The 56,743-nt window shown below is 59.5% G+C and carries 54 protein-coding genes and 2 pseudogenes (1 of these 56 cut by a window edge); 37 read left to right on the top strand and 19 right to left on the bottom strand.

The features are described 5' to 3' along the window. A protein-coding gene (gene xylA, locus Q1A44_RS00275) for a xylose isomerase (RefSeq protein WP_299617884.1) crosses the window boundary here: on the bottom strand, positions 1–543 show its 5' portion. 765 nt of this gene lie to the left of the window's left edge; the window shows 543 of its 1,308 coding nt (coding positions 1–543); its start codon is at positions 541–543; its stop codon lies beyond the left edge, outside the window. Then, positions 540–1,988: a xylulokinase gene (gene xylB / locus Q1A44_RS00270; RefSeq protein WP_299617880.1), complete on the bottom strand. Its 1,449-nt coding sequence runs from the start codon at positions 1,986–1,988 to the stop codon at positions 540–542. Before xylB ends, xylA begins: the two co-directional genes overlap by 4 nt. A 118-nt stretch (positions 1,989–2,106) precedes the next feature. On the opposite strand from xylB, the gene Q1A44_RS00265 reads away from it, so the two are divergent. Both Q1A44_RS00265 and rpe read left to right on the top strand, forming a co-directional pair. Then, entirely contained in the window at positions 2,107–3,108 is a 1,002-nt protein-coding gene (locus Q1A44_RS00265) for an SDR family NAD(P)-dependent oxidoreductase (protein WP_299617877.1), read from the top strand. A gap of 91 nt (positions 3,109–3,199) precedes the next feature. Next, the gene (rpe, locus tag Q1A44_RS00260) at positions 3,200–3,889 is read left to right on the top strand and encodes a ribulose-phosphate 3-epimerase (RefSeq protein WP_299617874.1); all 690 of its coding nucleotides are present in this window, start codon (positions 3,200–3,202) and stop codon (positions 3,887–3,889) included. 46 nt (positions 3,890–3,935) lie between these two features. Here the strand turns inward: rpe and Q1A44_RS00255 are convergent, their stop codons facing one another. The 7 genes from Q1A44_RS00255 to Q1A44_RS00225 form a co-directional block, all read right to left on the bottom strand. After that, the gene (locus Q1A44_RS00255; RefSeq protein WP_299617870.1) at positions 3,936–5,432 is read right to left on the bottom strand and encodes a class I adenylate-forming enzyme family protein; all 1,497 of its coding nucleotides are present in this window, start codon (positions 5,430–5,432) and stop codon (positions 3,936–3,938) included. After that, positions 5,429–6,202, bottom strand: coding sequence for an oxepin-CoA hydrolase, alternative type (locus Q1A44_RS00250; RefSeq protein ID WP_299617867.1), 774 nt, complete (start codon positions 6,200–6,202; stop codon positions 5,429–5,431). Before Q1A44_RS00250 ends, Q1A44_RS00255 begins: the two co-directional genes overlap by 4 nt. After that, positions 6,199–6,627 (bottom strand): PaaI family thioesterase, encoded by a 429-nt coding sequence (locus tag Q1A44_RS00245; protein WP_299617864.1) that lies wholly within the window; start codon positions 6,625–6,627, stop codon positions 6,199–6,201. The genes Q1A44_RS00250 and Q1A44_RS00245 overlap by 4 nt, the downstream gene beginning before the upstream one ends. After that, positions 6,608–7,678: an acyl-CoA dehydrogenase family protein gene (locus Q1A44_RS00240; protein WP_299617861.1), complete on the bottom strand. Its 1,071-nt coding sequence runs from the start codon at positions 7,676–7,678 to the stop codon at positions 6,608–6,610. Before Q1A44_RS00240 ends, Q1A44_RS00245 begins: the two co-directional genes overlap by 20 nt. After that, a complete protein-coding gene (locus tag Q1A44_RS00235; RefSeq protein WP_299617858.1) occupies positions 7,675–8,874 on the bottom strand; it encodes an acyl-CoA dehydrogenase family protein in 1,200 nt (399 codons plus the stop codon). The genes Q1A44_RS00240 and Q1A44_RS00235 overlap by 4 nt, the downstream gene beginning before the upstream one ends. 3 nt (positions 8,875–8,877) lie before the next feature. Then, positions 8,878–10,971, bottom strand: a complete 2,094-nt coding sequence (locus tag Q1A44_RS00230) for a 3-hydroxyacyl-CoA dehydrogenase NAD-binding domain-containing protein (protein WP_299617856.1) — start codon at positions 10,969–10,971, stop codon at positions 8,878–8,880. Positions 10,972–11,134: 163 nt separating this feature from the next. Next, on the bottom strand, positions 11,135–11,632 hold the full coding sequence (locus Q1A44_RS00225; RefSeq protein ID WP_299617852.1) for a class I SAM-dependent methyltransferase: 498 nt from the start codon (positions 11,630–11,632) through the stop codon (positions 11,135–11,137). A 142-nt stretch (positions 11,633–11,774) separates the two neighbouring features. On the opposite strand from Q1A44_RS00225, the gene Q1A44_RS00220 reads away from it, so the two are divergent. From Q1A44_RS00220 to Q1A44_RS00205, 4 genes are read left to right on the top strand one after another with little or no spacing between them, the layout of a single operon-like run. Beyond that, on the top strand, positions 11,775–13,544 hold the full coding sequence (locus Q1A44_RS00220; protein ID WP_299617849.1) for an ABC transporter ATP-binding protein: 1,770 nt from the start codon (positions 11,775–11,777) through the stop codon (positions 13,542–13,544). Positions 13,545–13,575: 31 nt separating this feature from the next. Then, entirely contained in the window at positions 13,576–15,483 is a 1,908-nt protein-coding gene (locus Q1A44_RS00215) for an ABC transporter substrate-binding protein (protein ID WP_299621272.1), read from the top strand. Beyond that, positions 15,480–16,508 (top strand): ABC transporter permease, encoded by a 1,029-nt coding sequence (locus tag Q1A44_RS00210; RefSeq protein WP_299617846.1) that lies wholly within the window; start codon positions 15,480–15,482, stop codon positions 16,506–16,508. Before Q1A44_RS00215 ends, Q1A44_RS00210 begins: the two co-directional genes overlap by 4 nt. 3 nt (positions 16,509–16,511) lie before the next feature. After that, positions 16,512–17,666: an ABC transporter permease gene (locus Q1A44_RS00205; RefSeq protein WP_299617843.1), complete on the top strand. Its 1,155-nt coding sequence runs from the start codon at positions 16,512–16,514 to the stop codon at positions 17,664–17,666. A gap of 25 nt (positions 17,667–17,691) precedes the next feature. Here Q1A44_RS00205 and Q1A44_RS00200 read toward each other — a convergent pair whose 3' ends face one another. Further along, the gene (locus Q1A44_RS00200) at positions 17,692–19,731 is read right to left on the bottom strand and encodes a DEAD/DEAH box helicase (protein WP_299617840.1); all 2,040 of its coding nucleotides are present in this window, start codon (positions 19,729–19,731) and stop codon (positions 17,692–17,694) included. Positions 19,732–19,824: 93 nt separating this feature from the next. Then, positions 19,825–22,173, bottom strand: coding sequence for a mechanosensitive ion channel family protein (locus Q1A44_RS00195; RefSeq protein WP_299617837.1), 2,349 nt, complete (start codon positions 22,171–22,173; stop codon positions 19,825–19,827). Positions 22,174–22,445: 272 nt separating this feature from the next. On the opposite strand from Q1A44_RS00195, the gene Q1A44_RS00190 reads away from it, so the two are divergent. The 10 genes from Q1A44_RS00190 to rbsD all read left to right on the top strand — a co-directional run bounded on the left by Q1A44_RS00190 (position 22,446) and on the right by rbsD (position 30,551). After that, a complete protein-coding gene (locus Q1A44_RS00190) occupies positions 22,446–23,669 on the top strand; it encodes a glycosyltransferase (protein ID WP_299617835.1) in 1,224 nt (407 codons plus the stop codon). Beyond that, on the top strand, positions 23,666–24,916 hold the full coding sequence (locus Q1A44_RS00185) for a glycosyltransferase family 4 protein (protein ID WP_299617832.1): 1,251 nt from the start codon (positions 23,666–23,668) through the stop codon (positions 24,914–24,916). The genes Q1A44_RS00190 and Q1A44_RS00185 overlap by 4 nt, the downstream gene beginning before the upstream one ends. Next, on the top strand, positions 24,913–25,983 hold the full coding sequence (locus tag Q1A44_RS00180; RefSeq protein WP_299617830.1) for a glycosyltransferase family 4 protein: 1,071 nt from the start codon (positions 24,913–24,915) through the stop codon (positions 25,981–25,983). The genes Q1A44_RS00185 and Q1A44_RS00180 overlap by 4 nt, the downstream gene beginning before the upstream one ends. Then, positions 25,980–26,564 carry a histidine phosphatase family protein gene (locus Q1A44_RS00175; RefSeq protein ID WP_299617828.1) on the top strand — a complete coding sequence of 195 codons (585 nt, stop codon included), beginning with the start codon at positions 25,980–25,982 and terminating at the stop codon, positions 26,562–26,564. Before Q1A44_RS00180 ends, Q1A44_RS00175 begins: the two co-directional genes overlap by 4 nt. Further along, on the top strand, positions 26,561–27,688 hold the full coding sequence (locus Q1A44_RS00170) for a glycosyltransferase (protein ID WP_299617826.1): 1,128 nt from the start codon (positions 26,561–26,563) through the stop codon (positions 27,686–27,688). The genes Q1A44_RS00175 and Q1A44_RS00170 overlap by 4 nt, the downstream gene beginning before the upstream one ends. Then, complete coding sequence (locus tag Q1A44_RS00165; RefSeq protein WP_299617824.1) at positions 27,685–28,431, top strand: polysaccharide deacetylase family protein; 747 nt, start codon at positions 27,685–27,687, stop codon at positions 28,429–28,431. Before Q1A44_RS00170 ends, Q1A44_RS00165 begins: the two co-directional genes overlap by 4 nt. Then, positions 28,428–28,907: a class I SAM-dependent methyltransferase gene (locus Q1A44_RS00160; RefSeq protein WP_299617822.1), complete on the top strand. Its 480-nt coding sequence runs from the start codon at positions 28,428–28,430 to the stop codon at positions 28,905–28,907. Before Q1A44_RS00165 ends, Q1A44_RS00160 begins: the two co-directional genes overlap by 4 nt. A gap of 115 nt (positions 28,908–29,022) precedes the next feature. Continuing rightward, on the top strand, positions 29,023–29,589 hold the full coding sequence (locus Q1A44_RS00155) for a PA14 domain-containing protein (RefSeq protein ID WP_299617820.1): 567 nt from the start codon (positions 29,023–29,025) through the stop codon (positions 29,587–29,589). A gap of 198 nt (positions 29,590–29,787) precedes the next feature. Then, positions 29,788–30,132: a hypothetical protein gene (locus Q1A44_RS00150; protein WP_299617818.1), complete on the top strand. Its 345-nt coding sequence runs from the start codon at positions 29,788–29,790 to the stop codon at positions 30,130–30,132. A gap of 44 nt (positions 30,133–30,176) precedes the next feature. Further along, on the top strand, positions 30,177–30,551 hold the full coding sequence (gene rbsD, locus Q1A44_RS00145; RefSeq protein ID WP_299617816.1) for a D-ribose pyranase: 375 nt from the start codon (positions 30,177–30,179) through the stop codon (positions 30,549–30,551). 77 nt (positions 30,552–30,628) lie between these two features. On the opposite strand, the gene Q1A44_RS00140 is transcribed toward rbsD, so the two are convergent. The 5 genes and pseudogenes from Q1A44_RS00140 to Q1A44_RS00125 all read right to left on the bottom strand — a co-directional run bounded on the left by Q1A44_RS00140 (position 30,629) and on the right by Q1A44_RS00125 (position 35,170). After that, positions 30,629–31,078 (bottom strand): helix-turn-helix domain-containing protein, encoded by a 450-nt coding sequence (locus tag Q1A44_RS00140; protein ID WP_299617814.1) that lies wholly within the window; start codon positions 31,076–31,078, stop codon positions 30,629–30,631. 10 nt (positions 31,079–31,088) lie between these two features. Next, positions 31,089–31,418, bottom strand: a complete 330-nt coding sequence (locus Q1A44_RS21875; protein ID WP_366942586.1) for a DUF4258 domain-containing protein — start codon at positions 31,416–31,418, stop codon at positions 31,089–31,091. 255 nt (positions 31,419–31,673) lie between these two features. Next, positions 31,674–33,470: a translation elongation factor 4 gene (gene lepA / locus Q1A44_RS00135; protein WP_299617812.1), complete on the bottom strand. Its 1,797-nt coding sequence runs from the start codon at positions 33,468–33,470 to the stop codon at positions 31,674–31,676. Between the two features lie 422 nt (positions 33,471–33,892). Further along, positions 33,893–34,091 (bottom strand): annotated as a pseudogene (locus Q1A44_RS00130) (IS30 family transposase); the annotation flags it as partial. 218 nt (positions 34,092–34,309) lie between these two features. Then, positions 34,310–35,170 carry a LysR family transcriptional regulator gene (locus tag Q1A44_RS00125; RefSeq protein WP_299617810.1) on the bottom strand — a complete coding sequence of 287 codons (861 nt, stop codon included), beginning with the start codon at positions 35,168–35,170 and terminating at the stop codon, positions 34,310–34,312. A 107-nt stretch (positions 35,171–35,277) separates the two neighbouring features. On the opposite strand from Q1A44_RS00125, the gene Q1A44_RS00120 reads away from it, so the two are divergent. From Q1A44_RS00120 to Q1A44_RS00095, 6 genes are all read left to right on the top strand, one after another. Further along, positions 35,278–36,432: an ABC transporter ATP-binding protein gene (locus tag Q1A44_RS00120; RefSeq protein WP_299617808.1), complete on the top strand. Its 1,155-nt coding sequence runs from the start codon at positions 35,278–35,280 to the stop codon at positions 36,430–36,432. A 1-nt stretch (position 36,433) separates the two neighbouring features. After that, positions 36,434–37,399, top strand: a complete 966-nt coding sequence (locus tag Q1A44_RS00115) for a carbohydrate ABC transporter permease (protein WP_299617805.1) — start codon at positions 36,434–36,436, stop codon at positions 37,397–37,399. Then, positions 37,399–38,361 (top strand): carbohydrate ABC transporter permease, encoded by a 963-nt coding sequence (locus Q1A44_RS00110; RefSeq protein ID WP_299617803.1) that lies wholly within the window; start codon positions 37,399–37,401, stop codon positions 38,359–38,361. Before Q1A44_RS00115 ends, Q1A44_RS00110 begins: the two co-directional genes overlap by 1 nt. Before the next feature lie 99 nt (positions 38,362–38,460). After that, positions 38,461–39,708, top strand: a complete 1,248-nt coding sequence (locus Q1A44_RS00105) for an ABC transporter substrate-binding protein (protein WP_299617801.1) — start codon at positions 38,461–38,463, stop codon at positions 39,706–39,708. 75 nt (positions 39,709–39,783) lie between these two features. Then, a complete protein-coding gene (locus Q1A44_RS00100) occupies positions 39,784–40,611 on the top strand; it encodes a metallophosphoesterase (RefSeq protein WP_299617798.1) in 828 nt (275 codons plus the stop codon). Positions 40,612–41,052: 441 nt separating this feature from the next. Continuing rightward, complete coding sequence (locus Q1A44_RS00095; protein ID WP_299617796.1) at positions 41,053–41,991, top strand: aldo/keto reductase; 939 nt, start codon at positions 41,053–41,055, stop codon at positions 41,989–41,991. Here Q1A44_RS00095 and Q1A44_RS00090 read toward each other — a convergent pair. Further along, the gene (locus Q1A44_RS00090; RefSeq protein ID WP_299617792.1) at positions 41,988–42,215 is read right to left on the bottom strand and encodes a hypothetical protein; all 228 of its coding nucleotides are present in this window, start codon (positions 42,213–42,215) and stop codon (positions 41,988–41,990) included. The two genes, Q1A44_RS00095 and Q1A44_RS00090, sit on opposite strands and share 4 nt — an antisense overlap. Positions 42,216–42,497: 282 nt before the next feature. Between Q1A44_RS00090 and phnC the strand changes: the two genes are divergently transcribed. The 6 genes from phnC to Q1A44_RS00060 all read left to right on the top strand — a co-directional run bounded on the left by phnC (position 42,498) and on the right by Q1A44_RS00060 (position 48,741). Next, a complete protein-coding gene (gene phnC / locus Q1A44_RS00085; RefSeq protein WP_299617789.1) occupies positions 42,498–43,307 on the top strand; it encodes a phosphonate ABC transporter ATP-binding protein in 810 nt (269 codons plus the stop codon). Between the two features lie 58 nt (positions 43,308–43,365). Further along, on the top strand, positions 43,366–44,277 hold the full coding sequence (phnD, locus tag Q1A44_RS00080; protein ID WP_299617786.1) for a phosphonate ABC transporter substrate-binding protein: 912 nt from the start codon (positions 43,366–43,368) through the stop codon (positions 44,275–44,277). A gap of 64 nt (positions 44,278–44,341) precedes the next feature. After that, a complete protein-coding gene (gene phnE / locus Q1A44_RS00075; RefSeq protein WP_299617783.1) occupies positions 44,342–45,217 on the top strand; it encodes a phosphonate ABC transporter, permease protein PhnE in 876 nt (291 codons plus the stop codon). Then, a complete protein-coding gene (phnE, locus tag Q1A44_RS00070) occupies positions 45,214–46,527 on the top strand; it encodes a phosphonate ABC transporter, permease protein PhnE (protein ID WP_299617780.1) in 1,314 nt (437 codons plus the stop codon). The genes phnE (Q1A44_RS00075) and phnE (Q1A44_RS00070) overlap by 4 nt, the downstream gene beginning before the upstream one ends. Continuing rightward, positions 46,527–47,144 (top strand): DapH/DapD/GlmU-related protein, encoded by a 618-nt coding sequence (locus Q1A44_RS00065; protein WP_299617776.1) that lies wholly within the window; start codon positions 46,527–46,529, stop codon positions 47,142–47,144. The genes phnE (Q1A44_RS00070) and Q1A44_RS00065 overlap by 1 nt, the downstream gene beginning before the upstream one ends. Positions 47,145–47,526: 382 nt before the next feature. Beyond that, positions 47,527–48,741, top strand: a complete 1,215-nt coding sequence (locus Q1A44_RS00060; protein WP_299617773.1) for a glycerophosphodiester phosphodiesterase family protein — start codon at positions 47,527–47,529, stop codon at positions 48,739–48,741. A gap of 120 nt (positions 48,742–48,861) precedes the next feature. On the opposite strand, the gene phnF is transcribed toward Q1A44_RS00060, so the two are convergent. Continuing rightward, the gene (gene phnF / locus Q1A44_RS00055) at positions 48,862–49,581 is read right to left on the bottom strand and encodes a phosphonate metabolism transcriptional regulator PhnF (protein WP_299617769.1); all 720 of its coding nucleotides are present in this window, start codon (positions 49,579–49,581) and stop codon (positions 48,862–48,864) included. 81 nt (positions 49,582–49,662) lie between these two features. Here phnF and phnG point away from each other — a divergent pair, with 81 nt between their 5' ends. From phnG to phnN, 7 genes are read left to right on the top strand one after another with little or no spacing between them, the layout of a single operon-like run. Beyond that, positions 49,663–50,118 (top strand): phosphonate C-P lyase system protein PhnG, encoded by a 456-nt coding sequence (gene phnG / locus Q1A44_RS00050; protein ID WP_299617766.1) that lies wholly within the window; start codon positions 49,663–49,665, stop codon positions 50,116–50,118. A 12-nt stretch (positions 50,119–50,130) separates the two neighbouring features. Then, entirely contained in the window at positions 50,131–50,721 is a 591-nt protein-coding gene (phnH, locus tag Q1A44_RS00045; protein ID WP_299617763.1) for a phosphonate C-P lyase system protein PhnH, read from the top strand. Continuing rightward, positions 50,721–51,809: a carbon-phosphorus lyase complex subunit PhnI gene (locus tag Q1A44_RS00040; protein WP_299617760.1), complete on the top strand. Its 1,089-nt coding sequence runs from the start codon at positions 50,721–50,723 to the stop codon at positions 51,807–51,809. Before phnH ends, Q1A44_RS00040 begins: the two co-directional genes overlap by 1 nt. Further along, positions 51,806–52,711 carry an alpha-D-ribose 1-methylphosphonate 5-phosphate C-P-lyase PhnJ gene (locus Q1A44_RS00035; protein WP_299617757.1) on the top strand — a complete coding sequence of 302 codons (906 nt, stop codon included), beginning with the start codon at positions 51,806–51,808 and terminating at the stop codon, positions 52,709–52,711. The genes Q1A44_RS00040 and Q1A44_RS00035 overlap by 4 nt, the downstream gene beginning before the upstream one ends. Then, positions 52,708–53,490 carry a phosphonate C-P lyase system protein PhnK gene (gene phnK / locus Q1A44_RS00030; protein ID WP_299617754.1) on the top strand — a complete coding sequence of 261 codons (783 nt, stop codon included), beginning with the start codon at positions 52,708–52,710 and terminating at the stop codon, positions 53,488–53,490. Before Q1A44_RS00035 ends, phnK begins: the two co-directional genes overlap by 4 nt. A gap of 3 nt (positions 53,491–53,493) precedes the next feature. Then, entirely contained in the window at positions 53,494–54,177 is a 684-nt protein-coding gene (gene phnL, locus Q1A44_RS00025; protein WP_299617751.1) for a phosphonate C-P lyase system protein PhnL, read from the top strand. Continuing rightward, on the top strand, positions 54,174–54,719 hold the full coding sequence (gene phnN, locus Q1A44_RS00020) for a phosphonate metabolism protein/1,5-bisphosphokinase (PRPP-forming) PhnN (RefSeq protein ID WP_299617747.1): 546 nt from the start codon (positions 54,174–54,176) through the stop codon (positions 54,717–54,719). The genes phnL and phnN overlap by 4 nt, the downstream gene beginning before the upstream one ends. Here the strand turns inward: phnN and Q1A44_RS00015 are convergent. Next, complete coding sequence (locus Q1A44_RS00015; RefSeq protein WP_299617742.1) at positions 54,701–55,372, bottom strand: DUF1045 domain-containing protein; 672 nt, start codon at positions 55,370–55,372, stop codon at positions 54,701–54,703. The two genes, phnN and Q1A44_RS00015, sit on opposite strands and share 19 nt — an antisense overlap. On the opposite strand from Q1A44_RS00015, the gene Q1A44_RS00010 reads away from it, so the two are divergent. Both Q1A44_RS00010 and Q1A44_RS00005 read left to right on the top strand, forming a co-directional pair. Next, complete coding sequence (locus Q1A44_RS00010) at positions 55,371–56,564, top strand: alpha-D-ribose 1-methylphosphonate 5-triphosphate diphosphatase (RefSeq protein WP_299617739.1); 1,194 nt, start codon at positions 55,371–55,373, stop codon at positions 56,562–56,564. The genes Q1A44_RS00015 and Q1A44_RS00010 overlap by 2 nt on opposite strands. 63 nt (positions 56,565–56,627) lie before the next feature. Next, a pseudogene (locus tag Q1A44_RS00005) lies at positions 56,628–56,743 on the top strand (IS5/IS1182 family transposase); the annotation flags it as partial.

Raw genomic sequence — 56,743 nt, 5'->3', positions numbered from 1 at the left:
GCCCATTTTGTGGGTCGCGTCGATGCAGGATTTCACTGTCGCCGCAGCATAGGCAAAGACATCCGGGTCCGGATTGGTGGAGGCCCCGCCCATCCAGCGGCGGTGGCTGAACATGTTGGCCGTCCCCCAAAGCAGACCAATGTCACGCCCCTCCATTTTGGCCATGAAATAGTCGGTGATCTCGTCCAGCCGGGCAATGCTTTCGGCCAGACTGGCGCCTTCGGGCCGCACATCGGCGTCGTGCCAGCAAAAGAACGGCGCTTGCAGCAGGTCGAACATCTCGAAAGCCACATCCGCCTTCATCTTGGCCCGGCCCATGTCGTCCTGGGGGTGCCACGGGCGTTCAAAGGTTGGCCCGCCAAAGGGGTCGCCCCCCTCCCATGCGAAAGAGTGCCAATAGGCGACGGCAAAACGCAGATGATCCTTCATCGGCTTGCCCATGACCATTTCGTCGGGGTTGTAGTGGTGGAAAGCCATAGGGTTGGTGCTGTCGGCACCTTCAAATGTGGCGGGCATAAGCCCTTCGAAAAATCCGGTTGTCATGGCATGGCTTTCAGTGTTGGGAATGCGGCGGCAAAGCCGCGATAAGCGTCGTCATAGGCGGCGACATGTTCAGGGTCGGGATGGATGACATCCTTGACAGGGGGTTTGGTCATCACGCTGGCGGGGGTTGCCCCCGTCACGCCACAGATGGCGATCCGTGCTGCCCCGAGGGCCGCGCCAAAGGCGCTTTCATCAGGGCGTTCCAGCGGGATGTTCAGGACGGTCGCGAGCATACGTGTCCAGTGATCTGACCGGCTGCCGCCGCCAATGGCAAGGGCGGTCTCAAGCGTGACGCCGGTGGATTTCAGCGCTTCAAAGCTGTCGCGCAGCGCAAAGCTGACGCCCTCCATCACCGCCTTGGTCAGATCGCGGGGGCCGCTGGCCACGTCAAGGCCGGTGAACCCGCCACGCACTTGGGCGTCATTGTGGGGCGTCCGTTCGCCGGACAGATAGGGATAGAATTTGAGGGCAGAAGGGGAATCAATCGTTGTGCCGAGGCCGCCTGACAGATCACTAGCGCTTTGCCCTGTGATCCGGGACAGCCAGTTCAGGCTGTCGGTCGCGGCCAGCACCACGCCCATTTGATACCAACGCCCCGGCACCGCGTGACAGAATGTGTGCACGGCACTTTCGGCGCGGGGCGCATAGCGGTCGCGTCCGGCTAGAACCACACCCGATGTCCCCAAAGAGACAAATCCATCACCCTCACCAAGTGCCCCCACACCGCAAGCGGCCACGGCGTTGTCGGCGCCGCCCGCAACGACTTGCGCGCCTTGGGGCAGGCCCAGATCAGCGCGCGCGGTTTGCACGGGGCCAACCACATCCGTGCCTTCCAGCAGGTCGGGCATCTGATCGGGGCGCATTCCGCCTGCGGCCAGCAACTCCGGTGACCAGGCCCGCGCACTTACATCCAGCCACGCGGTCCCGGCGGCATCCGACATCTCGGTCACGTACCGCCCGGTCAGCCACCACAGCACATAATCCTTGGGCAGCATGACCTTGGCCACGCGGGAAAAAACATCCGGCTCATGTGCGGCCACCCAGGCCAGTTTCGGGGCGGTAAAGCCGGGAAAAACGATGTTGCCGCTTAGGTCACGGACCCTCGGCATACCGTCGAGGGCGGCAGCTTCGACATGGCTGCGCGTGTCATTCCACAAGATACAGGGGCGCAAGACGGCGCCGTCTGCATCCACCAGAACAGCGCCATGCATGTGACCGGACAAGGATAGCCCTTGAATGGCGCTATAGGCCTTGGGATGAGTGGACTTGAGGTGGGCCAGCACTTGGGCAACGCCTTTGGTCCAGGTGGTAGGGTCCTGTTCGCTCCACCCCGGCGCAGGGTTCGACACCTCATATGTGGCATCCGCGCTGCCCACGATAACGCCGTCGGCATCAGCCAACACCGCCTTGACACCTGAAGTGCCCAGATCAAGCCCGACAAACATAATAGTCCTCCCGCTATTACCCTTGCGGCAATTAATTCGATTGTCAAATTTAATTATCGAGCGCTGGTCTTTTTGCCTCCGCTCCGGCACAACCGACGCCAGTCAGGCGGAGAGTTCAATGGCGCGCACAGCACTGGTCACCGGATCAGCCGGGTTCATCGGATATTTTACCGTCAAGGCGTTGCTGGACGCAGGCTGGCAAATCGTGGGCCTGGACGCGATGACTGATTACTATGATGTGACGCTGAAAGAACGGCGGCGGGCTATGCTGCGCCAGTCGCCGAGCTATAGGGATGTCGAGGCGCGGGTTGAGACGCCCGGCATACTCCATGACCTCTTTGAGGAGCATCAGTTTGATGCCGTCATTCACCTCGCCGCGCAAGCGGGGGTGCGCTATTCCATCGAGGCCCCAAGGTCCTATGTCGAGGCGAACCTGATGGGCACGTTCGAGCTGTTGGAGGCGGCCCGCGCTTTTCCCCCTGCGCATATGTTGCTGGCGTCCACGTCTTCGGCTTATGGCGCCAACACCCGGATGCCTTATGTGGAAACCGACAAGGCCGATCATCAGATGTCGTTCTATGCCGCCACCAAAAAGGCGACAGAGAACATGGCTCACAGCTATGCCCATCTTTATGATCTGCCGATCACGATGTTTCGCTTCTTTACGGTCTATGGGCCTTGGGGGCGTCCCGACATGGCGCATTTCAAGTTCACCAAGGCGATCCTGAATGGCGACCCCATCGATATTTACAACCACGGCGACATGCGGCGGGACTTTACCTATATCGACGATCTGACGTCGGCCATCCTGGCGCTGATCGACACGGTGCCGGGGGATGTGCCGGTTGACGGGGACAGCCTGTCGCCGGTGGCTCCACACCGTGTCGTCAATATCGGAAACGGCGCGCCGGTAGCGTTGATGGATTTCATTGCGGCGATCGAGGCGGCCTGTGGCGTCGAGGCCATCAAGACCTATCACGATATGCAGCCGGGGGATGTGCCCGCCACGTGGGCCGACGCAGGGCTGCTGCATCGTCTGACCGGACATCGGCCACAAACGCCTGTCCAGGACGGTATCAATGCGTTTGTCGCGTGGTATCGCGAGTATTACGGGGTCTGATTTCTCTGTTCTGATATCCTCTTCGAAGGCCCCCTTTCCACAAAGCCCGCCGCCCGGTATAGCGCCCACAACACCGCCACAGGAGGCTGCCATGACCTTTGACCGCTCGATCAAGATTGCCCCATCCATCCTTGCCGCTGATTTCGCCAATTTCGGTGCGGAATGCGCGGCCGTTGAGGCGCAAGGCGCCGATTGGATCCATGTCGACGTGATGGATGGTCATTTTGTGCCCAACATCACCTTTGGTGCGGCCACCTGCGCGGCGATCCGGCCTCATATCAAGGGTGTCATGGATGTGCACCTGATGATTGCGCCAGTGGACGCCTATATCGAGGACTTCGCCAAGGCGGGTGCCGACGTGCTGACGGCGCACGTGGAGGCGGGACCACATATTCACCGGACCCTGCAAGCAATTCGCGGGGCGGGTATGAAGGCGGGTGTGGCCTTGAACCCCGGAACACCAGCGTCCGCAGTGTCAGAGTTGATGGACCTGGTCGATCTCGTCTGTGTGATGACGGTGAATCCGGGCTTTGGCGGCCAGAAATTCATCGACATGACGGCCAAGATCAAAGCGCTGCGTGAAATGATTGGGGACCGACCCGTTCACATCGAAATCGACGGTGGCGTTGACCCGAAAACCGCGCCGCTAGTGGCGCAGGCTGGAGCGGATGTGCTGGTTGCGGGCTCTGCGGTATTTCGCGGGGGATCGGTCGCCGATCCTGCGCCCTATGGCGACAATATCCGCGCCATTCGTGCAGCAGCGTCAGGCGTTTGGGCATAGACGTTTTCCGACCCGGAAAACGGCCGGAATGCGTATCGCATTCCGCCTAGCTCAAATCCCGCGCAAAGGTGTCGAGAAGTTTGTGCTTGAGCACTTTGCCGGTCGGCGCTGCGGGTAATGTTGTCGCCAGAATGATCCGGGCGGGCCGTTTGTACCCGGCCAGTTTGTCCTGGACGAAGGTTTTTAGTGCCTCTTCCGTCAGATCGCTGTCCGCGGGGACCTGCACAAAGGCCAACACCTCTTCATCTCCTTTGACCTGCCGACCGATAACGGCGGCCTGTACGACGCCGGGATGATCATTCAACGCCGCCTCAACCTCGGGCGGATAGACATTGAACCCACCGTGAATGATCAACTCCTTGGAGCGGCCCAATATATGCAGGTGTCCCTTTTCATCCACCCGGCCCAGATCACCAGTGTGCATCCAGCCTTGGGCATCTAGCACCTTTTCTGTCTCGATCGGGTTGCGAAAGTATCCACGCATGATGTGTGGCCCGCGTGTCATCACCTCGCCCATGTTATCGCCGCCCCCAGGCGCGTTGACGTCAATCGCCACCTCGATCCCCGGCAGGGGTGGGCCGACCGATATATCGGGGTCACCGATTTCGTTGCGCGTGGCCGAAGTTCCGGCGGTTGTTTCGGTCATCCCATAACCGTTTTGTAACGCGACACCATAAAACGCCTCCGCCTCGCGCTTCCATGTGGGGTCGAGTGGTGCCGCCCCGGACGAGACATAGCGCAATGTAGCCGAACCGAGTTCTGTCAATCCATGCGCCCTGGCATGCGCCATCAGCAAGGCATGCATTTGCGGCACGGCTGAGAACAGCGTCACACCATCGCGCAGCCCATCATAGACGGCTCCCACCTCAAAGCGAGGCACAAGCCGCACGGGCGCGCCCGCATAGATCGCCGCCACGACTACAGAGCAGAGGCCAAATACATGCGTCGTCGGCAGCACGCCGTAGATCATGTCCCGAGGCGTCATGCCCCGCAGGTTCGCCGAGGTCAGTCCCCCAAAGCGAACATTTTCATGGGTCAGCATGACACCTTTGGGGTCGCCCGTTGTCCCCGTGGTATAGAGCAAGACGGCAATCTCCGGATCTGGGTAAGGGTCCGAGGCCATGGCAAAGGCCGCCCAGATCCGCCCCCAAGGGCCCGGCATGCTGTGGGCGTGCAGCCATTGGGCGTGCTTGACCGCGTCGGGCGACACGTCCGTCGTCAACAAAACTGCGCGGGGGTCGGCATGTTCCATAATCCGTTGCAATTCGCTGCGCGATTGCCTGGCGTTCACGGGGAGTGCGATTGCCCCGATCCGCCAGGTTGCAAAGAGGGCCGCAACGGCCGCCGCACAGTTTTCCGAGACGATCATGACCCGGTCGCCGGGTGCAACACCCTTTTCCGTCAATGCGGCACCCAAGGCTTGGGCGGCCGCGTCAAGGTCGCCATAGCTCCAGCGCGCATCCGTGCTGTCGGTCAGGGCAAGGGCTGTGGCCCGGTCGGGCGTGCTCAGGTGGTCGGCAAGATAGTCTTCGACCCGGTTCATGAAGCAAACCTCGGTTTGCGTTTCTCAAGAAATGCTGCAATGCCCTCTGCCGCCTCGGTGCCCCCCGCAGCATGGGCCATGGCGTCGCGTTCAAGATCTAGTTGTGCCGCCTCGCTTTGATCATAGGCCGCGGCGACCATGCCCCGGATCACTCCGATGGCATCGCGCGGGCCGATGGCCAATGCATCCGCGATCCTGTGCGCCTCGGGCAGAACGTCGTCCACCGGGACCACTGCGTTCACGGCGCCAAGGTGGCTCAGACGATCACTGCTCACGGGCCGAGCCAGCAGGCACATCTCCATCGCCAAGGGTCGTGGCAACAGCCGGGCCAGTGAGGCGGTGAGGCCCGCATCAGGCACAAGGCCCGCCTTCACATAGGCAGCGGTGAAATTAACGCCCTGTTCGGCCACGATGAAATCACAAGCCAGTGCAAGCGAGGCACCAGCACCCGCAGCCCCCCCTTTGATTGCTCCAATGACGGGCACGGGACAGGCCCGGATGGCGCGGACCAGGTCATGCAGGTCCTCAATCTTGGCGCTCCGCTCTGCTTCGGACAGGGTGCGCCGTTCGATCAGTACATTCAGATCGCCACCCGCGCAAAAGAAAGGGCCGTCAGAGGACAGGATTACTGCGCGTATGCGCCGCTCCTGCGCCAGTTCCATCGCTTGCGCGATGCAGTCGTAAAGTGCCGGCGACAGTGCACCCCGACGTGCCGTATTGCCGTTCCAGACAATCACCCGGTCACCGGCATCCTCAATCCGCGCGCTCACGATCCGCCCTCGCGGACGCGTCTGTAGACACCTGTGGCGGTGGCAATGACCGTCCCGTTTTCGTCCACAACCTCGCCCTCCGCAAAAAGAAGGCTCCGCCCGCCGCCAGAGATCGAACCCGTGGCGACTACGCGCCCTGAGCGCGCGGGTGCCATGAATTGGGTGTTCATTGAAATGGTCATGAACCGCGTGTCACCGCCTGCATCGCCCGTCAGTGAGGCGGCAAAGCCCATCGCGTTGTCGAGCATGCAGGCGATGATGCCGCCATGCAGGCTGCCATGCCTGTTGCCGTGCTGTGCCTCGATGTCGAGGATGCACCGCGCCGTGCCGTCCTGTGCGGTGATGTCCACCACATAGCCAAGCAGCGTTTGCGCGCCCGTTTCGTCCCGGATGATGCCGGGTGGATCAGGCGGTTGAGAGTTCAATGAACCGCTCCAGATGATAGTCCGTATCGCCAAAGCGGTGGTCGGCCATGACGATCCGTTTCGCGATATGGGCCAGTTCGTATTCCTGGGTCATGGCAATACCCCCGTGCATCTGGATTGCTTCTTCGGCCACCAGACGGCCCACGCGGCCCATCAAATTTTTGCTGGCCGACAGGGTCAGGTCGCGCTCGTCGCTGTCCAGATGTCCCGCCGCGTTAATGACGGCGGAACGCGCCTGTTCCATCTCGATCAGCATGTCGGCCATTCGGTGGGCCAGTGCCTGAAAAGTGCCGATAGGGCGGCCAAATTGCTTGCGGGTGCCAAGGTAGTCCTTGGTCAAGGCTGTGGCCGTTTCCATCGCCCCCAGCGCTTCGGCGCATTGCGCCACGATCGCCAATGCGGTGACGTTTTGGATCGCGTCCAAACCAAGGTTCAGCGCCTCGCCGGGCGTGTTGTCCAGCGTAACCTCGGCGGCGCGACCTCCGGCAAGCAAGGGATAACCCTGCACCTCAAGCCCTGTGGCTCCTTTGGCCACCAGATAAAGGCCGATGGCATCGCCGTTTGTGGCCGAAACAATCAGATGATCGGCGGCCTCGGCATTCATTACCACGGCTTTGCGACCCGTCAGAGTGCCTCCAGTCGCGGTGGTTGTGACGTGATCAAGGTCATAGCGGCCCCCGGGCTCACCATGCGCAAATGCCAGTTGCGCCGTACCTGCAATGACCGCATCGACCAGATCACTGCGCCCAGCGGCGGCAAGCAAACGCCCTCCGATCAAAGCGCCGTCCAGAAACGGCTCAACCACGCCTGCGCGCCCCAATTCCTCGAAGACGACAGCCAGGTCAAACCCCGCACCTCCAAAACCGCCATGGTCCTCGGTAAAGAGCGCGCCAATCACGCCCAGTTCGGCCAGTTCGGTCCAAATCTCGGTGGACATGCCCGCCTCGGAGCCCAGAATCTCGTTTCGCCGGGCCGTCGTGTATTTGTCCGACAGATATCGCCGCAGGGTATCCTGCAGCATTTGCCGCTCTTCGGTCAGTTCAAAATTCATCTGCCACCGCCCATCGTCACCTTGGCAATGATGCCGCGCTGAATCTCGTTTGAACCGCCAAAAATCGACAGTTTGCGATTGTTGAAATATTTGGCCGCTGCCGGGCCCGCCCCGTTCGGATCGGGGATCGTGTCATTGGCCCCTTCCACCCCTTCGGAGGCGAAGGGCATCGCATAAGGCCCCGCCGCACGGCGTGCCAGGTCGTTGATTTCCTGACGGATGATCGACCCTTTGACCTTGAGCATCGAGGCCTCCAACCCCGGCGCGCCGCCCGCTGCCGCCTGACTGACAATCCGCAGGTTCGATGTGGCCATCGCCCGCATGTCAATTTCCACCTGCGCTACGCGGGCTGCGAAATGCGGGTTCTGGATCAAGGGTTTTCCATTATGGTTTTCTGCCCGTGCCAGCCGCTTGACCGCTGCCAAGGCGGCCTGGCTGGCGCCCACACCGCCAAGGCCGGTGCGTTCGTGGGTCAGAAGATATTTGGCATAGGTCCAGCCCTTGTTTTCCTCGCCCACGAGGTTTGCCACAGGCACACGCACATCTGTAAACCAGACCTCGTTCACCTCGTGACAGCCATCCAGCAGGATGATCGGACGTACCTCGACACCGGGCGTGTCCATGTCGATCAGCAGGAAAGAAATCCCTTCCTGCTGTTTGACGTTCGGGTCTGTGCGCACGAGGCAAAAGATCATGTTGGCGTGCTGGCCGAGGGTCGTCCACGTCTTTTGCCCGTTGACGACATAGTGGTCGCCGTCCCGTTCGGCCTTGCATTTCAGAGATGCCAGATCGGATCCGGCCCCCGGTTCGGAATAGCCCTGGCACCACCAATCGGACCCGTCGAGGATACGTGGCAACCAATGATCCTGCTGTTCCTTTGATCCGAATTTCTGCAAAACGGGTCCCAACATTGACAGGCCAAAGGGCACGATGCGCGGCGCATTGGCGGCGGCGGCCTCCACGTCATAGATGTGGCGCTGCACCGCACTCCACTCCGCGCCACCGAACGCCTTGGGCCAGTTCTGGGCCAGCCAGCCGCGCCCGTTCAGGATCGCGTGCCAGCGTTCCATGTCGTCTTTGGCCAGGTCGCGGCCCATGCGTACCTTTTCCGCGATGTCACTGGGCAGTTCGTCGCGCAGAAAGGTGCGCAACTCGTCCTGAAAGGCCAGCTCTTGGGGTGTATAGCTCAGGTCCATCTCTCAGCTTTCCTTGTTCAGATCGTCAAATGTGCGACCCTCAGCCACCAGTTGTTCCAACAGCGGTGCAGGTTGCCAGAAATATGGGTCATCCTCGGCATAGCGTTTGATGTCGGCCAAGAGCCCGTCAAGGCCCACAATATCCGCCCATTTGAGCGGCCCACCGCGATAGCGGGGAAAACCATAGCCAAAGAGCAGGGTCATATCGACGTCAAGCGGGCGGCGCGCAATGCCTTCGCCGACAACCTTGGCCGCCTCATTGACCATTGAGGCCATATAGCGGCGCACGATCTCTTCGTGACTGAATTCGCGGGGTGTCAGGCCTTGCGCGGCCCGCTCTGCCTCGATCAAGGGCATGACGTCTGGATTGGGCACGCGGGCCTTTGGGCCGGCGGCATAATCATAGTAACCCTTGCCGGTCTTTTGCCCGAAATGGCCATCTTCACAAAGCTTGTCGGCATAAGCGGCGTCGCGGGCGCGCGGGTCCAGCCCTTCGGCCCGTTTGCGTTTGCGCACGGCCCAGCCAATGTCGAGGCCCGCAAGGTCGGCTACGGCAAAGGGGCCCATGGCAAAGCCGAAATCCTCCAAGGCCTTGTCGATCTCATAGGGCGACGCGCCGTCCAATATCATGTGATCAGCGCAGGTTCGATAAGTCGACAGAATACGGTTGCCGATAAATCCGTCGCACACGCCCGCCCGCACGCTGATCTTGCCCAGCATCTTGCCCAGAGCAAAGCCGGTGGCGGCCACATCCGGCGCGGTCGCGTCCGCAACAACCACTTCAAGCAGCTTCATCACATGGGCAGGCGAGAAAAAGTGCAGGCCCAGCACATCGGCGGGGCGCGACGTGGTTGCCGCAATCTCGTTGATGTCCAGATAGGAGGTATTGGAGGCCAGAATGCAGCCCGGTTTGCAAACGCGGTCCAACGCGGCAAAGACGGTTTTCTTGACGGCCATGTCCTCGAACACGGCCTCGATCACCAGATCGGCGTCGCTGAGGCGGTCGTAATCCGTGGCAATGGACAGCGTGTCGTTAAGGATTGTGTCATGGCCCTTTTGATTGATCTTGCCCCGTTTCAGTGCACCAACCAGGTTACCCGCGATGCGATTGCGCGCGGCCTCGCCCGCCTCTGCCGACATTTCAAGCAAGGTGACCCGAAGCCCCGCCAAGAGGGCTGCCGTGGCAATGCCCGCGCCCATGGTCCCGCCGCCGATCACACCAATCTGTTGCACCGGGCGCGGCTCGACGCCCTTCAGTTCTGGTAGGTTGCTAACGGCGCGCTCAGAGAAAAAGGCATGGATCATGCCCTGACGTTGGTCGGTTTGCATCAGGTCATAGAAAATCTGCCGCTCGGCCTTGAGCCCCTCGGCAAAGGGTTTCTCAACCGAAGCTTGTACGGCGCGCACACACCAGGCAGGTGAAATCTGGCCTCGCCCCCGTTTCAGGGTCGCCTCAAACGCCGCGTCCCAGTCGATGGGTGTTGGGGGTGGCATTTCGCTGACTGCGCGACGCGGTGCGCCGTCGGACAACAGCTTTTCGGTATAGGCAATCCCGTTCTCTGCCGGGTCGCCATCTTGCAAAACGTCGATAATGCCCAGGGCATGGGCCTCTTTCGCGCCCACATGGCGGCCGGTTGTCATGACCTCCAACCCCGCCTCAACGCCCGTCAGGCGCGGCAGGCGTTGCGTTCCACCGGCACCCGGCAAAAGACCCAGATGCACCTCGGGCAAGCCCACACGGGCCGAAGGCACCGCAATGCGATAATGACAGCCCAAGGCGACCTCAAGGCCGCCGCCCAGGGACACACCATGCATCGAGGCGACCACCAGCAGCGGCGACGCCTCAATCCGGTTGATCAGATCGGGCAGGTGCGGCTGCAAGGGCGGCTTGCCAAATTCGGTGATGTCAGCGCCCGCAAAGAACGCACGGCCCTCGCCGACGATCAGAACGGCGCGCGCGCCATCATCTGCCTCGGCCCGGTCCATCCCGTCCCAAAGGCCCTGGCGCACCGCCTGGCTGAGCGCGTTGACCGGCGGGTTCCGGACCGTGAGAACGGCAATGTCGCCGTGGCGGGAATACGCAATCTTGTCGCTCATGAGGCCTCCGCTGATGCTGATCGGCGCGCAAGGCTCCCCACCGCGCACGCATGACCTTCAGCCTAGGCAGCCCAGACAAAAGGGCAAGCCCCAAGGCGCAAGACGCCACGTCCGGTTTCTCCGCTTAAAAACATCCGTCCCAGAGGGTTGGCCCGCCGTAAGCTCAGACCTCGCGGCGATAGATGAAACAACGACCTTCGACGGCCCCATCGGGCAAAGGCTGTTCGACCAGACCGTCAAAATACATCCTGTCCGAGGCCACCATCAACCCGCCGACCGCCAGCAATGGCTCGACAAAAGGCGAGATTTTCCGGGCGAAAATGTCATTTTTGGCCCGGTTGTGTCCGCCCAGATCCGCATGGATCAGGGCCGCCGTCGGCCCAAACCTCTCCAGCGCCTGGGGCAGTGTGTCATAGACATCGCCCAGCAAAACCATCTCATCGGGCGGCGTGCTGTCGGGATGCGAGGCGATGGCGCGCTCGAACACATAGGTGTCCCGGTCGGGGAGGATGTGTCGGATGTGATGATAGGTCCGTCCATTGCCCAATCCCAACTCGAACACCGGGCCCGGCAGGTCGGCAATCACGCGCGCGGCGTGGTCCAGACAGGCCCGTTGGGACACCATTCGGTCAACAAAAAGGTCAAGGCGGCTTTGGGTCATCAGATTATCCTTTGGCTTTGACCCTAGATGGGGCAGATTGTCCGAAATGTGTAGCACGATCGCGCGATGAATGCGTGACTGGACCTCACGGTTGGAATCGGTTTGACTGACCTCTGGCCCTTACGCGCAAAAAGGATGGTGAATGTCGCCGCTGCTCGACGTGCAAAACCTGTCTATCGGTTTCGGAGAAGATCCGCCCGTTGTGGCCTTTGTCAGCTTTCAGGTGAATGCAGGCGAGACGCTGGCGATTGTGGGCGAGAGCGGATCGGGCAAGACCCTGACATGCCGTTCGATCCTCCGCATCCTGCCAGGGGCCGCGCAGCTACGCAGCGGTATGGTGAAATTCGGGGCCGGTGGCGCACAGACGGATTTGCTGCGCCTGACACCGCGCCAGATCCGCGATATTCGCGGTGACCGGATTTCGATGATTTTCCAGGAGCCTATGCGCTCTCTCTCGCCGCTGCACCGGATCGGTAATCAGGTGAGCGAAGTGTTGACCCTGCACCGGGACATGTCGTTCGCGCAGGCGAAAAAGGACGTGCTGGCCACGTTTGAACGCGTTGGTTTCAATGATCCTGAGCGCGCCTTCCGGTCCTATCCCTTCGAGATGTCGGGCGGCATGCGTCAGCGGGCCATGATTGCCATGGCGATGGTGGCCAAGCCCGATCTGCTGATCGCGGACGAGCCGACAACAGCGCTGGATGTGACAACGCAGGCTCAGGTCTTGGGCCTGATGAAAGACCTGCAACGCGACACCGGCATGGCCATGATCCTGGTGACCCATGATCTGGGCGTGGTGGCCAATATGGCCGACAGCGTCGTCGTGATGAATAAGGGCCACGTGATGGAAAGCGGCCCGGCCCCGGCGGTTCTGGGCGATCCGGGTCACGGCTATACCCAAAAGCTGTTTGCGGCCGCCCCGATGATCCTCGAAGTGGCCAAACCGGCCGAGCCAATGGTGCATGACGATCCGATCCTTGAGCTGAACAGCGTTTCCAAGACCTATGTGATGCGCGCAGGCGGTTGGCGGGCCCAGCATCAGATCACCGCGTGCAAGGACGTCAACGTTGCTGTGCAGCGCGGCAAGACGCTTGCCATTGTCGGTGAAAGCGGGTCAGGCAAAACCACCTGTGCCCGCATCGCTTTGGGCGCCGAAACCCCGGATCCTGGTTCGCAAGTGCTGTTTCGACCGACAGCCGATGGCCCACCGGTCAGCATCAATGAGATGTCGCGCGCCGAAAAAGTCGCCTTTCAGCGTCAGGCGCAGATGGTGTTTCAAGACCCCTATTCCTCGCTCAGCCCGCGGATGCGGGTGGAGCAGGCACTGACCGAACCTATGGAAATCCATGGCATCGGCAATCGCTTGGCCCGCCGCGACAAGGCTGCCGAGATGTTGAGATGGGTCGGCCTGAACCCCGATATGCTCAAACGCTATCCGCACGCCTTTTCTGGTGGTCAGCGGCAGCGGCTGTCCATTGCGCGTGCCTTGACCCTTGATCCTGTCTTGCTGGTCTGTGACGAGCCGACCTCGGCCCTTGATGTGTCCGTGCAGGAACAGATCCTGACTCTGCTGGAGCGCATTCGCGACGGTATGGGCCTGAGCTACTTGTTCATCAGCCACGACCTGGCTGTTGTGGCCCGCATCGCGGATGAAGTCGCGGTGATGCGCCAAGGCGTGGTCGTGGAACAGGCCCCGCCCGAGACGCTGTTTTATAACCCCCGCCATCCTTATACCAAGGCGCTGATCGCGGCCCAGCCCGAGCCGGACGTGAACCGCCCCATTGACCTGAACGAGGTCGCGTTTGGCGCGGGCTCTTCTGCCTCATGGCCGGACATGTATCGGTTTGAAGGCACGGACGCCCCCGCTCTTGTACAGATTGAACCCGGACATAAGGTGCGTTGCCATGTTTGACCGTTTGACTGCCATTTTGATCGCAGGGCTGATGGCCCTGCCTGCCTTTGCTCAGTCCGTCGCGCCACAAGGCGCGCAACTCGTTGTGCAGGAAAGCGCGTTTTGGGCGGCCGAAGTCGAAAAGGGTCAGATGGACCCGGCGCCGATGCGCGTGCCGCAAACGCCGCTGGTTGTCGATCTTGAGGCCAAGGGCCGTGACTTTGGCAAACAGGGCGGCACCTTGCGCACCATGGTCACACGGACCAAGGACGTGCGCCAGATGGTGGTTTACGGCTATGCCCGCCTTGTGGGCTATGACTACGATTATGCGCTACGCCCTGACATCCTGCGCGACATTGAAGTGGTGGATGAACGCATCTTCACCCTGCATTTGCGCCCCGGCCATCGCTGGTCAGATGGGGCACCCTTCACCTCGGCCGATTTTGAGTATTGGTGGAACCACGTCGCCCAAAACGAAGAACTGAGCCCGAACGGCCCGCCCGAGGTCATGCGCGCAGGTGGCGAAGTGGCCACGATGACCTTTCCTGACGCTCAGACAGTCGTGATTGAGTTCCCACAGCCCAATCCCATTTTTTTGCAGTCACTGGCCGGGGCCAGCCCACCCTTTATCTACCGGCCTGCGCATTACCTCAAACAGTTCCATGTCGACTTCAACACGGTTGAAGAGATGGAGGAAATGATCGATCGCAAGCGGGTCCGGGGCTGGGCACCGCTGCACAACAAACTTGATAACATGTACAAGTTTGACAACCACGAGCTGCCGACCTTGCAACCCTGGAAACCGGCAAGCGTAGGCGGGCAATCTCGCGCCTTGTTCGTGCGCAACCCTTATTTCCATCGGGTTGACGCGCGCGGTGTGCAATTGCCCTACATCGATGTGGTCGAGATGGGGATTGTGGGTTCGGGCCTTGTGGCCGCAAAATCCAACGCGGGCGAAAGCGATTTGCAGGCCCGAGGCCTTGATTTTCGGGATGTGTCGATCCTGAAAAAGGGGGAGGCCGATGGCGCGCCCTATCGCACTTTTCTTTGGGCCAATGGTGCCGCAAGCCAGATCGCGATCTACCCCAACCTCAACTTTGCCGACCCGGTCTGGCGCGAGGTGATCCGCGATGCGCGGTTCCGCCGTGCCCTGTCGATGGGCATTGACCGTCGCATGATCAACCGAGCCCTCTATTTCGGGCTTGGCAAAGAAGGGGGCATGACGGCACTGGCCAAAAGCCCGTTCTTTGACGCCGACAACCTGTCACGCTGGGCGCTCTATGATCTGTCCACGGCCAATGCGATGCTAGATGAAATGGGTCTGACGACCCGGGACAAATCCGGCATCCGCCTGTTGCCTGATGGCCGTCCGATGGAGTTCGTGATCGAGACTGCCGGCGAACGGCAGGAGGTCGAAAATGCGCTGGCCATCATCACCGACACCTGGCGCGATCTGGGCATCAAGCTGATCATGCGCCCGCTGGATCGTGACATCCTGCGCAACCGGGTGTTTTCCGGGGTGACCATGGCGTCGGTCTGGTACGGCTGGGACAACGGCATTCCGCAATCCTACACGCCGCCCGGATACCTTGCGCCCACGGATCAGGTGTTCTTTGCCTGGCCTAAATGGGGACAATATTACCAGACCCGCGGTGCCGCGGGCGAGCCTGTGGATATGGAACCGGCCAAGCGGCTGATGGAGCTGAACAAACATTGGGCCGAGGTCGAAGACCCCGCCGCGCGGAGCCGGGTCTGGAACGAGATGCTGGAAATACACTCGCAACAGCAATACGGCATTGGCATCCTGTCTGAGGCGCCGCAGCCCGTCGTGGTGTCGGACCGGCTGCGAAATGTGCCAGAATTCGGCAAGTGGGCATGGGAGCCAGGGGCGCATTTCGGTATCCACCGGGTCGATGAATTCTTCTTTGCCGACCCAGAGCTTGCGCAGGTGATCGAATGATGTTTCTGCGTTACGCCGCTTATCGTCTGTTGACGATGCTGCTGACGCTGGCTGTCGTTTCCGTTCTGATTTTCATCATCATCAACCTGCCGCCGGGCGATTACCTGTCGAACCAGATTGCCGAACTGCGTGCTACCGGTCAGGCCGAGGGCGTGGCCAAGGCAGAGTTCCTGCGCCAGGAATACGCGCTGGATCGGCCCTTGTGGCAGCAGTATCTGATCTGGGTGGGTGCCATTCCCGGACCGCAAGGCTTTTCCGGGCTGTTGCAAGGCGATTTCGGCTGGTCGTTTGAGTTTGACGCGCCCGTGGCGGATATCGTGGGCGATGCACTGTGGCTGACGGTTCTGGTGAATCTGGCAGCGGTTTTGTTTGTCTATATGGTGGCCTTGCCGCTTGGCGTTCTGGCAGCTGCGCGGTCTGCCACATGGGTGGATTACACCACAGCGTTCATCGGTTATCTGGGCCTTGCGACGCCGAACTTTTTGCTGGCGCTCATGCTGTTCTACTACGGCCACAAGTACCTTGGCCTGCCCATCGGCGGCCTTATGGACCCGCAGTTCGAGGGCGAGCCGATGTCCTTTGACAAGGTCAAATCCATTCTGGTCCACCTGATCGTGCCCACCTTTGTGATCGGCACCTCCGGGGCGGCGGGCATGATGCAGCGCCTACGTGCCAATATGCTGGACGAGCTGAGCAAACCCTATGTCGAGACCGGCGTGGCCAAGGGCCTTTCGCCCACCAAGCTGCTCACCAAATACCCGCTGCGCATGGCCTTTAACCCCTTTGTCGCGGATATCGGCAACCTGCTGCCAGCCATGGTGTCGGGGTCGGTTCTGGTGTCTGTGGTGCTTGGGCTTCAGACCATCGGGCCTGCGCTGCTCACCGCGCTCAAGTCGCAGGACCAGTTCCTGGCGGCTTTTGTGCTGATGTTCGTGGCGCTGTTGACGCTGATCGGGACGATGATTTCAGACCTATTGCTGGTGCTGCTAGATCCGCGCATCCGCTATGGCGCGCGGGAAGGATAGACCATGAGCACGCTTCCCGACGGTCGCTTTATCGACGATGCGCCCTATGACCCGAACGTGGACTTGTCGGCCATTGACCGCACGGACATGGACGCGCCCAACTGGCTCTTGGTGTGGCGGAAATTTCGGCGGCACAAGCTGGGACTGCTTTCGGGCATCTTCCTGCTCTTGGCCTATATGGCGATCCCCTTTGCCGGCTTCTTTTCGCCCTATACCCCGAACGAGCGCAGCGCCGAGTATCTGTACCACCCGCCGCAAGCGATCAATTTCTGGCATGAGGGCGAGTATATCGGCCCCTTTGTTTATCCGACCGAGGCGGTGGCGGACCTTGAAAATTACCGTTGGACCTATGTCACGGATGAAACCCGGCCCATGCCGTTGCAGTTTTTCTGCAAGCGGACGGAATATAACCTTTTTGGCTTTATCCCAAGCGAACGGCATCTGTTTTGCGCGCCCGAGGGCGCTACGGTTTTTATCTTTGGCTCTGACCGGTTGGGCCGGGATGTGTTTTCGCGGATTTCCTACGGGGCGCAACTGTCGCTGACCGTTGGTCTGATCGGCATCACTGTGTCTTTTGTTCTGGGCATCTTCTTTGGCTCTATCGCGGGCTATTTTGGCGGCACGGTGGACTGGGTTGTAAACCGTGCGATTGAAATCCTGCGCTCGCTGCCAGAACTGCCCTTGTGGTTGGCGCTGTCGGCGGCGGTGCCCTCGAATTGGGGACCGGTGTCGGTCTTTTTCATCATCTCCATTATCCTGGGGATACTGGATTGGCCCGGCCTGGCGCGGGCCGTCCGAAGTAAGTTCCTCTCGTTGAGAGAGGAGGAATATGTACGCGCAGCAGAGATGATGGGGGCCAAGCCCGGGCGGGTGATCCGGCGGCATTTGCTGCCGAACTTCATGTCACATTTGATCGCTTCGGCGACGCTGTCGATACCGGCGATGATCCTTGGGGAAACGGCGCTGTCCTTTCTGGGACTGGGCCTGCGGGCTCCAGCGGTCAGTTGGGGCGTGATGCTGAACGATGCGCAGAACCTGGCCAGCATCGAGATCTATCCGTGGACGGCGATCCCGATGCTGCCGATCATCATTGTGGTGCTGGCCTTCAACTTCCTTGGTGACGGTCTGCGCGACAGTCTGGACCCGTACAAAAGCTAAAGCTAGGGGCGGACAACGATCCGATTTACGGTTTGCGGCGCGGAGGTTGCGTACCTCCGGCGGCGGCTGCGCGGCGGGCCTTGTTCTTTTTGCTGTTGGGCTTCCCGACTTTGGGTGCGCCCGTCGTTGTTGGCCCCTTGGCCCCGGATTTGTGTCGGGGTTTCTTGAAGTCCGACACCGCACCGTCCTTGACCGCCTTTTCCATGGTCGATGGCGGCTTGGAGAATTTCGATTTCGACGAAGGTTTGCTCGTGGGTTTTGCGCCGGGTTTCGGTTTTTTGTGCCGCGGGGGCGGGGCATCGTCCCAGTCAATGGGGGCCGAGGATTTTCCCTTGGGTTTAGCAGGGCTGTCCCAGACCTTTTTGGTGCGCGCAGGTGGCGGGGCATCATCGGGATTGTACTTGGGCTTGTCGCCATAATCCCGCTTGGGGCCGCGCGGGGCAGGTTTGCCGCCTGTACGCGGCTCGAACCGTGGTTTGGGTTGGCTGGCCGCCGCTGGTACGCCATCAAGCTTGGTGACCACGGCGCCGCCTTCGACTTTCATGTCCGATCCCAGGGCCGTGACAAAGCCGTTTGCGGCACTCTCTTGAATTTCCACATAAGACATGTCGCCCTGGATGCGGATCGCGCCGATGTCGTCCTTGGTGATGTCGCCCGCGTTGCAGACGATGGGCAAGAGGCGGCGAACCTCGACGCCCTGATTGCGCCCGCCAGTGACCGAGAACCAGACGCTTGGTCCAAAGGGCGCGCGCGCCTTGGGCGCCTTATCGCCGGTGATGGCGGATAGATGTTCAGGGGCGGAATGGCGCAGGCCGTGCATCCGCAACAATGCAGCGGCCAGTTGTTCGGGGGTAAACCCGGCGGCCAGTTTGGCGACCATGACCGCTTCGCCTTCGGTGACCTCGTCCGTCCACATCGGATCGTCCATCAAGCGCAATTCGTCTTGCGCCCGCACGGCGTCGGCGGAGGGTGCGTCGATCCATTCCGCCTCAAGCTTGGCCCCCTTGAGGATGCGCATCGCTTTGGATCGCACTTTGGCTGTGACGATCAGGGCGCTGGTGCCTTTGCGGCCCGCGCGGCCCGTCCGGCCCGAGCGGTGCAAGAGCGTCTCGTGGTTCGAGGGCAGTTCGGCGTGCACCACCAGTTCAAGGTTGGGAAGGTCGATACCGCGCGCTGCCACGTCCGTGGCCACACAGACCCGTGCCCGCCCGTCGCGCATCGCTTGGAGGGCGTTTGTCCGCTCCGACTGCGTCAACTCGCCGGACAAGGCGACAACGGAGAACCCGCGGTTTGACAGCCGCGTTGTGACCCGGTTGACCATTGCCCGCGTATTGCAAAAGACGATGGCATTGGGCGCCTCGTGAAAGCGCAGCACATTGATAATCGCATTTTCGGCGTCGTGGTTGGCGACCATCATCGCCTGATAGGTAATGTCGGCGTGCTGGCTTCCGCTGCTTTGCGTCGCGACGCGCACCGCGTCTTTTTGATAGGTCTTGGCCAGACGCGCGATTTGTGCAGGCACCGTGGCCGAAAACATGAGCGTGCGGCGGGTCTCGGGGCATTCGCCCAGAATGAACTCAAGATCTTCGCGGAAACCGAGGTCAAGCATCTCGTCGGCCTCGTCCAACACCACGCCGCGAATGGCGGTGAGGTCGATAGAGCCGCGCATGATATGATCGCGCAGACGCCCGGGCGTGGCCACCACGATATGCGCACCACGCGATAAGGCGCGGCGTTCGTCGCGCATGTCCATACCGCCGACACAGGACGCCATCACAACGCCCGTCTCGGCATAAAGCCAGGCCAGCTCCCGCTTGACCTGCATCGCCAACTCGCGCGTGGGGGCAATGATCAGGGCCAGCGGTGTATCCGCCGCGTCAAACCGGTCTGCGTCCCCCAACAGCGTTGGGCCCAGGGCAAGGCCAAAGCCCACCGTTTTTCCCGACCCGGTCTGGGCCGAGACAAGCATATCCGCGCCGATCAGGTCGGGGTCGGTGACGGCAGTTTGAACGGGGGTCAATTCGGTATAGCCGCGGGCGGTCAGCGCGGTTTGCAGCGGTATCATCAAAGGATCGGTCCTAACACATCAAAGGGTCCGGCCGATGCCGGTCACCAAGCCTGCGCGCCTATGCCCTTTCTGGCCTCATGTCGAGGGGGTTTATCGGTCGTCGCCGTCCTCGACCCCACCTTCGAGCAGTTCATCGTCCATCGCGGCCTGTGCGGCGGCGGTGATGGCCTTGCGGTCGCTGTCGGTCAGATCTTCGATCTTTTTGTCCTCGGCCAGACGGACGGTGACCTCGCGGTGGGCAAAGTGAATGCCCTCGCGCTCAAAGAGGGCGCGGATTTCCTCGTAGACCTTTTTGCGCACCAGCCATTGATCGCCCGGTTTGGTCATGAACTTGACCCGGATGATCATGGCGCTGTCCTGCATCTCGATCACGCCCTGGGATTTCAGCGGTTGGATAAAGTTGTCACCGATCACTGGATCGTCCAGCAGCTCCACCCCCAGCTTTTTGATCAGCTTGCGGACCTTTTCCACATCGGTGTCGTAGGTCACGCGCAGGGGCAGTTTCATGATCACCCAGTCGCGCGAATAGTTGGTCAGCACCTGGATTTCGCCAAAAGGCATGGTGTGCAGTGCGCCCAGATGGTGGCGCAATTGAAAGCTGCGCACGCTGATCTTTTCGACCGTCCCTTTGACCCCGCCCACGTCGATATATTCGCCCCGTCTGAACGCGTCATCAAAGAGGAAGAATGCACCGGAAAAGATGTCGCGCACCAGGCTCTGGCTACCAAAACCCACAGCCACGCCCACGATGCCCGCACCCGCAAAGAGGGGGCCGACATTCACGCCAAGTTCCATCAATGTGATGAGGAAGATGGTGACGACGATGACCACAAGGATGAAATTGCGAAACAGGGGCAGCAGGGTTGCCAAACGGGACGCACTTGAGCCGCCTCCCTCATCGCCCAACTCGCCTTCTTCCATGTCGCCCTGTTCCTCGACGATCTTTTTGTCGATCCAGATGCGGAAGGCGTTGTAGGCAATGTAGCCGAGGAAAATGATCGCCACCACATCCAGCGAACGATCAGCCAGCGTGTCGGTCATCATGCCTGTTGATGGCTGCCACATGGATATGAACGCATAGGACCCCGCCACAAAGGCGATGATGCCCGCGATGCGTTGGGCCAGCCCCTGGAACGACGTCAGACCGGGCCGGTAGGCCGGGTTGGGGTCAACGGGCAGTGTGTCATCGTCGCCATAATCGCTCTGCGTCCTTTGAACCTCGACAAGGCGAGCGCGGGCAAAGCTGCGTTCGATGAAAAAGTTGAGGATGCCGTAAACCGTTATGATGGTCGTCAGAATGATCCAGCCGCCAACGAGCAAGGGTACGCCCTCGTCGTCGCCAATGATCAGGTGATAGGTCTGTTCGCCCCAGGCAAACAGAAAGAACAGAATGCTGATCGGGGCCCAGAGTTTGGACAGCGTGCGCAGAACCCACGTCGCCGCCTCGGGGCGGGTGCCGTTCAGGATCGCCTGGGTCACTGTGGTGCGGTTCACGAGGACGAGGGCGATGCTTTGGGCCATGGTGACGAGGGTCAGTAGCGAATAAAGGAACACGTGTACTTCGACATTCAGACCCAGTTCCTTGATCCAGATGCCAAAGAGGATCGTCGAGATGCCTAGGAATGTCCCGACGGACAACCAGCGAAACAGCTTTTTCGCGTCCGCATCCGACATCAGCGGGATGCGGTATTGCGTGAGGAAGGGCGACAGGATCATGCGCCAGACGCTGACCACCAGCCGGATCAGGAAAAAGCCCACGTTGATCAGCGCAGCCGTGAATTGCAGCGCCGGGTCCTCAAGCGGACCAAAGAGGATCATCCCCAGAATATAGGCCACCGCCATGGCCACCACGATCCCGATCGCACCCATGAAAAAGCGGAACATGAGGAACGGCATTTTGCCGCCATAGCCCTGCGGATTTTCCAGAATGCGCGCTACGACAAAGCGTTTGACGATCCGCTTGCCGTAGATTTCGTGCTGAAACAACGCGCCGACACCGAGCAGGGCAAGGCTGTAAAGCAGCACCTCGACATAGGCGAAAATGGTGCCGTCGGGGCTGGTGGCCCGCAGGATGTAGATCACTTCGTTAAAGGCGTCGGGCAGGTTCAAGAACCGGTCGATCAGAACGGTGCGAAAGGCAGCGGCCTCGTCCTGGATCGCCATAAGGTTCGAGCCCGCACCCGGTTCGGGCTCGGCGCTCTGGCCGCTATCGCCCACTTGGGTCAGAACGCGACCATCACTGTCGATGACCACCACGCTGACGCCGTTTTCGGCGGCGGTGCGCATGATGCTTTCAATGTCAGTTTCGGCATCCGTCTCGCCCGAGGCCGCGGGTTGGGGCAACAGATTTGTCAGGCCCTGTGCTATGCTCTGTGCGGGCGACAAAAGCAAAAGTGCCAGGAACATGCAGGCCAACAGCCCGCCAAGCCAGTGTTTCATCGCAGTAGTCCACCCCAGTCACCTTTCGCAAACGCTATGCCACCGCCTTGGGCAATGCAATTGGTCGCCCCGTGCATTTTGCCGGGACCGGTCCTTGAATGCCGTGCCATTTCGGTCCCGCTTCGCACAATGTGACGGCGCAATCCGCTTTGCGTGAGTAGGTGTGACATGCCATGGCTTGGGAAAATCGATTGCTGTGATATACGGCTGTTAAGATTCTTTGAACGCCGCCATGTGCGCGGTCAGAGAGCGACAAGGTAAAGACGACGAATATGGGCCAATCGACAGCAGCAGCGCCGACGCATATCGGGACGCGCCAGCGCCGCGTGGTCCTGTATAGTCATGACACATTTGGATTGGGCCATTTGCGGCGTAGCCGCGCACTGGCCTCAGCGTTGACCCAATCAGGCGTGGCCGCGTCTGCCATCATTCTGACGGGCAGCCCCGTGGCTGGCCGATTCACGTTCCCGGAATCCGTAGATCACGTGCGCTTGCCAGGTGTTAAGAAACTGGCTGACGGGTCATATGTCAGTCAGGCTCCCGGCGAAGATATCGAGGCCACCACAGCCCTGCGGGCAGGCCTGATCCAATCCACCGTTGCGCAATACGAACCAGACCTCCTGATCGTTGACAAGGAATCCACCGGCTTCCGGGGCGAACTTTTGCCCACCCTCGAGATGCTGAACCGTTCGGGCAAGACCCGGATCGTTCTGGGCCTGCGCGATGTGCTGGACGAACCCGAAGTGCTGGCCGCCGAGTGGGAGCGCAAGGGTTCAATCGCGGCCACTGAGGCCTTTTATGACGAGATTTGGGTCTATGGCGTGAAATCCGTCTATGACCCCACTGCCGGTTTGCCCCTGTCGGATGCTGCGCGCGCGCGGATGTTCTGGACCGGTTATTTGCGCCGAGAGATCATTGATCACGCCGAAGTGCCTGACACGCCATATGTTCTGGTCACGCCCGGCGGCGGCGGCGACGGGCGCGCAATGGTCGATCTGGTTTTGCAGGCATATGAGAAGGACCCGACGCTGGCGCCCCATGCGGTGCTGGTCTACGGCCCGTTCCTGTCCGGCGACACCCGCGACGCGTTCGAGGCGCGCGTGGCCGCATTGAATGGCCGTGTGGTCGCCACCGGCTTTGACAGCCGCATCGAATCCCTTTTTGCCGGGGCGGAGGGCGTTGTGTCGATGGGGGGCTACAACACCTTCTGCGAGGTTCTGTCCTTTGACAAACGGGCCGTGATCGTGCCGCGCACCAAACCGCGTCTGGAACAGTGGATCAGGGCCAACCGCGCCGAAGAGCTTGGGCTGGTGCGCAACCTCGACCAGTTCCGCGACGGGCTGACGCCGCAAAGCATGATTGCCGCCATCCGCGCCTTGCCGGGTCAGAACCGCCCGTCCGAGGCGGGGGCGGATGGCCTGCTGGACGGGCTTGATGTGGTGATCGACCGGGCGCGGCATCTGATGTCCCGCCGGGTGAGCGATGCCGCCGAATGACCCAGCCCACGCCTAGGCTGGCCATCGTGGTCAAAGGCTGGCCGCGCTTGTCCGAAACCTTTATCGCGCAGGAGCTGTTGGCCCTCGAGCGGGCGGGCATTGATTTCGCGATCTGGTCACTGCGCCACCCCACGGATCACAAGACCCACCCGTTGCATGATCAGCTCAGGGCTGACGTGTTCTATTTGCCGGAATACCTGGGCGATGCGCCGGGCCGCGTGCTATCTGGCCTGTTTTGGTCGATGGGACGGCTAGGGTTCTGGCGGGCTGCGGTCCAGTTTTTTCGCGACTTGCGTCGTGATCCGACAAAAAACCGCATCCGCCGTTTTGGCCAGGCTTGTGTGTTGGCCAAAGAGCTGCCGTCTGGCACTCAGGCGCTGTATGCCCACTTTCTCCATACGCCATCGTCTGTTGCGCGTTATGCTGCGATGCTGCGCAGCATGCCGTGGTCCTTCTCCGCCCATGCCAAGGATATCTGGACGTCGCCGGACTGGGAATTGCGCGAGAAACTGGATCATCAGACGGCTGGTGCTTCGTTCGGGGCAACCTGTACGGCCTTTGGCGCGGCGCACCTGAATGATCTGGCTCAAAGCACGCCGGTCGATCTGGTCTATCACGGCCTAGACCTTGCGCGTTTTCCCTTGCCTGCGGCGCGGCCGACACGGATCCCCGGCCAGCGGTTCGAAATGCTGTCGGTCGGCCGTCTGGTCGAGAAAAAGGGGTTTGACCGGCTGTTGGATGCTTTGGCGTTGCTGCCCGATCACATGGATTGGCATTGGGTGCATATCGGTGGCGGCGCGCTTGATGCCCAGATGCGATCCCGCGCCGAAGCCTTGGGCGTCGAGGCGCGTATCACTTGGCGCGGCGCTTGCGATCAGCCAGAGGTCATCGCGGCGATGCGCTCTGCTGACCTGTTCGTCTTGCCCAGTCGCGTGGCGGAGGACGGGGACCGCGACGGCCTGCCAAATGTGCTGATGGAGGCTGCCAGCCAAATGCTGCCTATTCTGTCCACGCCCGTCTCTGCCATCCCCGAGTTCATTGATGATGGCGTGCACGGTGTTCTGAGCGACGATGCACCCGCCGCACTTGCGGGGCATATGCTGCGCCTCGAACAGGCCCCGGATGTCAGCGCGGAAATGGCCCAAGCCGCCTTTGACCGGTTGCAATCCGAGTTCCAGATGCAGCCGGGCATTGATCATCTGGCGAACCGTTTGCGGGCCATCATGCGCGAGGGGCTGCCCGCATGACGGTGGCCTTTTATGCCCCGCTGAAGTCGCCAAACCATCCGGTTCCGTCTGGTGATCGTGCGATGGCGGCGGCATTGATGGCAGCCTTGGTTCATGCCGATGTGTCAGTGCATCTGGCGTCTGAGTTGCGCCTTTTGGACAAGCATGGGGACCGGGCCAAGCAAGATGCGCTGGCCTTGGAAGCGCAGGTCGAAGTGGCACGTCTGGTCGCTTGTCCCGAGGCGAAAAACTGGCAGGCGTGGGTGACCTACCACAACTACTATAAGGCCCCTGACCTGATTGGCCCCGCTGTCAGTCAAGCTCTGGGCATTCCCTACTTGCAAGTCGAAAGTACGCGGGCCCGCAAGCGGCTTGTCGGCCCTTGGGCTGCATTTGCCGCTGCTGCGGAGGCGGCCAGCGATGCCGCGCATACGATCCTGTACTTCACACATCGCGACGCCGAAACGCTGCGCCGGGACGCGCCCACGGGCCAATCACTGGTGCACCTGCCACCCTTTTTATCCCGCGAGGAGTTACCACCGCAAAGCCCGCTGAACGGCAAGATGCTGAGCGTGGGTATGATGCGGCATGGCGATAAATTGGCGTCTTATCAGTTAATTGCTGACACGCTGGCCGTTTTGCCCAGCGGGCTGGACTGGTCTTTGGCGATTGTCGGCGATGGCCCGGCGCGCGCAAGGGTGGAGCAGATGATGGCCCCAGAACAGGACCGCGTGTCGTTTTTAGGTGCCCGGCCGCCAGAGGCCTTGGCAGGCATCTATGCGCAATCCAGCTTGTTTTTCTGGCCCGGTGTTAACGAGGCCTTTGGCGTGGTTTACCTCGAAGCGCAGGCTGCGGGCTTGCCCGTTGTTGCTCAGGACCGCCCCGGTGTGCGCGATGTGGTGCACGGCCAGCATCCGCGTCCCCACGAGGGCCCAGATGCCATGGCGCACACAATAGTGAATTTGCTGAGTGACCCGCCATTGCGCCAGAAGATGGGGGCGGACGCACGTGCGATGGTTGGTGCGCATCATCTGTTGGGGCCAGCGGCACGGACCTTGGCGGCGGCACTGGTCGAGGTTCGCACATGACACGGCTTGCATTGCTGCGCCACGGGCATACCGCGTGGAATCGAGCAGGCCGAATACAGGGGCGTACGGACATCCCTCTGGATGACGTGGCGCGCGCGCACTTGGCCGAACTGCGTTTGCCACATGACTGGGAAGAGGCCGACCTGGTCTCCAGTCCGCTGTCCCGTGCGGTCGAAACCGGGCAGATCGTGGTGAGGCGTCAGCCTATGGCGGTAGCCGCGCTGATGGAAATGGATTGGGGCGATTGGGAAGGTCGCAAAGGCCTTGAGTTGAAGTCGGAACCGGGCAGCGCGTTTCGCGATATCGAGGCCTGGGGCTGGGACTATTGCCCGCCGGGCGGCGAACCGCCGACCGCCCTGCGCGCGCGGCTGTCGCCATGGGTAGAGGCGCTTGAACGTGACACGGTCGCCGTTTGCCACATTGGTGTTATGCGGGTCCTCATGGCTATGGCGACGGGCTGGAACTTCAGCGGCCCCGCCCCGTTTCAGATCAAGCGAGATCGCCTGTTTGTTCTGCATATCCAAAATGGCAACCTGTCAGCAGAGGCCACACCCGTCCGCCTGTTGCGCGGTGCGTCATGAAGGCGATGATCGTGGTCACGCACCTGTTGGGCACCGGCCACCTGTCGCGTGCCTTGACGCTGGCGCGCGCCTTTTTGGCGGCGGGCGATGAGGTGACCGTGGTCAGCGGCGGCTTGCCCGTGCCGCATTTCAATACTGTTGGCATCGGCTTCGAACAGCTTGAGCCAGTGCGTTCAAACGGCGTTGATTTTTCGACATTGCTGACAGCGGATGGCGCCGAAGCGACCCCGGACATGCTGTTGCGCAGGGAGGACCAAATGCTGTCGATCCTGCGCCGCATACAGCCCGACATCTTGATGACCGAGCTTTTTCCCTTTGGGCGGCGGATATTGCGCCAGGAGTTGCAGGCGCTGCTACAGGCGGCCAAATCCATGACACCCGCACCCGTCGTCCTGAGTTCGATCCGTGATATCCTCGCCCCACCCAGTAAACCCAAAAAAGTTGTATTCGCAGAAGAGCTTGTTTCGCGTTTTTACGACGGCGTTTTGGTCCATTCGGACCCGGACGTTGTGACGCTGGAACACAGTTGGCCTGTGACGGCAGCCCTGCAAACCAAGCTGTGTTACACAGGCTATGTCGCACCGCCACCACCCCGGCTGGGCGGGCAACTAGACCAGACCGTTTTGGTCAGTGCAGGCGGCGGAAGTGTCGGGGACGCGTTGTTCGCCGCCGCGATCCAAGCCGCGTCAGAGATGCCCCAGATGCAATGGCGGCTGTTTGTTGGCGGGGCAGAGGCCCGCCGGGGCGCGCTGCAAGCCGAGGCAGCTGACAACGTCACGATCGAAGCGCCGCATCCGGAGTTTCGCCAGTTTCTGGCGAGCGCCGCTGCGTCGGTTTCCATGGCGGGCTACAACACCGCCTTGGACGTGATGCAGACGGGTGTGCCTGCTGTCCTGGTGCCTTTTGATGACGGTGGCGAGGTTGAACAAGGGCTGCGCGCGGATGCGTTGGGGCAGATGCCCGGCATTGCGGTTTTGCGGCAGGAATCGTTGGATGCCGCCACGCTCGCGCGTGCTGTCAATGACGTGATCACTACTGGTCGGCGTGCCCCCCGAACCCAAACTATGGATGGCGCGCGTGAAACAGTGCAGATCGCGCATCAGTTGCGAAAGGGGGCGTTGTGACAGAGTTTGATTGGACACCGCTGCGCGCCGCCTTGGCCGCCTGTCGAGACGCAGGTGTCGACGTGCCGCTGTGGTGGCGCGACGATGATGCAGTTGCGATGACGCCCGCTCTGTCTCAACTCTCGCAAGTGTCGAAGCGGTGCGGCGTGCCGGTGCACCTCGCGATCATTCCCGCCCATGTGGATGAGGCTTTGCCCGAGGCCCTTGATCCGGCGCAGTTCGTGCCTGTCGTGCATGGCTGGGCGCACACAGATTACAGTAGGTCAGGCGAAAAAAGGAATGAGTTTCAAACGCTTCGGAGTGGTTCGTTGGCTGAAACCCAACAAGCCCTCGACAAGATGGCGCGCCTCTTTGGAGCGCGGCTCAGGCCTATGTTTGTGCCGCCCTGGAACCGCATCAACGATGAGGTGACCCATGGGCTGGCAGCGCAGGGATACCGGATTTTGTCCACATATGGGCCGCGTGCCGGGGCCCGCCTTGCCGACCTGGATGTGGTGAACACCCATGTCGATCCGATCTGGTGGAAAGGGACGCGTGACCTCGTGGCCCCAGAGCAGTTGATCGCGGATGCTGCCGCTCATTTGACGGACCGAGCCAGTGGCCTTGCGGACGCGCATGAACCCTTTGGCCTTTTGACCCATCACCTTGTTCACACACCCGCCATCTGGACCTTTTCAGAGGCGTTTTTGACAGAAATGCAGGCCGGGGGCGCCCGCCCCTGGACCATGGAGACCGACAAATGAGCAGACTGGAATCAATGCGCCGCCGCCTGACCGCGCAGATCGACGGTATCAATTGGGCGGCGGGTCAGATCGACGGTGTCGCGGGCGATGTTTTGGAAATGGGGCTGGGCAATGGGCGCAGCTATGACCACCTGCGCCAGGAGATCAAAGGGCGGCGGATCTGGGTAATCGACCGTATCCTGAAATGCCATCCCACCTGTGTCCCACCAGAGGCCGATTTCCTGCAAGGCGAGGCCGATGACATGTTGCACGATCTGGCGCAAAACGGCGCACGGATCGCGCTGGCCCATTATGATTTCGGTTTTGGTGTCAAGGACTTGGACGTTGAGGAGGGAGCCAAGCTAAGCCCCCTGATTGCGGCGGTCATGGTGCCAAATGGGCTGGTGCTTTCGCAGCAACCTCTGATCGGTTTTGAGCAGATCAGCGGGCCGGATACAATCGATCCCGAGCGGTATCTGTTCTACCGTGCGCCGTAATCGCCAAGGGCCAGATCACGTTTGTTGCCAAGAGGTTGCCAGCGCCCGCATCGCCCTTTTACACTCTGGCTATAAAAGGCTGCAGCATAGCGGCCGGGACACTGGGAGTTACGGAATGAAATTCTTTAGAACGGTTGCGACGGCAACCGCCTTGGCAATGGTTGCGACGGGCGCATTTGCCGCCCCGCTCAAGCTGAAACCTGCAAACCCGCAGCCCACAGGGCTGAAACAAGGGCTGGCGGTGAAATACGCCTTTCCGGCTGATGTCAAAAGCCTGAGCCAGGCCACCCGCTATCTGAAGAAGGCCAAGGCCGGTAAGCCGTTGTCCGGATTGGATTATCGGGACACCAACAATGGCGATGACACGCTCACATCCGGCCAGGCGCACCACGTTGCGGCCGCAATTTCGGGCTATGTCAAATTTTACAGCCCCGGCACCTATACCATTGATTTTCTGACCAATGATGGCCTCGACGCGAGGGTCGGCGGGCAGACGGTTGGCTATTTCGACGGGCGCCAATCGTGCAGTGAAACGCGCGCGGTTGAGGTCGAAGTGCCCCAGGCCGGCTGGTACCCGCTAGAGGCCACATATTTCCAGCGGGTTGGCAGTTCGTGCCTGCACATGCGGGCCGGCAAGGGTGCGCCCGACTGGATGCCCAACGCCGCCTTTGGCTATAAGTAAAGCTCCCGTGGCCACAGCGTACGGCCCCTTAACCATGCCCTGAGGGGCGTCGGATAGGGTCAAAAACGTACAGGTTCGGCCCCGAATTGCACAATTTCAAACGGCCCCGATCTGCGGATTTGGGGCCGTTTTGCATGAAATGCGCATTTTGACCCGCGATCTGTACGTTTTGAAAATGCGTCAAAGGACCGCGACAACATGCCCACCGAAATTCGCAAAATAAATTTCACCGATTTCCGAAAGCACGCCAGTAACGAGCTGAAGTTCGTCTATGAAGAGCTGGGCCATCTGTGGCTGCACAATCATGGTAAACCGCGCTGTGTGGTGATCCCGATGCGGGACGAATTGGTGCTGCACCGGGCCATTGGTCTGGACCCCAAGGAGGCGATGCACCGCGTGATGGTCGATGCCGACCGGATGGTTTCGGCGATCGAAGAACGCAAGCGCTGGATGTCTGAACCGGTGCTGCCCTGGTCGGGGAGCTATCCGCCTGTTGGGATGGATGACGAGACGTACCGGAAATGGAAGGCGACGCGGCGCTAGCTCGGGCCGCCTTGCTCCGCTAGGGTCGGGGCGGAGGTGGCGCAATGAAGAAATCCGGAATTCTAAATGCAGAGTTGTCGCGGATCGTGGCGGGTCTTGGCCATGGCGACGTGCTGGTGATCGGCGACGCTGGATTGCCTGTCCCTGCTGGAGTGCCTTGCGTGGATCTGGCGGTAACGTTGGGCGTGCCCGCGATGCTGGATGTGCTGGAAGCGGTGTTGGGCGAAATGTGCGTCGAGGCGGCGTTCCGGGCATCAGAGGCGGGGGCTGTTGGTGGAGAGATCGACGCACGGGTGGCCTGCGACCTGGTGCCCCACGAGGTGTTCAAGGAGCGTTCCGGTGGGGCCGTCGTGGTGGTGCGGACGGGGGAAGGCACGCCTTACGCGAATGTGGGGTTGGTGAGTGGGGTGGTTTTTTAAGTGTTCGTTTAATTGTCTATAACAACGCAACTTAGGTTCGGTGTCCGATGAAGTCAGTTCATCGGACACCGGTTCACTTAAGCAGCCACTAGATTATAGTGCTGAGGATCGCTGCCATCGATCCGAATTGGAGAACTCCGGACTGACAGCGTCACCTTCTCGGACACATCATCGACGTCCATGTCCACATCCAACTCTAGCCGCTGAACAGCCATAATACGTATCAGCATTTCTGCCGCGTCTTTGATCGGCGACTCTTCACGTTCCCACCTACTCACGGTTAGGGGTGTGACCTTTAGTATTTCCGCCAGTTGCTCCTGTGTCATTCCCATCTCTGTACGAAGGAATCTCAGTTCCTTACCGCTCATCTTCGATGGTAGAGAGACGATCCCCTCCGCGATTACCTGATGAAGCAGGCCTATTGCCGGAATTGTTACTGTCTCCTCACCGGCATGATCTTCCACTACATTCATTCCTTCGATGAACACATTGTCTAGGCCGCACTCAGTGTATTGATAAGGTGCCATTTTTTCTCCGTCATTTTTCGTCGCGCCACATTATTGTTACTATCTTCAACTGGCACGATTTTTCGTCTGGGATTGCCACAACTCGCAGTGTGCGAGTTCCCGAGTTCGGTGACTGGCTCTCCACCTTATACTTGAAGAAACTGTCAAGTGTCGAAGGTTCAGGCTCTTCGTACACATACCCATTCTTCAGTACAAAAAGGACATCTGACATGATTAGACTACGTTCATTCATTCTCTCCTTAGCATGAGCAGTAATGGCTACATCACACGTCTTGTTCAACGCTATCTTGTTTATGAAGGTCGTAGCATCTGCTGGCGACCAGGGTTGACTACCGCTCATTGATTGTTGATTCTCGTTACCACTCTGTTACTCACTTATCATTTTGATAGGTTGCTGCAAGAGGGTTGACGTTTAGTTTATTGACTCATCGTTAACAGAGGCAATCCAGCAACCAACAGATGGTGTCTGACTGAGAACAAGGAACAATCTGGTGTGTCGTAATCAACGAAGCCACCGGCGCTACAACACTGCGTGTTCGACGAAAAATGTTGTCGAAGAAAACAATCAAGCGACTAGGTCAGCGTTGAAGGTCGACTAACCATCCATCTTCAGCGCGGAAATAAACGCTTCCTGGGGGATGTCCACTTTCCCGAATTGGCGCATCTTTTTCTTACCCGCCTTCTGCTTGTCCAGCAGTTTGCGTTTCCGCGTTGCGTCGCCGCCGTAGCATTTTGCCGTCACGTCCTTGCGCATCGCTGACAAAGTTTCGCGCGCGATCACCTTGCCGCCAATCGCCGCCTGGATCGGGATTTTGAACATGTGGCGGGGGATCAGGTCTTTGAGCTTTTCGACCATCGCCCGGCCCCGCATTTCGGCGCGGTCGCGGTGCACCATCATCGACAGCGCGTCCACCGGTTCGTCATTCACCAGCACCGACATTTTCACGAGGTTATCGGTTTGGTAACCTGTCATCTGGTAGTCAAAGGACGCATAGCCCTTCGTCACCGATTTCAGCCGGTCGTAGAAGTCGAACACCACTTCGTTCAGCGGCAGGTCATAGACCGTCATCGCCCGGCTGCCCGCATAGGTCAGGTCCAGCTGCACGCCCCGCCGCTCTTGGCAGAGCTTGAGCACATCGCCCAGGTAGTCGTCGGGCACGAGGATGGTCGCCTTGATCCGCGGCTCTTCCAGGTGGTCGACCACGCTGAGGTCGGGCATGTCGGCGGGGTTGTGCAGTTCGAGCATCGAGCCGTCGCGCATATAGACGTGATAAACCACCGACGGGGCGGTCGTGATCAATTCGATGTTGTATTCCCGCTCGATCCGGTCGCGGATCACTTCGAGGTGCAAAAGCCCAAGGAAGCCGCAGCGGAAGCCGAAGCCCAGGGCGGCGGAGGTTTCCATTTCAAAACTGAAGGACGCGTCGTTGAGCGCCAGTTTGTCGATGGCGTCGCGCAGGTCCTCGAACTCGGAGCTGTCCACGGGGAAGAGGCCGCAGAAGACGACCGGTTGCGCGGGTTTGAAGCCGGGGAGCGGTGCGACCTCTTTGCGTTCGTGGGTGATTGTGTCGCCGACGCGGGTGTCGCGCACCTGTTTGATGGAGGCGGTGAGGAAGCCGATCTCGCCGGGGCCGAGGCTGTCCACCATTTCCATCTTGGGGCGGAAGACGCCGATGCGGTCCACGTGGTGGACGGTGTTGTTGGAGAGGAATTTGACCTTTTCGCCCTTTTTCAGGCGGCCGTCGATGACGCGGATCAGGACGATCACGCCGAGGTAGCTATCGTACCAGCTGTCGACCAGCATCGCCTTGAGCGGTGCGTCCTCGTCGCCTTTGGGGGCGGGCAGGTGTTTGACGATGGATTCCAGCGTTTCCTTGATCCCCACGCCGGTCTTGGCCGAGACCTGGATGGCGCCCGAGGCGTCGATGCCGATGACATCCTCGATCTGTTCGGCTACACGGTCGCAATCGGCGGCGGGCAGGTCGATCTTGTTCAGGATGGGGACGATTTCGTGATCTGCATCAATGGCTTGGTAGACATTGGCGAGCGTCTGGGCCTCGACCCCCTGAGTGCTGTCCACAACCAGAAGCGACCCTTCGACGGCGCGCATGGAGCGGCTGACCTCATAGGCAAAGTCCACGTGGCCGGGCGTATCTATCAGGTTGAGGACGTATTTTTCGCCATCCTCGGCGACGTAGTCGATCCGTACGGTGTTGGCCTTGATGGTGATGCCGCGCTCGCGTTCGATATCCATACTGTCGAGCAGCTGTTCCTTCATGTCCCGGTCGGCCACGGTGTTGGTGGACTGGATGAGCCGGTCGGCGAGGGTCGATTTCCCGTGGTCGATATGGGCGACGATGGAGAAATTGCGGATATGTGAAAGCGGTGTCATGGGAAGGGATATGTAGCGGAATGGGGGGCTGGTCAATGGCCCCTGGTGCCGCGTGGTGCAATGGACGGTGGGGTGTGTCGCGCGCGGCGCGTGAAATGTGGGTTAACGCCTTTGGCATATGGGAAAATCGGGATGCACAGGCCGTACACTTTGCGTGCGCCGTCCGTACACCGGTTGCGCAGCTTTTGGCGGGGTAGCAGGGCGTACGGTCGGGCTTGTTAATGCGGGATAAACGTGGCGTTGGCGAGGGTTTGCGGACAGGTGGAAGGGCTGTCATGGTGCCGGGGGTCAGGTAACGAATGTCAGGACTGAGGTGCCCCTGGTTTCCCAGACGCCTGCCTCGTTCAATTTCTTGTGTTTTGTGAGCGATAATTGACCTGCGAGACTTGATGCCAACGGGGGGTAGGGGGGCGGCCAATTGCTTCCATCACCTTTTCCCCGGAGACCTCTGCGGGTGTCTGGCACCCGTGGCATTCTCTGGGGGCGCGCGTAGAGGCGGTCGCGGATCGTTTTCAATTCATGATCCGAGAGCGCAGTGATGTCATGCTTGCTCGGCAACCATCTTTATGCGCGCCGATTGGTGTTTTCCACGGTGCCTTTCTGCCAGGGCAATAAAGGGTCACGGAGCCACGTTTGTGTCCGGATCTCGGCCCATATGTACGGCCATCCCAAAGTATTCAGGGCATTTCTTTGGAGACGCATAACCTGCCCAGAAGTTGAGTGTAAATCGCCCCCATGCAATATAGCTGAAATTGGGTAACTTATTGTTTAGTAATGTAAATCGAACTCCAGAGTGGCGCGCACCTGCATTTCAAATAAAACCCCATCATGAAGTTTTTTTAGTCAATTGAGTTGATGAACTCGGAGATAAGTTTCAATCCCACTCTGTCTTTTGTGGCGATCAAGTGCGTCTCATGTTTTTCAGGCATTTCTCGGATCGGGATCTCCGAGACCGACTTTTTGATAAGACTGCTGTTGCGCAAGAACACTGCGACGCCAATACCCTGTAAAACAGCCTCGTACATGAGCGGAAACGTCGTCATCGTCACGGTTCTTTCGAGTGCAACGTCATGTGTCCGGCAGACTTCTTCGAGCAGTTTCCTTGTCAACGACCCTCGCTCCGGAATGATGAGAGTTTCTCCCCGCAAGTCTCTGATTGATAAAGAAACCTGCGCGCTCAGGGGGTGTTCATTCGGGCAATAAAGAACATATTTAGCGCTTTCGATAAATATACGCTCCCATGCGTCTGATATCGGTGCGTCGGTGATCAGACCGATATCGGCTAGCCGATTGCGCAGCATTCTGGTCGCGGTTGACCAGTCATGAAGGCCGAAGTTCACTTGTATGTTTGGAAAACGTTGTCTGAACCTCGCAATAATTCTGAGCGCAGGCTGTGGCGCGTTGCCTATTACACTTAAACGCCCGTGTTTCATGGCGTTGAACCCGTCAAGCCGCTCTGACACCTCGGCGTCCAACGAAACCATGCGGTCGGCCAGATCATAAAACCCCTGCCCCGTGGGCGTCAGGTCCACTCCGTCTCTGCCGCGTCGGAGAAGGAGCGTTCCGACGGTCTTTTCCAGATTACCAATATGCTGTGTGATCGTGGATTGCGTCACGCCCATCCGCGTTGCCGCCGCAGAAAAGCTGCCCTCGCGGACAACATAGGCAAAGGCGATGAACTGGTGATGATTGGGACGCATCCGGCTTCCTTTCGTGGCGCCCATATACCCCATCGGTATCACTAATATGACGTCACAAAATTGTTGTGAGGCGGCAATACCTGTTGAGCAGAATTCGGGAGAATTGCATGGCTGGCCTGTCGATCAGATCGATCACCAAACGCTTCGGGGACACCGAGGTCTTGAGGGGTGTGACGCTGGATGTTGCGGATGCAGAGTTCGTCTCGCTTGTTGGCCCGTCTGGGTGCGGAAAATCGACATTGCTGCGTATAATTGCTGGTCTCGAGGACCCGACCAGCGGTGAGATCGAGATTGGTGCCTCGATTGTTACGGGAACGCGCGCTGCGGATCGAAACCTGTCGATGGTGTTTCAATCCTACGCGCTTTACCCGCATCTTACCGTGGCCGAAAACATTGCGGTTCCTTTGCGTATGAGGTCGCTTTCAGCCGCGCAAAGACTGCCTTTCGTCGGGCCCTTTCTACCCGGTGCCAAAGAACAGCGGACCGAGATCGCCTCTGCGGTGCAGAACGCAGCCGAAATGCTCGAGATCGGCGCTTTGCTGGATCGCAAGCCTGGCCAACTTTCCGGTGGGCAACGGCAAAGGGTGGCGCTTGGGCGTGCTTTGGTGCGAGAGCCCGCTGCGTTTCTGCTGGACGAGCCGCTATCCAATCTGGATGCCAAGCTTCGTGTGCAAACGCGCGCCGAGATCGCGCAGCTGCATCGGCGCCTGAACGCCACATTCATCTACGTGACCCACGATCAGGTCGAAGCGATGACGATGTCGGACCGGATCGCTGTCATGATGGGCGGCGAGATACTGCAATGCGACGCACCGAGCGTCATTTATGAAGATCCAAATGATATCCGCGTGGCAGAGTTCATTGGCTCGCCAAAGATAAATATTTTGCCAGTCGAACTCGGACATTCCGAGATGACCTTGTTCGGTTTGGTTTTGGCCCGCGTTGCCGAGGCTTCGAAAGCTGGTGTGTATCACTTGGGGCTGCGCCCCGAAGCGCTGAAACTCACTCAGGCAGAGCCGATGATCACCGGTACCGTCGCACATTTGGAGAATCTGGGGTCTGAGGTCTATGCGCAAGTTGCCCTCGCGGATCAGACTGCGCGCGTGACCCTGCGCGCGACCCCCGCAGAGCGTCACAGCTTACGTCTGGGCGCGCAGGTCAGCATGAGCTTTGATTTGCAGGACGCCCTGATTTTCGACGTGGATGGCACGCGTCAACGGCGCGTCGAAGTTGCCCTCTCCAACGAGCGAGAGGTGGCCTGACATGGCTGTAATTGATGCGCCAGTTGCTGCCCGGACTTCGCGGGAAGTGAACCGGCAGGCCCGGACGGCATGGGGTTTGACGACACCGGCACTGGCCTTGATGTTTCTGATCCTCTTGGTGCCCGTTGTCGTCGCGGGTGTTCTGTCCTTTACGAACTATTCGCTGGGCAATTCCAGCTTTGACTGGGTTGGGTTCAAGAATTATGATCGCCTGTTGTCACGCTCGACCTACGAAAAGATGTTCATTGCGACCTTTACCTATGTGGTGGTGGTCGTGCCGGTTTCGGTAGCCTTAGGGCTAGGGGCCGCGCTTCTGGTCAATTCGTTGGGGCGGATCGGGGACGTCTACAAGACGATCTATTTCCTGCCGGTCATGGCGACACTGCTCGCCATGGCGATTGTTTGGGAATTCATGCTGCACCCGACAATTGGTGTGATCAATCAAACGCTTGAGCTGTCTTGCGGTACTTTCCTCGAGGCAATCCGCTTCTTTGGCAATGGCTGTGCCGACGGCTTCCCCTTGTGGCTTGGCGATCGGGACTATGCCATCTGGGTGCTGTGTTTCATCGGCGTCTGGCAGGGTTTCGGCTTTAACATGGTGCTCTACCTCGCCGGGCTGACCGGGGTGCATCGCGAGCTTTATCACGCCGCCGAAATGGACGGCGTCAAAAGCGCGTGGGAGCGGTTTCGGCTGGTCACATGGCCAGCGCTTGGACCGACAACCGTGTTCGTTGTCACGATCTCTTGCATCCGCGCTTTTCAGGTCTTTGACACGGTCGAGGCGTTCTGGCCTCAGGGCGGGGGCCCAAACAAGTCCACCTACGTGATGATGTTCGCGATTTTTGAGAAAGGCGTGCAACAGAACCTGATCGGCATCGGCTCGGCGATCACCATGTTGTTTCTGGTCTTTGTGATGTTCCTCACCCTGATCCAGCGCTGGCTGGTCGAGCGCAAGGTGCATTACTGATGACGCGCGATATCTGGAAACATCTAATCCTTGTGATCGGTGCGATCATCGTGCTGGCGCCGTTCTACATGATGCTCAGCTATTCCTTCAAAAGTCCGGGCGAGATTGACCGCGGGACCGGCGGTTTCTTTGGCCGACAGGAGATGATGGTCGATGAGCGCTGCGTGCAGCTGCGCGATCCGAACCGAGACGAAATTGCCGCCGCCGCGCCGCAATATCCCGGCAAGTCAGACCGGGAAATCCGCGACGCAATCATGGAAGAGGCCGCTGTGGCGTGCGCGATGCGACCCGTTGTCTTCAACTACACCAAGGCTTTCATCGAAGCGCCGCTGCTGCGTTATCTGCTGAATGGCGTGATTGTGACTGTTTCGATCTTTGTGATCCAGGTGCTTGTCGCACTGCCTGCCGCCTATGCGCTGGCCAAGCTGAAGTTCTGGGGGCGCGAGGCGGTTTTTGGTCTTGTCCTGTTCTGTTTGTTGATCCCTGTGCACGCGATTGCTCTGCCGCTCTACATCATTTTGGCCAAGGTGGGGCTCACCAACACCTACGCCGCGCTCGTCGTGCCCTGGACAATCTCGGTCTTTGGCATCTTTCTGATGCGCCAGTTTTTCATGACGGTGCCGGATGACCTGATTGATGCCGCGCGCATGGACGGCATGACCGAATTCGCGATTGTCTGGCGCGTCATGTTGCCGACAGCGGTTCCCGCCCTTCTGGCTTTTGCCATCTTCAGTATCGTTGCGCATTGGAACGACTACTTCTGGCCGCGTATCGTGGTAACCGGCAGCCGCGACCTTTTTACGCCGCCTTTGGGTTTGAGGGAGTTCAAGGGCGATGCGGACGGCTCGTTCTTTGGGCCTATGATGGCCACCGCCACCATTATTGTAACACCGCTGATCGTCGCATTTCTGGTCGCCCAACGCCGCTTTATCGAGGGGATCACTTTGACTGGAATGAAGTAAGGCGGGATCGATCCCGCCCTACCCATAGCCCCGCAAGGGGACAATCACCGGGGTCTGCCAATCGCCAAACCGTCAGTCCCGGACAACAGGAGCAACCTAATGAAACTGACCACAACTGCAATAGTTCTGGCCCTGTCCGCAGGTGCAGCGTTCGCCGAGGACAAGGTTACAATCGAATTCGCCTATCCTTACAGCCACCTTTTTGACGTGACCTATGAGGCGATGATGCCTGCCTTTGAAAAGGCGCATCCAAACATCGAAGTAAAGTTCCGAGCGACATACGAGTCCTACGAGGATGGCACCAATACCGTTCTGCGCGAAGCTGTTGCAGGCAACCTGCCCGATGTCACCATGCAGGGCCTGAACCGTCAGGCCCCGCTGGTGGACAAGGGGATCGCCCAATCACTGGAGACGTTCATCGCCGCCGAAGCCGAATTTGAGAAGGACGGTTATCATCAGGCCATGCTGTCTTTGTCGACCTTTGATGACAAGGTGTACGGCTTGCCGTTTTCGATCTCTCTGCCCGTCGGTTATTACAACATGGACATCCTGCGTGCTGGCGGCATCGACGCGCTGCCGACGACATGGGACGACGTGATCGCTGCCTGCAAGACGATGAAGGCCAACGGCATCGATAACCCGATCTTCTGGGGTTGGAACATCACCGGTAACTGGTTCATGCAGGCCCTGCTCTGGAGCCAGGACAAAGCGATTGTTGAAGGCGGCCGCGTGACCATGGACAGCCCAGAGGCGCTGGTTGCGTTGGAGCAGATGCACGAGATCTTTACCGAATGCGAGATGAAGAACTTGGAGTGGAAGGCGGCTTTGGCGTCCTTCTCTGCCGGCGAGATCGGCATGATGTTCTGGTCAACCTCTGCTTTGGGTGCGGTTGAACGCAGCCAGGGTGATTTCGAACTGGTCACCGGCCCGTTCCCCGGCCTGAATGGCGCGCCCTTGGGTCTGCCTGCTGGCGGCAACGCCGCGATGCTGACGTCGACATCCGATGACCCGAAAGTGCGTGAAGCCGCCTGGACATGGCTCAAGTACATCACCTCTGGCGATGGTGCTGCCGAAGTGGCAAAGACCACCGGCTACATGCCGCCGAACAAGGCCGCGAACGAGATCATCCTTGCGGACTTCTACGAGCAGAACCCGAACAAGCAGACCGCCGTGGACCAACTTCCGCTCCTGCGCGACTGGCTGGCCTATCCGGGTGACAATGGCCTCGCGATCACGCAGGTGATTTATGACGGGATCGAGCGGATCGTCACGGGTGACGCCACCGACATGAAAGAGCTGCAAGCCGAGCTGGTCGAAGAAATCGCCGACCTTCTGCCGAACGGCTAATCCCTTTTGTTGGCCGCCCGGAACCACTGGGCGGCCAACGTACTCTTCGACAGGCCCCGATCAAAAGGCATGATCATGAAATTCGTCCATATCTCTGACATCCACCTCACGTGCCCCGGCGAACGGATGGCCGGGCTTGATCCCCATCGTCGTTTTGCGCAAGCCTTGGACGAGGTGCGCGGCAAACATCAGGATGCAGACCGGATCATCATCACCGGTGACCTCACCCATTGGGGCGAGCCGGACGCTTATGCAGCGCTCAACGATGCGCTTGTGGATCTGCCCTGTCCGGTACGTTTGCTGGTGGGCAACCATGACAACCGAGCGAATTTTCTGTCAGCCTTTCCGGATCATCCGCGCGATGAGCACGGCTATATAAACTATGCCGAAGATTTGGACGGCACCCGTCTGATCTATCTCGACACCACCGCGCCGCGCACCCATGCGGGCCATTTCGGTGTGGACCGTATTCAATGGCTTGAGGCGCAATTGCAGGACTGCACCCATGCACGTCTGTTCATGCACCACAACGTCATGACGCTGTCGCAACCGGCCGAGGACAAAATCGCGCTGGTTTCCGCAGACCGTCCGGCTTTCGCGGATTTGCTCAAGAGACACCAGAGCAAGATCGATTATCTGCACTTTGGCCATATCCATGCGATCTGCACCGGTACCTATTGCGGCATCCCCTTTGCGTCAGTGCGGTCCACAGGCAATCAATCCCTGCCCGACTTCACCGAGACGGAACTCCTGCATGGTGGGCCGTTGGCCCCCTCTTTTGCTCTCATCGAAGTTGGCGGCGACGGGACCGTGATCCATGACATTCCCTTCACATGGGATGGCCCGGTCTTTTCGTCGGGCACCGGATGGGACGACTGGGCCAAGCCCGTCGCAGCTGAATGAAATTCATCCCCCTCGCAGATACGCATGTTGTCGGGGCGGGCCTGCTTTACGGTCAGGATCCTGCGAAGCGACTTTCCCGCGCTGTCGCGACGACCAACGCGGAGAACGGAGATGCGCACTTTGTGATTGTCACCGGCGGCATGACCTATTGGGCGATGCAGAGGCCCTTACGAGGTTTGCCAGCGAGATCGCGAAGCTGACATGACAATGCCTGCGTACCTTGAGCGCCGTGACAAGGCGCCAGCGAACGGGCGCGGTGAAAGATCGCTGTTTCGGACCAACGTGCCGCTTGCTTAGACGCTTTCGGCCCATCCAGAGATCGCTTTTGATTTGGACGTGGCAGTCGAGACTCGATAGCGGCGTCTGTTGAAGTTGTCACAAAACCTTTATGCGGTCAGCTTACGCTGCCTCGGTCGGCACAATACACTCGGAACAGAACGCATGGTCAGCCTGAAGGCACTCGACGGCAAGGACGCTTCTCCCTTGTGTTTTGGGTGCATGCAATTCGGCGGGACTGCAGCTGCGGCTGCAAGCCGCGCCATGTTCGAAGCTTGCCGAGACGCCGGTATCAACCTCTTCGATACAGCCCACACGTATACAGGCGGTCGGTCGGAGGAATTGCTGGGCGACTTCATCAAACAGGACCGCGACGCGCTGATCATAGCGACGAAAACCGGCTATACTGGCGGCAGCGGCCGCGAAAACATACTCGCTCAGTTCGACGAAAGCCGATCTCGTCTGAAGCTGGATGCCGTCGATATCTTGTACCTGCACCGATGGGACCCCACGCCCCCCCTGCTTGAAACGTTCGAAACGCTTTGCGAATTGCAGTCTCAAGGCAAGGTTCGACACATCGGCGTGTCCAATTTCGCGGCCTGGCAGGTCATGAAGTCACAAGCTGTTGCCGAACAGTTCGGAACGCGCATCGATGTTTTGCAACCTATGTATTCGCTGATCAAGCGGCAGGCTGAGGTGGAGCTTTTCCCGATGGCGCTTTCGGAGGGTTTTGCCGTTGCTGCCTATTCACCATTGGGCAGCGGTCTGCTTACAGGTAAATACCAAGCTGGTGGCAAGGGACGTCTGTCGACTGACAAACGATATGCGGCCCGCTACGGGCAGCCTTGGATGGTAGAGACGGCGCAGACCTTGTCCGCTTTGGCCCGTGAATGGGGAACTGACCCTGCGACTTTGGCAGTGGCATGGGCCGCCAAACATCCTGCTGTTTCTGCTCCGATAATCAGTGGACGCAACGCCGAACAGTTGGACTCGTCTTTGAAGGCTTTGGGTGTCAGCTTGGCTGCGGAACAATACACGCAGATTGAGGCTTTGTCTCAGCGGCCCGCGCCTGCCACCGACCGCTTGGAAGAAGCGCCTTCCTAGGCTGGCCCGGCCTGACCTGCCTCCCAGTGTTCGCCCATGGCAACGATGCAAGACGTGCCATTCGCGTAATTCTGCACGATCATCCACTCGCCATCCCGAGGGCTGACCCAGACTTCCAGGACGGTGTCCGGGTCACGCAATCCCATGCCCTGACGTTCGGCCCCCAGGATTTCGGTTAACATCAAAAGCATACGCGCGCTGTCATCACAGCTGACTTCCGACATCTTTGCGCCAGCGAGTGTTGGCACGGTGAGACAAAACGTCAGCGAGAGAAAAAGTCGATGGATCATGTTCATAGCATAGTTGACCCCAAGGAAGGACGTAACGGTTTTATGACGGTTTGTGGATAAAACTTCGTTTACGGGCAAAATCGATCAATGCCTTGTGCCCTGCCTTCAAAATAGCCGCTGTCACAAATTCGTTTCGCAAATGCCAAGAAACTGAATCAAAACCGTCACGCAGATGTAGTGTAGCGCGCTTATCCGCCCCCTAAACACGGGGGCGATATGCTGACAATAAATGCACTGACTAAGCGCTTTGGGGACAAGACGGCTGTAGATGCGGCCAATATCTTCGTAGACCAACCAACGATGATTGGGATTATCGGGCGCTCTGGAGCGGGGAAATCCACCCTGCTCCGGATGGTCAACCGCCTCAGCGATGCAACCAGTGGGACCATCACTTTCGAAGGGGAAGAGGTCACGGCCTTACGTGGTGCCGCCAAACGGGATTGGCAGTCACGCTGCGCGATGATCTTTCAGCAGTTCAATCTTGTCCCCCGCATGGATGTGGTTTCGAACGTGCTGCACGGCACGTTGAACAAGCGGTCGACTTTTGCAACCATGTTCAACCTCTTTCCACAATCGGACGTTCACCAAGCGATCGAGATCCTTGATCGGCTAGGCATCGCCGAACAAGCGCCCAAGCGCGCCGAGGCGCTCTCGGGCGGTCAGCAACAGCGCGTCGCGATTGCGCGGGCGTTGATGCAGGATCCCAAGATTATTTTGGCCGATGAGCCCATTGCCTCGCTCGATCCAATGAATGCCCAAGTGGTGATGCAAAGCCTGCGCGACATTCACGAGCAAGACGGCCGCATGGTCATTGCCAACCTGCACACGCTGGACACGGCCCGGCGCTATTGTGACCGGGTGATCGGAATGCGCGATGGGAGGATCGTTTTTGACGGGACGCCTGAGCAACTGACCACCGGAGTCGCGCGAGATATCTACGGGGCAGGCGCGGATTTTTCAGAAGCCGCCACATCCACCGAAATTGAAACCCTGGACAGGTCGGAGGCACAGAAAGCCCTCGCCTGAGCCAGCTGCCACCCGCGCCTTTTCGCGGGCCACCTTCATTAACCCAACGGAGATAACGATGAAAAAGACCCTCGCATTGGCGCTTGCCGCCACGACAGCCCTGACCGGCACCGCCTTCGCCGAAGGCATTACCGAATTCCGTATCGGCATTCTGGGCGGCGAGAACGCCCAAGACCGGATGAACTCCTACCAGTGTCTTGCTGACTACACGACCGAAGCGCTTGGTGTTGAAACCAAGCTCTTTGCCCCTGCTGACTACAACGGTGTGATCCAGGGTTTGCTGGGCGGCACAATCGACATGGCCTGGCTCGGCGCGTCCTCCTATGCCGCGACCTACCTGCAGGACGCAGATGCTGTTGAACCCGTTCTGATCAAAGTGAACGTGGATGGTTCTGTCGGCTATCACTCTATCGGTTTTGCGCGCAAAGACAGCGGCATCACCTCGCTGGATGATATGGAAGGCAAAGTCTTTGGCTTTGGTGATCCAAACTCCACATCCGGCTACCTGATCCCCTCCATCGAAATCCCGCAGTACAAGGAGGGCGTGACCATGGAAACGGGCGAGTATTTCGGTGAGGTCAAATTCACCGGCGGCCACGAGCAGACCATTGTCGCAGTGAACAATGGTGACATCGACGGCGGTGTGACATGGGCCGACGGTCAGGGTAACTGGGAAGACGGGTACAACTCCGGCGCGCTGCGCAAAGCCGTCGATGCTGGCCTCGTTGACATGAACGATATGGTGCAGATCTGGAAATCCAAAGTGATCCCCGAAGGTCCAATCGTTCTGCGCAAGGCGCTGCCAGCAGACGTCAAGACCACAATGACAGCGCTGGTTGATGGCCTGTTCGAAGCGGACCCGGATTGCGCCTATGGCGTGGCTGCGGGCGACACGCTGGGCTTCCAGCCGGTGGCCCATAATACCTACATCTCGATCGTCGAAGCGCGCAAAGCGAAAATCGGCGGCTAAACCATTTCCATGACGTAGCCGGCAGGCCCTTGGGCCTGTCGGTATTTTTTTATCCGGGGGCAGAATGGCTGACATTTCCATAGGCGGCGCACCGCAAAGCGTGGGCGGCGTTCAATCAAGCTATATGGCGCAGGTTCAGCGACGCAGGCTTTATGGCGGGTTGACGCTATTGATCTTCGTCATCCTGATGGTCTCGGGCTTCAACATCGCGGACGACCGCAATGCAGGCGGATTTTGGGAAGGGCTCCACCAGATCGGGGACTACCCCGCTGACGTGCTATCCGAGGCTTGGGAAAAACGCGCCGATCTGCCCGGTTTGATCGCCAAATACTTTCCCGCGCTTGTCGAAACCATAAACATTGCCGCAGTTTCGACCCTGATCGGCGTTGCGGGCGGCATCGTCTTGTCTTTGCTGGGCACGCGCGGACTGGCCAAATGGCCCAGGTTGATCCCGCTTTTTCGTCGCATCTCTGACATCATGCGCGCGGTGCCCGAAATCGTGATCGCGCTGGTCCTGATCTTTGTTCTGGGCGGCGGCCCGGTGCCTGCCATGATCGCCATTGCCATCCACACCGCAGGCGCATTGGGCAAGATGTTCTCTGAGGTTGCGGAAAACGCTGACCTCAAGCCGGTTGAGGGACTTGAATCGACAGGTGCAACATGGACGCAGCGCATGCTCTTGGGCGTGCTGCCGCAAGTCGCGCCGAACTACATCAGCTATTCTTTGCTGCGGTTCGAGATAAACATCCGCGCTTCGGCCATCCTTGGTTTTGTCGGCGCGGGCGGTATCGGATACGAACTGCGCAACGCCATGGCGTGGGGGCCGGGCCGGTTTGACGAGGCCGCCGCGATTTTCATTCTTTTGTTCGGTACCATCGTGTTCTTTGATCAGGTCTCCAGCCGCTATCGCAACCGTTTGACAGAGGGGCAGGGCCAATGACCATGACTGATCTCAGCCTGACGAAACAGGATGCCGACAAACTGTTTCAGCGCAAGCGACTGATCGGCTTTGGCATCCCGGCCGTTATTTTCGCCTATCTCTTCTATATATTTTTCGCTTTCGATATCGCCGGTCTGGCGGGGCGTGCCAATCTGGACAACGCGGTCACGTTGGCCTCCGACAGTTGGTCGCATAAGGTGCATGTCACACGCGACAACCGCTCGGGCGAGATCAGCTATGCCGTCGAAGGCGAGCGCAAAGGGCGCTACCCTGAAGGTCAGCGCCCCGATTGGGTCAGTGGCGATGAGGTGATCACCATCAATCTGGGTTCAGGTTACACTGTGCGGTATCTGCCGGAAAACCGAACCGAGATCGAAGTGCCCGGTTTCCCACTTATCAAAGTGGAGGCCAAGGGGCGCAGCCTTACCAGCAATCTGCCCGAGGATGTGCCTGAGTGGATATCCGCCTCGAACCGTCGTATCGGCATCACGACGCCAGAGGGCCGCATCACGTTGACGGGCGCACGCACAGAGGTGTTCAACTATTTCCCCGGATGGGAGCTTTTCTGGTTCACCCTCGACAGCCCGTATCACGGCCAAAGCCTTGGAACGATCCTGTTTGGCACCCGTCTCGACCCGGACCGCGGCAATATCGAGGGTGCTGTGTCCGATTGGTGGAACAACAAAATGTGGCGGCACAAGGATGTGGCCTGGGCCATTGGCGAAACGATCCTGATGGCGTTCCTTGGCACGATGGGGGCCGCGATCTTGGCCCTGCCACTTGCCTTTCTGGCGGCCAAGAGGTTTTCGCCCTTGATGTTGCTGCGGGCGGGCACGCGGCGGGTCTTTGACTTTGTACGCGGGGTCGATGCGTTGATCTGGACCGTCGTGTTGGCGCGCGCCTTTGGCCCGGGGCCGCTGACCGGGACACTGGCAATTCTGATCACCGATACGGGCACTTTCGGCAAGATCTTTTCCGAAGCATTGGAAAATGTGGACCAGAAGCAGATCGAAGGCGTTTCTTCCACGGGTGCGAAACCCTTGCAACGCTATCGCTTTGGCGTGATCCCACAGGTGGTGCCGGTGCTGCTGGCTCAGATCCTCTATTTTCTGGAATCCAACACCCGGTCCGCCACGATCATTGGCGCGATTACGGGCGGCGGCATCGGATTGATGCTGACCCAGGCGATCCAGACCCAGAAGGATTGGGAAGAGGTCGCTTATTACATCGTCCTGATCGTCGTCATGGTAATGTTCATGGATTGGTTCTCGGGCTGGCTGCGCGGCAAACTGATCGGGCGCAAAGACTGATGGCACGGCTGACTGCAACAGAACCTTTCATTCACCCCGAATGCGAAATCGCCGGCAGCACCTTTGGCGCGTATGTCGAGATCGGCAAAGGCAGCCGGGTGAACAATTCGCACTTCGGGGACTATTCCTATTGCGACCGCTATGCCGATATTGCGAATGCGCAGATCGGCAAGTTTGCCAACATCGCCGCCTTCTCCCGGATTGGCGCGACGGATCACCCGCTGCATACCGCGTCTCTGCATCACTTTCTGTATCGCTCTGAGGATTATTGGCAGGATGCGGGCCGAGATGAGGCGTTCTTTGCACACCGCAAGTCCCGCACAGCTCACATTGGCCATGATACGTGGATCGGCGCTGGCGCAATGGTCAAGCCCATGATCACTCTCGGCCACGGCGCTGTCGTTGCAGCGGGTGCGGTTGTAACCAAAGACGTCGAACCCTACACCATGGTCGCAGGCACCCCAGCCAAACCATTGCGCTTGCGTCAACCACGCGACATCGCCGATCGGTTGATCGCGTTGGCGTGGTGGGACTGGGATCATGATGCGCTGCGCGCCGCACTGAATGATTTTCGCGCGCTATCTGCGGACGCTTTTTTGGAAAAGTATGAAACCTGATCGTGTCGGCTTGCGGGTCGCTAAAGCTGCGGACCGGGCGTTGGTCCTGCGATCGGAAGAAGACGGTAAGTGGGCCTATGCGAAGGCCCTATGGGGCAATTTGCGCGCTTAAGCGCTGGTGTATTTTTGCAAAAGATCGACGCGGAAAGCCGCCCCGTTTGGTTATGGGTTCTGAGCACTAATCCAAACGCGCGGCGCTTGTACCAAGGGCTGGGGCTTAAATTGCAGGAAGAAACTGCGGAGCGTTGGTGCTTGCAATTGGACCCCTCTGACCGCGTCACCAAACCGACAGGTATTCGTTACTAAACCTTCAAGCGATCTTCACATGAGAGTTGCATTTTCGGGCGACTTTGCGGTGTCCATCATATTACAGGGATTTCCCATGTTTCGCACCCTTGTCATTGCGACGACCGCACTGGTCGCCGCCCCCGTTCTTGCGCAATCTGTTGAGAGTGTCGAGTACGGTCCGCGCCCTTTTTATCTGATTGATCGGATGGAAGACGGGGCGCTCAAATCCAAACTGCGGTCTTGCTCGGGCCAAGAAGCCAAACCGTCACTTTTCTCTATTGGTCACCGTGGCGCACCGTTGAAATTCCCGGAGCATACGGCGGAATCGAACCTGGCTGCTGCGCGCATGGGTGCCGGCATTCTGGAATGCGACGTGACCTTTACCAAAGATCTGGAGCTGGTTTGCCGTCACGCCCAGAATGATTTGCATACGACAACAAACATCCTGACGTCAGGTCTTGCTGACACGTGCAAAGTGCCTTTCAGCCCTGCAAATGGTGAAACCCCCGCCGCCGCCGAGTGCCGCACATCCGAGATCACTCTGGCGGAATACCGAACACTGACGCCAAAGATGGACGCAGCCGACAAAACGGCGGCCACGGCCGAAGCCTATCTGGGCGGCACGGCAGATTGGCGCACAGATCTCTACAGCGTGGAAAATGCCACGATCATGACCCATGCAGAGTCGATCGAGTTGTTCAAATCCTTGGGTGCGAAGTTTACGCCCGAGCTTAAGTCCCCCGCGGTAGACATGCCTTTCAACGGGTTCAGCCAAGAAGACTATGCCCAAAAGCTGGTGGACGAGTACAAGGCAGCAGGCGTCCCTGCCAGCGATGTGTGGCTTCAATCCTTTAACCTCGAAGACGTGCTCTATTGGATCAAGGCCGAGCCGGAGTTTGGCGCGCAAGCGGTTTATCTGATGGATGAATACAATATCGACGGCTACTCTCCGATGGACCCGGACACATGGCCTAATACGATGGAAGAGCTCAAGGCCATGGGCGTGAACTACATCGCACCGCCCACTTGGATGCTTGTGACCTTGGATGGCGAAGAGATCGTGCCGTCTGAACTGGCCAAACAGGCCAACGCCGCAGGTCTCAAGATCATCACATGGACCATTGAACGCTCTGGCCCTCTCGTGCGCGGTGGCGGTTGGTACTATCAGTCCATCGCCGATGTGACCGACAGCGATGGTATCATGTACGAATTGATCGACGCATTGGCGATGGATGTCGGTGTTGAGGGGATCTTTTCGGACTGGCCCGCGACGGTGACTTACTATGCCAATTGCATGGGGCTTGATTGAGCGACAACTCTCGGCGCCTGGCGCGTTCGGCCCCTACCAGTTGGGTGGGGGCCTTTGCACTTTGTTGCGTGAGACGTGAGCGGACCAAAAAAGTTCGGCCCAATTGCGAAGCGCATGATCCTAATGTTCCAACGTCAATGTCACCCGATCCCCTGCAAACCATGTGCGCCCGTATTCGATTGGCTGGCCTGTGTCGTCTACGTTCACGCTTGTTGATTTCAGCAGCGGATCGCCTTCTGCGACTTGCAAGTGCAAGGCTTGCGTTACAGTGGCGCGTACCGCAGTGAGCCGCGTTGACGCGCGGGTATAATCGATAACGCCAACCGTTTTCAAAGCTTCGGTAATACTGGTGTAGGTACTCAAGGCGGATGCAATGCCGGAAAGGTTGTCGGAGGGAAACACACTCTCAACCACTGCAACAGGCTGACCATCTGCCAAAGACAGCCCGTGATAAACGCAAACCTCAGCCCCTGGCGCGATCCTCAAAGCCCGCGCCTCGCCTGCCGTTGAAGCACGATTTTCAATTTGCAAAACCTGTTTTTCCGGGCGTCGCCCGGCAGAAATCAGGTTTTCGTGGAACCGTACCCTTTTTCCGATGGCGTAATCGGTAGGGGTTGCTGCCACAAAAGCGCCAGATCCTCGGCGGGTGCGAACGAGGCCCTCTTCGACCAAGGCCGAAATCCCATGCCTTACTGTGTGTCGGTTGACGCCAAAGCGCTCGGCCAGCGCAGCTTCGGTCGGGAGTCTGTCCCCCGGAACATATCGGCCCTCCGCCAGGTCACTTCGCAGGGCATCTGCGATGGCCTGCCAGATGGGTGTTTTGCCAGAACTGTCACGCAAGTTTCACAAATCTCTTCTGTCGTGATGGAGGGAATCTGTTATGATATGTATAGTTGTATAGGATATGGAAAAGTTGTCGAGATGAAAGACGCTTTTGACGAAAAAACAGAGCGGAAAACTTGGATGAGCCTTTTGTCCAAAGCACCCGCGGGCCGTGTCGCCACTCTGCTTGATGCCGCGATGGCCCGACCGGATTTCAAATGGCTTCGTGCCCCCGAGATCGGCAGCGTCATGGTGCAGGGTCGTGCAGGCGGGACGGGTGCGCCATTCAATATCGGTGAGATGACCGTGACCCGCTGTGCTCTGACACTACCCGGCGGCGAGGTTGGTCATGCGTATATCCAAGGCCGCCGCAAAGCCGATGCCGAAGCCGCCGCGCTGGTGGACGCACTGATGCAAGGCGGCGCCGCAGGTGCTGTCCGCACCGCTGTTCTGGAACCGCTGCAGGCCGAACAGATGATCGCCAAAACGGCGCGCGCGCAAAAAGCCGCCGCGACCAAGGTGGAGTTTTTCACCATGGCCCGCGGCGAAGACTGAAGGAGAGGATTGATGCACGCACAAACGCTCTCGGGCGGGTTTGAAACGCCGCCGGTCGATTCGGCCCACGCCTTTCGCGCAGTGATGGAGGCAATGGCCCGTCCAGGCCAGATCAAGGACATCTCGGGCGCGCAACCGCCTGCGCCGCTTTCCGCCGCCGCCGGCAGTGTGCTGCTGACCTTGTGTGACACCGACACGCCCATCTACCTTGCGGGAGATGCGGATACGGATGATGTGCGCGCTTGGCTTGCATTTCATACAGGCGCCCCGCTGACCGGCCCGTCCCAAGCCATGTTTGCCGTTGGCCGGTGGGAGGCGCTGGTTCCATTGCAGGGCTATCAGATTGGCACTTCGGAATATCCGGATCGGTCTGCGACCTTGATTGTGGAATGCACAGAGTTGACCACATCGGGCGCAAATCTGAGCGGTCCGGGCATCAAGTCACGTGCCGCTTTGTCCTTGCCCGAACTCGACGCCTTCCAAAGCAACCGAGGCTTGTTCCCGCTTGGTCTCGACTTCATCTTTACGTGCGGGGGCCAAGTGGCCGCTTTGCCGCGCTCAACGATAGTTAGTGCGCCAGAGGGCGCGATGGAGGTGTCCTGATGTACGTCGCTGTGAAGGGGGGCGAGCGCGCCATTGAAAGCGCCCATGCCTGGCTGGCAGAGGAGAGAAGGGGGGATATCAGTGTTGCCGAGCTTTCCGTTGCCCAAATCCGTGAACAGCTGAAGCTGGCGGTGGACCGGGTGATGGCTGAAGGCTCGCTCTATGATCCCGATCTGGCGGCGCTCGCGATCAAGCAGTCGCGTGGTGATCTGATTGAGGCGATCTTCCTGATCCGTGCTTATCGCACCACGTTGCCGCGGTTCGGCGCGTCGGACCCGATAGACACGGGTGCGATGGACTGTGATCGACGCATCTCGGCCACGTTCAAGGATTTGCCCGGCGGGCAGATCTTGGGGCCGACCTTTGATTACACGCATCGTTTGCTTGATTTCAAACTGGCCGCCGATGGCGAAGTGCCAGAGGCCCCTGCGCGTGAGGCCGCAACCGGAGACGTGCCACATGTGACCGAATTTCTAAACCGGGAGGGTCTGATCGAAGAGGCTCCACATGACGACACAGTACCTCCAGACCTGACCCGCGCGCCGCTTGAAATGCCTGCGGACCGCGCGCTTCGCCTGCAGGCGCTGACCCGCGCGGATGAGGGCTTTGCCCTTGGTCTCGCCTATTCCACTCAGCGCGGCTACGGCCGTAACCACGCCTTTGTGGGCGAATTGCGCATCGGCGCCGTCGCGGTCGAGATGGACATTCCTGAGCTCGGTTTTGCGATTGAGATTGGCGAGATCACCCTGACCGAATGCGAGACGGTGAACCAGTTCAAAGGCTCCAAGACCGAGCCGCCACAGTTTACCCGTGGATACGGGCTCGTCTTTGGTCAGTCAGAGCGCAAGTCGATTTCAATGGCGTTGGTTGACCGTGCGCTGCGGTGGGAAGAGCTGGGCGAAGACAATGTCGGCGCGCCCGCGCAGGACACCGAGTTTGTTCTGTATCACGCGGACAACATTCAGGCGACTGGCTTTTTGGAGCATATCAAGTTGCCCCATTATGTTGACTTCCAGTCAGAACTGGAACTCGTGCGCAAGCTACGTCGCGAAGCTGGCGCCGGGCAATTTCAGGAGGCGGCAGAATGACGGAATACAACTTTGCTTATCTTGATGAGCAGACCAAGCGAATGATCCGCCGCGCGATCCTGAAAGGCTTGGCAATCCCCGGCTATCAGGTGCCCTTTGCAAGCCGCGAAATGCCGATGCCCTATGGTTGGGGCACAGGCGGCGTGCAGGTTTCGGCAGCAGTTCTGACACCCGAAGACAGGTTCAAGGTGATCGACCAAGGGGCGGACGACACCACCAATGCGGTATCCATCCGGTCGTTTTTTGAACGCACCGCAGGTGTGGCGACCACGACCACGACCTCGGAGGCGAGCGTAATTCAGACCCGCCACCGCGTCCCCGAAGAAGCGCTGACCGAGGATCAGATCCTGGTCTACCAAGTGCCGATCCCCGAGCCACTGCGCTTTCTGGAACCGCGCGAGAGTGAGACCCGCAAGATGCACAGTCTGGAAGAATACGGCCTGATGCATGTGAAGCTCTATGAGGACATCGCGCGCCACGGCCACATCGCCACCTCCTATGCCTATCCGGTCAAGGTGGAAGGGCGTTATGTGATGGACCCGTCGCCCATACCCAAGTTTGACAACCCCAAGCTGGGCAACATGCCCGCGATCCAGCTGTTCGGGGCAGGCCGTGAGCAACGCATCTATGCGCTCCCACCTTACACCCAGGTTGTCAGTCTCGATTTTGAAGATCACCCGTTTGAGGCCAGCAAAGCCGACCACTCCTGTGGGCTGTGCGGAGCTACGGACAGCTATTTGGATGAAGTGATCACGGATGATCAAGGTGGGCGCATGTTTGTCTGTTCTGACACTGACTATTGCGAAGGCCGCCGTGCTGCGGGTTTTTTCGGAGAAATGTCCGCTGAAAACCCATCCGCTCCCACGATGACCACGCAACGTAATCTGGAGTTTCAGACATGAGTGCAGATCTTTCTCCACTACTGTCGGTCAAAGGCATTTCAAAATACTACGGCGCTCACATCGGGTGCGCGGATGTGTCCTTTGACCTTTATCCCGGCGAGGTCATGGGCATTGTTGGTGAAAGCGGTTCTGGGAAGTCGACGCTCTTGAATTGCATGGCGGGACATCTGGCCCCCGATGCGGGCGAGGTTGTCTTTGATACCCGCGCCGATGGCCCCAAAGACACCGTCACCATGTCAGAGCCGGAGCGCCGTATGCTGGGCCGCACCGATTGGGCCTTTGTCCACCAGCACGCCCGCGACGGGTTGCGCATGGGTGTTTCGGCCGGCGGCAATGTGGGCGAGCGCTTGATGGCGGTCGGCGAGCGGCACTATGGTGACATCCGGGGCAAAGCGACGGATTGGCTCGGGCGGGTGGAAATTGACGCCGACCGCATCGACGACCGCCCCACCACGTTTTCCGGGGGGATGCAGCAGCGCTTACAGATCGCGCGCAATCTGGTCACCGGGCCGCGGCTGGTCTTTATGGATGAACCGACAGGAGGGCTCGACGTGTCCGTGCAAGCGCGTCTGCTTGATCTCTTGCGCGGATTGGTGCGCGACATGGGCCTGTCTGCGATCATCGTAACCCATGATTTGGCCGTTGTGCGACTGCTCGCGGATCGGCTGATGGTCATGAAGTCGGGTCGTGTGGTTGAATCAGGCCTGACTGACCAGGTACTCGACGACCCCCAGCACGCCTATAGCCAGCTTCTTGTCTCTTCCGTTTTACAGGTGTGAGTGATGATTGACCTCAAGGACGTTTCAAAAACCTTTACCCTTCACAATCAGGGCAGCGCCGTAATCGAAGTGGTCAACGATGTCTCCTTGTCTGTCGCGCCCGGCGAATGTGTGGCGCTGACCGGGGCTTCAGGTGCGGGCAAATCAACGTTGATGCGCATGATCTATGGCAACTACTTGACGCAGGCGGGCTCTATCCGCATCGGGGATGTCGATATCGTTCAAGCCGAACCGCGCGCGGTGATTGCCCTGCGACGTGAGGTGCTTGGCTATGTCAGTCAGTTTCTGAGGGTGGTGCCACGGGTGCCAACACTGGAAGTGGTTGCCGAGCCTCTGCGCGCGGTCGGGGTCTCCGCGGGGGCGGCAGAGGCCCGCGCCGCGGCCCTTCTTGAAAAACTGAACATTCCCCAGCGGCTTTGGTCGCTCTCGCCCACCACGTTTTCGGGCGGCGAACAGCAGCGGGTGAATATCGCGCGCGGTTTTGCCCACGCATATCCCGCAATGCTTTTGGACGAACCCACCGCGAGCCTGGACGCCACCAACCGCGAGGTCGTGTTGTCCCTGATCGAAGAGGCCAAGGCAAGCGGTGTGGCGATCATCGGCATTTTTCACGACGAGGCGGCGCGCGCGCGTGTCTGCGACCGCGAAATCGACGTTAGCGCTTTCACGCCCGGAGTTGCGGCATGAGCAAGGGCCGCCTCATTGCGGTTGTCGGTCCTTCCGGTGTGGGCAAGGACAGCGTGATGCAAGGCGTGGCCGCGGTCATGCCGAAACTGCATCTTGTCCGGCGCGTTATCACGCGCGCTCCGGGTTTGGGCGGCGAAGATTACGACGCTGTCTCCGAACCGCAGTTTCAGGATCTGGTTAAGGATGGTGCATTCGCCGTTCATTGGGGCGCGCATGGGCTGTTTTACGGCATTCCACAAACGGTGAGATACGAGTTGAACAATGGTGCCGACTGCCTTGCCAACTTTTCGAGGAAAGCGCTTCGGGCCGGTGCAGATGCGTTTCCCAATTTCGTCGTTCTCAACATCACGGCCGAGCCGGAGACTTTGGCTGCACGGTTGACGGCTCGAGGTCGCGAGTCCGAGGCCGATATCGCCAGACGCCTGTCTGAGGCGACAAAGCCCCTACCTGAAAGTCTGGAGGTCATCACGCTTTCCAATGACGGACCGCTTGATCAGACAATTGCGCGCGCTGCCAAGCTGCTTCAGCCGGTGAGCGTATGACGATGGATCAGTTCAAAGTGTCCATCCTGCCGTTCGCCGCAAAGCGCGACCTGGTCCATAACGAAAGGTGTGGGCAAATCCGGCAAGCGATCCTGCAGCGTGTCAATCCACCCTCGCATCCCGTCTTTGGGCAACCGACCCGAGAGGGTCAGGTGAAACTGAAACTCCTCGAAGACGTAAGGGTATCCCCACTGCGCGAGCAGCGCCTCTTGGCGGGTGCTCAACCCCGCCTTGCGGCGCCGCGCAAGCTCTGCCTCGCCCGCAGGCGCGCGAAACCCATCAAGATCGCGCACGCAGGCCTCGGCGACCCGCTGCAAACCGTCCAGCGTTCCAAAGGGCGTAAGCGCCAGAAATCGGCCCAACTGCGTCAGCTTCAGCCCATCACAAACCGCGGGCGAAAGCACACCTGCCAAGTCGGACACAGCTGCTTCAAGAGCCTCAGGCGTTTGACCCTCTTTCAAGCGGAACGGCGGTTTCAGGGTTCCGTGAAAGCCATATTTGCGGGGTGTCATCGTGATGTCATGCAAACCGGGCACATCGAACTGAGGCACCTCACGGCCCGTCACAACATCCCAGCCCAGCCATTTCGCGCCGAATTCGGACAGCGGGCCGTCGGGCGGCAGATAGTAAATTGCAAAACGAGCGTATGACATGAATTCCCCTTTTCCTGCGTCCTCTTTGACAAACGCATGTGACACCTCGGTGTCAGCAGACCTTTGTCTTGCCAATGCTCAGCTTGTTTTGCCAGATCGCGTGCTGCTGGGCGCAATCACAATCGAAGCGGGCGTCATTTCCGAGATCACCGAAGGGGATAGTATCCCGACAGGGGCTCTGGATTGTGGCGGGGATCTGGTTCTGCCGGGTCTTGTGGAGTTGCATACCGACAATGTCGAGCGCCACATCGAGCCACGCCCCGAGGTCGATTGGCCCCATTTGCCCGCCCTACTCGCCCATGATGCAGAACTGGCCTCCACCGGTATCACCACAGTGTTCGATGCCATGCGCGTTGGGTCCATCCATTCGGGCAAAGGGCGCTATATCGATTATGCCCGCAGACTGGCCGACGAGCTTTTGGCTGCGCGCGCGGAAGGCATGTTCAAGATCAGCCACTTCCTCCACCTGCGCGCCGAGATCTGTTCTGAAACGTTGCTTGACGAATTGGCCGCCTTTGGCCACGAGGATCGCGTCGGCATTGTCAGCCTGATGGACCACACGCCCGGGCAGCGGCAATTCCGTGATCTTACGGCGCTCAAGACCTATGTCGCCAAGAAGCGCGGCATGAACGATGCGGAATTTGCCGAGCATGTACAAAATCTGCTCGGCCTCCAGGAGCGGTATGGTGCCAGGCACGAAAAAGGCGCGGTCACAGAGGCGACCCGTTTGGGCGCAGTGCTGGCCAGCCATGACGACACGACGGCAGAGCATGTTGCGACATCAGCCACCAACGGCGTTGGCTTTGCGGAATTCCCAACGACAGTCGAAGCTGCCCAGGCCTGCCGGGAACAGGGTATCGCGGTCATGATGGGTGCGCCCAATCTGATCCGCGGGGGTTCTCACTCTGGCAATGTGGCCGCTGAAGAGTTGGCGAAACAGAACCTGCTGGACATCGTGTCATCTGACTATGTCCCTTCGGCGCTTCTGCTGTCTGCCTTCCATCTTGCGCGCATCTGGAATGATCTTCCGCGGGCTGTTGCAACCGTGACCCGCAACCCGGCCAATGCAGCGCGCCTTGACGACCGAGGCGTGCTACAAGTCGGTATGCGCGGCGATGTCCTTCGCGTTCGCCAAGCAGGGTCAACGCCCCTCCTTCGCGGGATTTGGAGCCGAGGGCAAACGATTGGCTAGGGTCAGGACCCATTGATTTCCGGGCGACGGCGTGATTCACGGTTCGAAAAACGAGCGGTGAACATGTCTGATCTGTTCTGGCTAACGGATACGCAGATGGCGCGTCTTGAGCCCTTTTTTCCCAAGTCACACGGCAAGCCCCGCGTCGATGACCGGCGGGTCTTGAGTGGGATTATCTT

The sequence above is a fragment of the uncultured Tateyamaria sp. genome, from assembly GCF_947503705.1.
Taxonomy (GTDB): domain Bacteria; phylum Pseudomonadota; class Alphaproteobacteria; order Rhodobacterales; family Rhodobacteraceae; genus Tateyamaria.
This window is presented reverse-complemented; position numbering and strand designations above follow the sequence as displayed.

Coding starts and splice junctions, on each gene's coding strand:
- xylB (WP_299617880.1), bottom strand. CDS start 1,988: ATGTTTGTCGGGCTTGATCTGGGCACTTCAGGTGTCAAGGCGGTGTTG.
- Q1A44_RS00265 (WP_299617877.1), top strand. CDS start 2,107: ATGGCGCGCACAGCACTGGTCACCGGATCAGCCGGGTTCATCGGATAT.
- rpe (WP_299617874.1), top strand. CDS start 3,200: ATGACCTTTGACCGCTCGATCAAGATTGCCCCATCCATCCTTGCCGCT.
- Q1A44_RS00255 (WP_299617870.1), bottom strand. CDS start 5,432: ATGAACCGGGTCGAAGACTATCTTGCCGACCACCTGAGCACGCCCGAC.
- Q1A44_RS00240 (WP_299617861.1), bottom strand. CDS start 7,678: ATGAATTTTGAACTGACCGAAGAGCGGCAAATGCTGCAGGATACCCTG.
- Q1A44_RS00235 (WP_299617858.1), bottom strand. CDS start 8,874: ATGGACCTGAGCTATACACCCCAAGAGCTGGCCTTTCAGGACGAGTTG.
- Q1A44_RS00230 (WP_299617856.1), bottom strand. CDS start 10,971: ATGAGCGACAAGATTGCGTATTCCCGCCACGGCGACATTGCCGTTCTC.
- Q1A44_RS00225 (WP_299617852.1), bottom strand. CDS start 11,632: ATGACCCAAAGCCGCCTTGACCTTTTTGTTGACCGAATGGTGTCCCAA.
- Q1A44_RS00220 (WP_299617849.1), top strand. CDS start 11,775: ATGTCGCCGCTGCTCGACGTGCAAAACCTGTCTATCGGTTTCGGAGAA.
- Q1A44_RS00215 (WP_299621272.1), top strand. CDS start 13,576: ATGGCCCTGCCTGCCTTTGCTCAGTCCGTCGCGCCACAAGGCGCGCAA.
- Q1A44_RS00210 (WP_299617846.1), top strand. CDS start 15,480: ATGATGTTTCTGCGTTACGCCGCTTATCGTCTGTTGACGATGCTGCTG.
- Q1A44_RS00205 (WP_299617843.1), top strand. CDS start 16,512: ATGAGCACGCTTCCCGACGGTCGCTTTATCGACGATGCGCCCTATGAC.
- Q1A44_RS00200 (WP_299617840.1), bottom strand. CDS start 19,731: ATGATACCGCTGCAAACCGCGCTGACCGCCCGCGGCTATACCGAATTG.
- Q1A44_RS00195 (WP_299617837.1), bottom strand. CDS start 22,173: ATGAAACACTGGCTTGGCGGGCTGTTGGCCTGCATGTTCCTGGCACTT.
- Q1A44_RS00190 (WP_299617835.1), top strand. CDS start 22,446: ATGGGCCAATCGACAGCAGCAGCGCCGACGCATATCGGGACGCGCCAG.
- Q1A44_RS00185 (WP_299617832.1), top strand. CDS start 23,666: ATGACCCAGCCCACGCCTAGGCTGGCCATCGTGGTCAAAGGCTGGCCG.
- Q1A44_RS00180 (WP_299617830.1), top strand. CDS start 24,913: ATGACGGTGGCCTTTTATGCCCCGCTGAAGTCGCCAAACCATCCGGTT.
- Q1A44_RS00175 (WP_299617828.1), top strand. CDS start 25,980: ATGACACGGCTTGCATTGCTGCGCCACGGGCATACCGCGTGGAATCGA.
- Q1A44_RS00170 (WP_299617826.1), top strand. CDS start 26,561: ATGAAGGCGATGATCGTGGTCACGCACCTGTTGGGCACCGGCCACCTG.
- Q1A44_RS00160 (WP_299617822.1), top strand. CDS start 28,428: ATGAGCAGACTGGAATCAATGCGCCGCCGCCTGACCGCGCAGATCGAC.
- Q1A44_RS00155 (WP_299617820.1), top strand. CDS start 29,023: ATGAAATTCTTTAGAACGGTTGCGACGGCAACCGCCTTGGCAATGGTT.
- Q1A44_RS00150 (WP_299617818.1), top strand. CDS start 29,788: ATGCCCACCGAAATTCGCAAAATAAATTTCACCGATTTCCGAAAGCAC.
- rbsD (WP_299617816.1), top strand. CDS start 30,177: ATGAAGAAATCCGGAATTCTAAATGCAGAGTTGTCGCGGATCGTGGCG.
- Q1A44_RS00140 (WP_299617814.1), bottom strand. CDS start 31,078: ATGGCACCTTATCAATACACTGAGTGCGGCCTAGACAATGTGTTCATC.
- Q1A44_RS21875 (WP_366942586.1), bottom strand. CDS start 31,418: ATGAGCGGTAGTCAACCCTGGTCGCCAGCAGATGCTACGACCTTCATA.
- lepA (WP_299617812.1), bottom strand. CDS start 33,470: ATGACACCGCTTTCACATATCCGCAATTTCTCCATCGTCGCCCATATC.
- Q1A44_RS00125 (WP_299617810.1), bottom strand. CDS start 35,170: ATGCGTCCCAATCATCACCAGTTCATCGCCTTTGCCTATGTTGTCCGC.
- Q1A44_RS00120 (WP_299617808.1), top strand. CDS start 35,278: ATGGCTGGCCTGTCGATCAGATCGATCACCAAACGCTTCGGGGACACC.
- Q1A44_RS00115 (WP_299617805.1), top strand. CDS start 36,434: ATGGCTGTAATTGATGCGCCAGTTGCTGCCCGGACTTCGCGGGAAGTG.
- Q1A44_RS00110 (WP_299617803.1), top strand. CDS start 37,399: ATGACGCGCGATATCTGGAAACATCTAATCCTTGTGATCGGTGCGATC.
- Q1A44_RS00105 (WP_299617801.1), top strand. CDS start 38,461: ATGAAACTGACCACAACTGCAATAGTTCTGGCCCTGTCCGCAGGTGCA.
- Q1A44_RS00100 (WP_299617798.1), top strand. CDS start 39,784: ATGAAATTCGTCCATATCTCTGACATCCACCTCACGTGCCCCGGCGAA.
- Q1A44_RS00095 (WP_299617796.1), top strand. CDS start 41,053: ATGGTCAGCCTGAAGGCACTCGACGGCAAGGACGCTTCTCCCTTGTGT.
- Q1A44_RS00090 (WP_299617792.1), bottom strand. CDS start 42,215: ATGTCGGAAGTCAGCTGTGATGACAGCGCGCGTATGCTTTTGATGTTA.
- phnC (WP_299617789.1), top strand. CDS start 42,498: ATGCTGACAATAAATGCACTGACTAAGCGCTTTGGGGACAAGACGGCT.
- phnD (WP_299617786.1), top strand. CDS start 43,366: ATGAAAAAGACCCTCGCATTGGCGCTTGCCGCCACGACAGCCCTGACC.
- phnE (WP_299617783.1), top strand. CDS start 44,342: ATGGCTGACATTTCCATAGGCGGCGCACCGCAAAGCGTGGGCGGCGTT.
- phnE (WP_299617780.1), top strand. CDS start 45,214: ATGACCATGACTGATCTCAGCCTGACGAAACAGGATGCCGACAAACTG.
- Q1A44_RS00065 (WP_299617776.1), top strand. CDS start 46,527: ATGGCACGGCTGACTGCAACAGAACCTTTCATTCACCCCGAATGCGAA.
- Q1A44_RS00060 (WP_299617773.1), top strand. CDS start 47,527: ATGTTTCGCACCCTTGTCATTGCGACGACCGCACTGGTCGCCGCCCCC.
- phnG (WP_299617766.1), top strand. CDS start 49,663: ATGAAAGACGCTTTTGACGAAAAAACAGAGCGGAAAACTTGGATGAGC.
- phnH (WP_299617763.1), top strand. CDS start 50,131: ATGCACGCACAAACGCTCTCGGGCGGGTTTGAAACGCCGCCGGTCGAT.
- Q1A44_RS00040 (WP_299617760.1), top strand. CDS start 50,721: ATGTACGTCGCTGTGAAGGGGGGCGAGCGCGCCATTGAAAGCGCCCAT.
- Q1A44_RS00035 (WP_299617757.1), top strand. CDS start 51,806: ATGACGGAATACAACTTTGCTTATCTTGATGAGCAGACCAAGCGAATG.
- phnK (WP_299617754.1), top strand. CDS start 52,708: ATGAGTGCAGATCTTTCTCCACTACTGTCGGTCAAAGGCATTTCAAAA.
- phnL (WP_299617751.1), top strand. CDS start 53,494: ATGATTGACCTCAAGGACGTTTCAAAAACCTTTACCCTTCACAATCAG.
- phnN (WP_299617747.1), top strand. CDS start 54,174: ATGAGCAAGGGCCGCCTCATTGCGGTTGTCGGTCCTTCCGGTGTGGGC.
- Q1A44_RS00010 (WP_299617739.1), top strand. CDS start 55,371: ATGAATTCCCCTTTTCCTGCGTCCTCTTTGACAAACGCATGTGACACC.
- Q1A44_RS00015 (WP_299617742.1), bottom strand. CDS start 55,372: ATGTCATACGCTCGTTTTGCAATTTACTATCTGCCGCCCGACGGCCCG.